This is a genomic window from Claveliimonas monacensis, from assembly GCF_014982975.1.
Lineage (GTDB): Bacteria > Bacillota > Clostridia > Lachnospirales > Lachnospiraceae > Claveliimonas > Claveliimonas monacensis.
This window is the reverse complement of sequence record NZ_JADCKL010000001.1, coordinates 57,672-115,342: the sequence shown is the minus strand read 5'-3', so window position 1 is coordinate 115,342 and position 57,671 is coordinate 57,672. Positions and strand designations below refer to the sequence as shown.

The window sequence follows — 57,671 nt, the reverse complement described above, 5'->3', positions numbered from 1 at the left end:
AGGAGACAAAGATCAGCGGGACGGCTGAGAAAGAAAGCACCTCTTTAAAGTCGAAGGCAAACATCAAGTTGCCCAGTCCGTCAAAATCCGGCACTTTTGCCAGTGTGTCCGGCACAGTCGTCACACCGAGAGGAATGCCTAGAAGAGTGACTGCCACAATACCGATCAGGATGGCTCCTGTCACTTTGCGGGCTGTCAGCACCGCAATCAGAATAAGTCCGAAAATTGCCAGATACACAGAGGGCTGCTTGAAATCCCCCTGGCTGATGCCGTCCGTAAATGTACCGATACCGCTGTTGTTAAATCCAAGGTAAGCGATATAGAAACCGATGGCTGTACTGATAGCGATCTTCAGGTTCTTTGGAATCGTTTTCACAATGAGATCACGAACGCCAAACACTGTAAGCAGCAGAAATATTAAGCCTGATATCAGGATCAGAGACATGATGCCCCCAAAAGAGATCGCCCCTGCGATGAGCATTGCACCGAACATGGCGTTGTTTCCCATTCCGGTGGAAAGGGCAAAGGGCATGTTGGCATACAGGGCCATAAGCAGTGTGATGACAGCGCTGACAAGGGCACAGGTGACAAGGATCGCCTCCTTGGTGATCATCACCCCGTTGGTGTCAATGACATAGTCGGCATCCCCCACCATAAGGCTGGGCTGTACGACCAGAATGTACGCCATAGTCATGAATGTAGTGATACCAGCTATGGTTTCCACTTTGAAATTTGTTCCTCTCTCACTAAATTGAAAGAAACTGTTGATTTTTTCTTTCATTTGTTACCTCCTCTTACTCTTCTTTTCTGTAGTTTTATTTTATCCCCCGGCAGGGCCGTCCATACAGGCCCTGTCCAGAAGTTAAAATCATTCCTTTTTTACCGGGATGTGATCTCCCGGATCATCTCCATGAGCACCTGGGTTCCGGCCTCACAGTCTTCCATAGAAGTGAACTCTTCTTTCCGGTGAGAATATCCTCCCTGGGACGGCACAAAGATCATACTGACAGGACACAGCCCACCGAAATTCATGCTGTCATGCCCTGCACCGCTCATCAAGCGTCTGTGGGCGTATCCATACTGGTCGCAGATCTGCTCCATTCTCTCCTTCAGCCCGCTGTCACAAGGCACACCGGGAAGGGACTGATCCAGTGCTCTTTTTATGCTGACCCGCTCCTGCTCTTCCAGCAGCTTTTCATATCGGCTCATCTCTTCCATGATATCCCGTATATCTTCATCTCGGACGCTGCGGATATCTAGTGAAAACTCCGTCTCCCCGCAGATGATATTGCAGGTTCCGGGCAGCACTTTTATGCGTCCCACCGTAGCCACACAGTCTTTCCTCTCCTTTGCAAGCTCTGTCACCTTCAGTATCCATCTGCTCATGGCAGGAACCGGGTCAGACCGCTCACTCATGGGAGTGGCTCCGGCGTGGGCGCTGCTCCCTGTGATGGTCACTGTGTACCGTTCCAGTCCCGCAATACCCTCCACGATCCCGATCTGGCTGCCATTCTTTTCCAGGACCTGTCCCTGTTCAATGTGAAGCTCCAGCATAGCCTTTATCCTGTCCACCCTGCAGGTGTCCAGACTGTCGGGAGAAAGCCCGTATGCTCTCATGGCGTCGCCAAGGGAAATGCCGTCCGCGTCCACAGACGCCAGCCCCGCCGGCAGGACTCTCCCACAGATGGCTTTGCTCCCGATCATTCCGTATCCAAACCGGTTGCCCTCCTCGTCCTTAAAGCCGATCACCCACACAGGCACTTTCGGTTCATAGCCTTCCTCACGCAGAGTCTGCACTGCCTCAATGGCTCCCAGAACCCCCAGGCATCCGTCAAATTTCCCGCCCTGCAGGACCGTATCATAGTGGGAGCCGGTCATCACTGGTGGCTGTCCCGCTGTCCCACTTCCGGCAGGCGTCCACTTTCCGATCAGGTTGCCCGCTCCGTCTCTCTCCACGTCCAGCCCCGCCTCTTCCATATAGCAGCAGATCAGCTTCTCTGCGCTTTTGTCCTCAGGGGTGAACGGGAAGCGGGTGACGCTGCCGTCCGCCCCGCTTCCGATCCTTCCCAACTCCATAATGTGATCCCACAATCTCTTTGTATTGATCTTCATAAGCCCTCTATCCGTTATATTGTTGGATTTCAACAAACATTTTCAAAATTAGACACTATTATATCATGATTAGCCTTCCCGGTAAACCTTAAAATCTTCCACCGCAGTTCGGGCAGAATGTAAAATCTTCATCTGTCGTATAGCCGCAGTTCGGACACCGTTTCATCTGTCCGCCCTGCCATCCTCTGGAAACCGGCTCCAGGTCCTCCTGCCGGATCTCCAGCTCTTCTCCCCTGGCGATCCGCCTGCCCACTTCCGGATCCAGCCTGTACACCGTGCCGCAACAGCTTGTCTGTACAAAGTACTGTTTATTCCACTTAAAGCAGGGAATAAAAAACAGAGACAGTGCCGTGTATGTCATATACACCATATATCTCCCGTACTTTCCGCATCTGCTGCAGATAACCACCTGATTAAATTTCAGATCCTTTCTCCCGCTGGTGAGGCCTATGATAAAAAACATATTTTCACTTTCCTTCCTTATATTATAGGCGCCCGCTTTTATGGGGCATCCTCCTTCCGGCATTCGCCGCAAAAAAAAGAAAAAAGCCTTGAAAACTCAAGGCTTCTCACTGAATGCGGAAGATGGGACTTGAACCCACACGACACGAATGTCACAAGATCCTTAGTCTTGCTCGTCTGCCAGTTCCGACACTTCCGCATGACTGCTTTATTTCGCTGTCCGAAAAGTATAATACTACAGGCCAGCCTGAATGTCAACAGTTATTTTTATATTTTTTATATTTTTTGTAATATATATATTTTCAGAAATCCTTTGAAAATTCCCGCCCTTTCTGCGGGGCGGAAATCTTCGGATTTCACATATACACTCACGGAGTGCTGTTACGCAATGCTCTTCTTAGCAGTCTCTGCCAGAGAAGCAAATCCTTCCTTGTCATTGACAGCCATCTCAGCCAACATCTTTCTGTTGATGTCGATGTTAGCAACCTTAAGTCCGTGCATGAACTTGCTGTAGGAAAGTCCGTTCATTCTTGCAGCAGCGTTGATACGTGCGATCCACAGCTGACGCATCTGGCGCTTGCGCTGTTTTCTGCCTGCATATGCAGATGTAAGTGCTCTCATGACAGACTGTTTTGCAACTCTGTACTGTTTGGAGCGGGCTCCTCTGTATCCTTTCGCCAGTTTTAATGTTCTGTTATGTTTCTTCTTAGCGTTTAAGCCGCCTTTAATTCTTGCCATGTCCTAATTCCTCCTTCAATCTTTCCCAATCTTACAGATATGGTAATACTTTCTTCATATTCTTTACATTGGTTGCATCTGTGATTGTAGCCTGTCTGAGATTTCTTTTTCTCTTTGTAGACTTCTTGGTTAAGATATGGCTCTTATAAGCTTTGTTTCTTTTCAGCTTTCCTGTACCTGTCTTTTTGAAGCGCTTTGCAGCAGCTCTATTTGTTTTAATTTTTGGCATGATGTTTTCCTCCTTAAAGATAAATAGTATTTTTAACGTTTTTCAGTTAAAACCATGCTCATATTTCTTCCTTCGAGTTTGGCCGGCTTTTCCACAACCGCCACGTCCGCAAGCATCTGAGCCACATCATCCAGGATGTGCTTGCTCTGCTGTACGTGAGCCATCTCTCTTCCGCGGAAACGGAGCGTAACCTTCACTTTATTTCCCTTGGTGAGGAATTTCTTCGCATTGTTCACCTTGGTGTTCAGGTCATTGGTGTCAATATTTGGTGAAAGACGCACTTCCTTCACTTCAACCGTTTTCTGTTTTTTTCTGGCTTCCTTTTCTTTTCTTGCCAGCTCATATTTATACTTGCCGTAGTCAATGATCTTGCATACCGGCGGCTGAGCTTTGGGAGCAATTTTGACCAGATCCAGCTGAGCCTCCTCTGCCAGCTTCATAGCTTCCCGGGCAGACATAATTCCAAGCTGCTCTCCCGCTTCGCTGATCACACGTACTTCCCTGTCTCTGATCTGTTCGTTAATCATTAAATCGCTAATTGTCGTGCACCTCCATCAAAAAAAATAAGCGAATAGTCCAGACTATCCACTTAATCTATTGCACAATACACCTGACATAGTGTATAATGTCTCAATATCAACCAGTAGTCACCCGCTTGTGCTATGGTGAGAGTGGATACTCTGCTTTGTTTTACACCTTACGCATCAACTAATCTATCACACTTTCATGGCCATGTCAACACTTTTCTTTTTTTCTCCCCCGTTTTCCCTTGCTAAATATCCCGGTATTCATTATAATAAGGCTTACACATGTCCAGAATATGTGAGAGTAAAAAGGATATCTATAAATATTGAGGAGGTTTTACAAATGAATAAGCGAAGCAGTTTTTCCGGCAAACTGGGCTTTGTGCTGGCCGCTGCCGGTTCTGCGGTAGGTCTTGGAAACATCTGGCGTTTCCCCTATCTTGCAGCACAGTACGGAGGAGGCACGTTCCTTCTTATCTATCTGATCATTGCAGTGACATTCGGATTTTCCCTTATGGTTGCAGAGATTGCCATCGGAAGAAAGACAGGCCTGTCGGCCATCGGTGCGTTCAAGGCTCTGGACTCCCGCTTCGGGTTCCTGGGGATCCTGGCGTCCGCCGTACCCATTATCATTCTTCCATATTATTCCGTCATCGGAGGATGGGTCATCAAATATTTTACCGTCTTCCTGACAGGCGGTGGCTCTGCGGCAGCCGCTGACGATTATTTTACCGGTTTCGTGGGAAGTACCTTCGAGCCTCTGGGCTGGTTCCTTCTCTTCCTCGGTGCAACAGCCATCATTGTTCTTTTAGGCGTGGAAAAAGGAATTGAGAAGGTGAGTAAATTCGCCATGCCTATCCTTGTTCTGCTGGCCATTGTCATCTCCATCTACTGCCTGACTCTGGACGGCGCCATGGACGGACTGGCCTATTACGTGCAGCCCCATATGGAAGACTTCTCCGTGAAGACCGTGCTTTCCGCCATGGGACAGCTCTTCTACTCCATGTCCCTGGCCATGGGCATCATGGTCACATATGGTTCCTACATGCGAAAAGACACGAACCTGGAGAGCTCTGTGCGCCAGATCGAGATATTTGACACAGTCATCGCTTTCCTGGCAGGTCTTATGATCATCCCCGCCGTGTTTGTATTCTCCGGCGGTGATCCGAAGATCCTTCAGAGCGGCCCGAGCCTTATGTTCGTCATCCTCCCGAAGGTGTTCAGCAGCATGCCCATGGGCGGCGCCATCGGAGCTGCCTTCTTCCTGCTGGTTATCTTCGCGGCCCTGACCTCTTCCATCTCGCTGATGGAAACCATTGTATCCATCTTCCGGGATAAATTCCACTGGAGCAGGAAGAATGCATGTATCTTCGTGACAGTCCTGTCACTGGTACTTGGCATTCCGTCCTCCCTTGGATTCGGCCCGTTAGGCTTCATCACCTGGGCAAACATGACCATCCTGGATATCATGGACTTTGTAAGCAACAGCGTACTGATGCCAATCGTCGCTTTCTTCACCTGTATCTTCGTAGGATTCTTCATCGGACCAAAGGCGATCTCAGACGAAGTGAAAGTGACCAATGGAAAGTTTGTGGGAGAAAAGCTTTTCACTGTTATGATCAAATGGATCACACCGGTATTTCTCCTGCTGATCCTTGGAAGTTCCGTGGCCAACTCCATGGGCTGGTTCAAACTGTAAATGTAAATTAAGAAAGGTCGTAGATAAACATGTCTATCGAAAAAGTCAGATCCTACTTCCGCCAGTGGCCCGGCATGGAGGAAAAGATCCTGGAATTTCCCGTCTCCAGCGCCACTGTGGCTGAGGCTGCCAAAGCGGTGGGGACCGAGGAGAGGCGGATCGCCAAGACACTGTCCTTTATGCTGGATGACGGTCCCATCCTGGTTGTGGCAGCCGGGGACGCCAAGATCGACAACAAGAAGTTCAAAGCCACCTTCCACAAAAAGGCTACCATGCTGAAGGTGGACGAGCTGACAGAACTGGTCGGACATCCCGTGGGCGGCGTGTGCCCCTTCGGGATCAAAGAGGGCGTGAAGGTCTATCTGGACCAGTCGCTCAGGCGGTTTCCCACCGTCTTTCCTGCCTGCGGCAGCGCCAACAGCGCCATTGAACTGACCATCCCGGAGCTGGAGACCTACTCCCGCTTCGACCAGTGGGTGGATGTGTGCAAAGTCCCGGACGAGGAGCAGTAAAACGATTTTTACAGAAAGAGGGCGGAGCCGCTTCATGTCGAAGCAGTTCCGCCCTCTCTTCTTTTTTCTTCTCTATTCAGCGATCCAGCTCTCCATGTCTGTCGCGCCCGCATATTTCTCCAGATATTTCTTTCCGTACTCCAGCGCCTTCTCCAGCTCATCTCCCGGGGAGAAGCAATAGATCAGGGTCAGCACCTCCCTCGCCTCATCCGTGATCATGGCACGCTCGGAATCGCTTGTGGAGCTCCCGATGGCGCCTTTTTCGTCCGCCAGCACCGGCAGATGCTCAATATTGATCTCGTCCTTTCCGATGCCCTTGTAGGTCTCCCCCTCCCGGCCAATACGGAAAACAAGGTCCTCCCCTATATTGGCTGTGTCGTAGGATCCCACGGAAAATCCGGACTCGATGGAGATCAGATTATTCACGTCCACGACCGTGTTGACTTCGTACAGTCCCTTGCCCTGGCCGATCCTGCGGATCAGCGCCTCGGAGGAAACCCGGTACCGGCTCGGATCCTTTCCAAAGGCTTTGTAGGCTGCCCTGGATTCCTTGATATTGGGGATCTCCGTCACACCGAAGTCAAAGATGGCGTCCTTTGTCCTCTTAAAGATCTCTTTTTTCAGATAGGCCCACATTTCCTCATTCTTTTTTTCCACTTTCACTTTATATTGAAGGCAGCCCACTCTCGTGTCCGGCCATTTGGCCTTCATCTCCTCATCGATCGCCAGTTGCTTTCTCATATCGCTTTGTCTCCTTTCTCTGTTCGGGTCTGTTGTACCAAAAGAGACCGGGGCCCGCTTTTTTGGTCCCCGGCCTCTGTCCGCAAGGCCTGCCATATGCCTAGCGCTTGTTTCCCATACAGAACACGGCCACAACACCGGGGCCTGTGTGGCTTCCGATGACTGTGCCGATATTGTTGATCAGGATATTGTCAATCCCCATCTTCTCCCGCACAAGGCCGGCCACATACTCGGCGTCCTCGATGCAGTCCCCGTGGGTGATCATGATGATGTCATTGTCCCAGCCTTCTGACTGCTCCACAGCCATGTCCACGATCTTATTCAGAGATTTCTTACGTCCTCTCTCCTTTCCGACAACCTGCAGCTTGCCGTTGTCATCCATGTGGATGATAGGCTTGATCTTCACCATGGTACCCACCACAGCAGTAGCTTTGGAGACACGTCCGCCTCTGTGCAGATGATTCAGATCGTCCACCGTCACATCATGGCAGATGTGAAGCTTGTTCTCCTCCACCCAGGCCGCTGTCTCCTCAATGGTCTTTCCCGCCTCCTTCTGCTGAAGGGCCTTGTAGAGAAGAAGCGCCTCACCCAGGCAGGCACACAGAGTATCAATGACAATGATCTTTGCCTCCGGATACTCCTCCTTCAGCTCCTCCCCTGCGATCTTCATGCTGTTGCATGTCCCGGAAAGGCCGGATGAGAAAGCCAGATGCAGGATGTCCTTCCCCTCCTTCAGGAAAGGCTCCAGAGCCGCCCTGGCTTCCTCGGGGTTCACCTGGGAAGTGACGGACATTTTCCCCTCTCTCAGTTTGTCGAAAAATTCTTTGGCAGTCAGACCGCTCATATCTTCATAGGTCTGTCCGTCTATTGTATATCTCAGAGGAACAACCGGAACGTTCCTCTCTTCCAGCCATTCCTTCGGCAGGTCCACCGTACTGTTCACAGTAATCACATAATCCCTCATGGTCTTATACCTCCTATTCATCCTAATATATTAATCATAACATTTTTTATATAGTAAGGCAAAGCCTTTTGACTTCCCATGCATATTTCGCATCATTCCGGGCAGATTATTTTTATCGAAAAGTACTGTATAAGTGTGGATATGGAGGAATAAATTTATGCCGGATACAAGAATTGTGACCGCATCAGTCAAAGAAAATGTGGCATACATGAACCAGGTCCTGCCTGTGAAAGAAAGTTTTGATCTTATAGAGCGGGATATTATGATAGGAGAACGGGAAGCATCCTTTTTCTTTATAGACGGTTTTATGAAAGATGAGATCATGCTGAAGGTCATGGACTCTTTTCTGAAGGTCAGAAAGGAAGACATGCCGGCAAGCGCCACTGGATTTGCCCGGCAGTGCCTGCCTTATGTGGAGGTGGACACCATCAGCGATTTCGACCAGGTCCTGCGGAACCTTCTCTCCGGCACAACCTGCCTTTTCATAGATGGCTATGAAACCTGCATCGTCATCGACTGCCGCACCTACCCCGCCAGAAGCGTGGGGGAGCCGGAAAAGGATAAATCCCTCCGAGGTTCCAGGGACGGGTTCGTGGAGACCATCGTCTTCAACACAGCCCTGATCCGCAGAAGGATCCGTGACCCGCACCTTGTCATGCAGATGGTGGAGATCGGAGACAGCTCGCGGACAGATGTGGCCCTCTGTTATATGTCTGACCGGGCCGACGAAGAGCTTCTTAAAAATGTAAAAAAAAGGCTGCAGGCCATCCACACAGGAGACCTGCGCATGAATCAGCAGAGCCTGGCAGAGCAGCTTTTTAAAAGGAAGTGGTTCAACCCCTTCCCCAAATTCAAGTTTACAGAGCGTCCGGACACGGCGGCGGCCTGTCTTCTGGAAGGAAAAGTGGTGATCCTGGTGGACAATTCCCCCTCTGCCATGATCCTTCCCACTTCCATCCTGGATATCATCGAGGAGGCGAACGACTACTATTTCCCGACTCTGACTCAGATCTATCTGAAGTTTTCCAGGGGCGTCATCACGTTTCTGACCGTGTTTCTCACGCCGGTATTCCTGCTTTTTATGCAGAACCTGGAGTGGCTGCCGGATATGTTCCGGTTTGTGGCTCTGCGGGACACGGTCAACATCTCCCTTGTGTTCCAGTTTCTCCTGCTGGAAATGGCCATCGACGGCCTGCGCCTGGCGGCGCTGAATACGCCCAGTATGCTTAGCACCCCCTTAAGTGTCATCGCCGGTATTGTCATGGGAGAATTTTCCGTTCAGTCCGGCTGGTTCAACTCGGAGGTCATGCTGTATATGGCATTTGTGGCTGTAGCCAATTATACCCAGCCCAATTTTGAGCTGGGTTATGCACTGAAGTTCATGCGTCTTCTTCTCCTTATACTGACAGCTCTCTTCAACTGGATCGGGTTTGCCGCAGGCTGCGTCATCATCATCTGCAGCATCTGCTTCAACAAAACCCTCTCCGGCCGGAGCTATCTGAACATCAAGCTGAACTGACGAGACTAATTCGTGCTGCCAAATCCACCATTGCGGATACCCTCCGCCTGGTCGTCCACCGTGATGCCGTACTCCACGAAGATCCCCTGCATGAAGCCTGTCCCCGCCGGAATCTCCACTGTTTTACCCTCGTTGGTGTCGTTGGTGATCTTGGCAAAGATGTGGCCCTCATTGTCTGAGTAGAAGTAATCGCTGTCTATGATACCCACCGTATTGTTGAGCTGCAGCCGGTACTTGAAACCAAGTCCGCTTCTCGGGTAGCATTTCAGCACCCACTCCTCCTCCATTTCCGCCCGGATGCCGGTAGGGATCTTCACCGTCTCCCCCGGCTTAAGGGTAAAGGCTGCAGGTGCGAAAAAATCGTACCCTGCAGAGCCCTTTGTGGCTCTGGCAGGCAGCTGGATGCCGTCGTAGATCTCCTGGATACGGCTCTTATCTTCCGGTCCGAATGTATCTGTCCACCCTTCCTGGAACTGTTCAAAGCTTACTTTGTGAAATTTTGCAATCCTCTTAGCCATGTAAAATCATCCTCCCTGTCCTGACTGTTTCCGGCACATCGATCACCTGCTGGTTGGCGCTGCCCCTCCAGGGCAGGGATGTGTCTTTTCTCTCTTCCTCAAATTCTCCGTCTACCAGCACATCCACATACTGCATCACTTCCAGGTCTTTCACTTCCTGCCAGGTGCTTCCTGTGTAGAGCCAGATGGTCTTGTCCGGATATTCCTCCCGGATCTGCGCCGCAAGGGCTGTCACTCCCTCCAGATTGGCCGGGTGGAGCGGATCTCCCCCGGAAAAGGTGATGCCGCTGACATAGTCCTTGTCAAGCTCCCGGAATATCTCCTGCCGGGCCTCCTCCTCAAAGGGAAGCCCTCCTGCCGGGTCCCAGGTAACAGGGTTGTGGCATCCGGGGCAGGCGTGGGAGCATCCGGCCACCCAGAGCACTACCCGGAGGCCGTCCCCGTTGAGCATATCGTCTTTCGTAATATTGTGGTATCTCATTGTCCTACATGCTCTTCCTTTCTGCGATCTCCGCCATCTTGGCCTCATTGAGCCTTGTATCCCCTTTGACTCTGGAGTAGGACAGATAGCCGTTCATGCGGTCGATCTTTGTCAGATTTGTACTTCCGCACACCGGGCACACATCCATGGACAGCTCCTCGTGTCCGCAGTCATCGCAGTAGGCAAGAGACAGATTGACTCCCTCGTAATAGCCTTTTGCCATGGCCCGGCGCACCAGGGAACGGATGGCTTCTTTATTATAATTGACCGGGTATTTCACATACTGGATCTTTCCGCCGTTGCTTAAATCCCAGAACCTTCCTTCCAGGTCCTGCTTCTGGATAGGCGTGATGTCCTCGGTGACATGACAGTGGAAGCTGTTGCTCACGTACTCCCGGTCCGATACATTCTCTATGATACCATATTTTTTCCGGAACTGCTGCACCTGCACGCCGCAAAGGTTCTCCGCCGGTGTCCCGTAAATGGCGTAGAGACGTCCGTCCTCTTTCTTGAACTCATTCACCCTGTCATTGATATACTGGAGTGTCTCCAGGGCAAACTGCCCGTCCTCCACAAGAGATTTCTTGTTGTGGAGCTGCTGCAGCTCATTCAGTGCCGTGATGCCAAAAGAGGCTGTGGCCGACTTAAGAAGCGGCTTGATCTTGTCGTACAGTCCCAGGTGGCCGCCGTAGAAACCGCCCTCGCAGTAGGCCAGAGGGTTGGTGGAGGCTTTCATCTCTCCAAGGTAGTCGTAGGTCCGCAGGTGAAGCTGGCGAATCAGGTTCAGATAGTAGTCCAGCACCTCATGGAAATCCCGGCTCTCCTGCTTCGCCTTTGCGTAAATCATCGGCAGATGAAGGCTGATGGCACCGATGTTGAACCTTCCCACAAAGACCGGTTCGTCCTTCTCGTCCGCCGGCTCCATGCCGCCGCGCTCATACCAGGGTGACAGAAATGCCCGGCATCCCATGGGGCTGATAATTTTTCCATACTTTTTGTACATGCTGGCCACATAGCCTTCTCCGGTAAGACTAAGCCAGTCCGGGTACATGGTCTTTGCAGAGCAGTCGATCCCCGCCTCGAACACATCCTCCATCTCCCCGCCGGGACCGTGGAGTTTTTCGTCGTAGAGGAACACGATCTTGGGGAAGAGCACAGGCTTTTTGTGTCCTTCTTTTCCCTGTCCGTTTTTCCGCACTTCCAGCATCTTCATGGTCACAAGTTTTCCGTATTTACTGGGAACCGTTCCCGCTGTCACAGTGATAAAAGGATAGTCTCCCCGGCTGGAGGAGACAGAGTTGAACTTGTACTCCCATCCCTGGAAGCCCTGCTCCATCTCCTTTTCCAGATCTGCCCAGGCCACCTTCTGCACGGTCTCCTCGTCCAGACCCAGATCTCTGTATTTCTTGATAAGTCTCTCGTGGGATTTTCTGGCAAATGGCTCCAGTATATCATCCACACTGGGCACTGTAAAACCGCCGTACTGCTGGCTGGCCGCGCTCAGGACAATGTCACCGATGACGTCAAAGGCTGTGTCCAGCGTCTTTGGTTCATTGTACCACAGGTTCCCCATCTCAAATCCCCCTGTGAGCACGGACTTCACGTCAAAGAGACAGCAGTTCATGGTATCTCTCCTGGCCGACATATCGTGGATGTAGATGTAGCCATCCCGGATGGCCTGTATCTCCTCCACGGTCAGGAAAAATTTCTTGTACAGCTCCTTGTTCAGCTCGTTGAAAATAAGGCTCCTCTTTGTGGATACAAGGGCGCTGTCCGTGTTGCTGTTCTCCTTGTCCCCGATATACATGATGGACTGACTCTTCTTGTACACGTCATCCAGCATCTGGACAAAATCCTGCTTGTAGTTCCTGTAATCCCGGTAACTCTTTGCCACCACGGGATTCACCTTCTCAAGGGCTCCCTCCACCACATTGTGCATCTGGGATATGGGCACTTCCGTAATGTCCAGATCATCCACTTTCTCCTCCACGAACCGGCAGATGAACTTCAGCTCCTCATCTGTAAATTTAATGAGAGCGCGGTAGGCAGATTTGTTGACTGCCACCACTACTTTCTGGACGTTAAAGGATTCCTTTGTACCGTCCTTTTTTACTACTTTCACGTTGTCTTTTCTCATAAAACCTGTTTCTCCTTTATGGACACACCATCTTTCGCGCATCCCCACATGCGCTATATTTAGTGTTTGTATTTTATATTTTCACAATATGCTGTGCAAAAATGTCTTATCTATATTACCATCCCGCATCTGTCCCCGTCAATGAAATACCGTGAAAATATTTCACAAAAAAAGAGCCTCTGAAGGCTCTTATTTTTGTATACTTATATGAGACTGTTTTTCAATTTCCACACTCAATACTGATCTCGTTGAACAGCTTCAGGATTTCATCCACGGAAACCTTCTGCTTCTCCTCCCCCTTCATGTCCAGGACGATACCTCCCTGGTGCATCATGAGGAGTCTGTCGCCGTACTCCGTTGCGTACCTGAGATTATGGGTAACCATGATGGTAGTCAGCTTCTTTTCCTTCACAATCTTATCTGTCAGCTCCATGATCAGCTCCGCCGTCTTTGGATCCAGGGCCGCTGTATGTTCATCCAGGATCAAAAATTCAATGGGCGTCATGGTTGACATGAGAAGAGCCATGGCCTGCCGCTGCCCGCCGGAGAGGGAGCCTACTTTGATGTCCAGTTTGTCTTCCAGTCCCAGCCCAAGCTGAGAGAGGCTCTCCCGGTAATAGGAGATCCTGGCTTTGCTGGTCCCTCTGCCAAAGCCATAGACCTTTCCCTTGTTGTCCGCCAGGGACATGTTCTCCAGTATGGTCATAGAGGGACAGGTGCCCATGGCAGGGTTCTGGTATACACGTCCGATCCGGCGGTTACGCCGGAACTCTTTCTCCTTTGTAATGTCCGTGCCGTTGATATATATTTTCCCGGCCTCCACCGGGATACTGCCGCAGATGATGTTCAGCATGGACGTCTTTCCAGAGCCGTTGCTGCCCACTACAGACACGAACTCCCCGTCCTCCACTTTCAGATCAAAATTCTGAAACAGGCACATCTCATTGACAGTGCCGGGGTTATAATATTTATAAATTCCTTTCAGTTCCAGCATCTGTCTTCACCTTCTTTCTTCTCTCCATGCTGATAATCAGAATAACAAGGAACAATACCGCCGTGATCAGCTTCATGGCCTGTGGCTGGAAGTTGCGGATGGCCACGGCCACACAGGCTTTGTAGATCACGGATCCGATGAGCACCGCCGTGGTAGCCTGCATAATGGTGATCTTTCTGAAAAGGCTGGTTCCTATGATCACGCTGGCAAGTCCGATGACGATGGCGCCCGTTCCCATGGATATCTCAAACACCCGCTCCTCCTGGCAGAAAGCGCTTCCCGCCAGAGCCACCAGTCCGTTGGCAATGGCAAGACCCACGATCTTCACATTGCCCTGATCTTTTGCCAGGGAAGTGACAAGCACCGGATTGTCTCCCACCGCCCGCAGCAGATAACCGGATTTTGTCTTCAGATAGAGATCCAGCAGCACCTTGGCGATCACTGTCAGAATCAGAATAATGATCAATGTGGTATAACCCGAGAGATCCTCCGGCACGATCCCATCCAGCCAGTCATTTTTAAAGATGCTGTCCTGGGAGAACAACGGCACGTTGGATGTGCCCGCTATATACAGATTGATGGTCCACAGTGCGGTCATCATGATGATCCCGGACAGCAGATCCCTTACTTTCCCTTTTACGTGGATCAGCCCTGTACAGATCCCTGCCAGGGCCCCCGCTCCAAAGGAGGCCAGCAGGCTCAGATAGGGATTGACACCGTTTGTGATAAGGAGGGCTGTCACAGCTCCCCCGAGCGGGAAGCTGCCGTCCACTGTCAGATCCGGGAAATCCAGTATTTTATATGTGATGTATACACCCAGGGCCAGGATCCCGTAGATCAGTCCCTGCTCCAGTATTGTTATGATAAAATCCATGAAAACTGCCTCGCCTTCTGCTTTGATTCTCTATTCAGCGGATGACTCTGTGATCTCGTCAAAGCTTTCCACCGCGTTTTGTGCCAGTTCTTCCGGCACGGTGACGCCAAGATTTTCCGCCACTTTTGTATTTACGTAGAAGCCTGGTTCTGTAATGGTCTCATAAGCCATATCGGATGCCTGCGCTTCTCCTTTGAGGATCTTTGCCGCCATCTCGCCTGTCTGCTCTCCAAGAGCCACATAATCCAGACCTTCCGCTGCCAGACAGCCGATCCGCACCTGCTCGATCTCGCTTCCGAATACCGGGATGCCTTTCTCATTTGCCTTCTCAAGGATCGTCGGCAGGGAGGCAACCACTGTATTGTCTGTCAGATTGGTGATACAATCCACCTTGCTGATAAGATCGTCCGCTGCCAGGGAGATATCTGCCGTGGAGCTGATGCCGCTCTCCACGATCTCAAAACCGTAATCTCCCGCCAGTTCCTTGTAGGTCTCCAGAGCAGAGATAGAATTTGCCTCACTTGTGGTGTACATGATTCCCACTGTCTCAGCCTCAGGAAGCATCTGACGGATCATTTCAAGCTGCTCCTTAATAGGAAGTTCATCGGAGGTTCCTGTCACATTCCCCACCGGATTGCCATCCTCGTCCGCCAGCTCTGCTGCTACCGGATCTGTCACCGCTGTGTAAACAACCGGGATATCTGTATCCATGGCTGCGTTGTAAGCGCTCTGGGCAGTGGGGGTTGCAATAGCACAGATCAGATCCACCTTGTCAGATACAAAGGCGTCCGAGATCTGACTTGCCGTTCCCATGTCAGCCGCTGCATTCTGGTATTCTACTGTCAGATTTTCTCCCTCAACGATGCCCTCGTTTTCCAGGCCCTTAAGGAAGCCCTCCCTGCAGTTATCCAGGGATCCATGCTCCGCAAACTGTGAGATACCTATTGTGTAGCTGTCCTCACCGGAACCGGAAGTATCAGAGGAGCCGGAGCATCCTGCTGCCATCGCTGTTGTCATCGCCATCGTTAATACTACTGCCATCATTTTTCTTTTCATCATTGTTTTGTTCTCCTTTACTATTGATCTGTTTTTTTGCTGCCGTACAGGAGAGAAAATCTGTGGAGCGCCGGAAATAACACAAAAAACCGTCCCAAACCTAAAGGTTTGAGACGGTAATAAAATCTTTATTATCGCGGTACCACTCAAATTGACAAATGTCCACTTTCTCATGTACTAACATACACTCCTGATTGATAACGGGTTCGGTTCCCGACAAGCCATACTCACTATTCAAAGTTTTCAAGCTGCCCTCGAAAGTCCATTCAACTATCCGCCCTGTATGGCAATCTCACCATCTGCCACTCTCTTTGACATTGCTGTGATAATCTACTTCTCTTTCTCATCGGTTTATAGAATATTTATTTGATATACAATACTTTACTCTGACAAAGCATTTTTGTCAAGAACTTTTTTTACCTTTTAATTACGATCAGTCGTCAATAACCGGTACAGGTTCTTCGGACCAGGCGTCCAGATCGTTTATGTACTTCTTCGTCTCGCTTGCTATAACATTGGACAGAAGGAGTACAGCTATCAGGTTAGGCACAGCCATCAGCGCATTCAGGATGTCTGCCAGAGCCCATACAACGTCCAGGGCGACGATAGGAGCGATCGCTGCCACAAGGATGTAAAGGGTACGGTACACGTAAATAACTTTCTTCCCGGCAAAGTACTCAACTGCACGCTCTCCGTAATAAGCCCATCCAAGAACAGTAGAGTATGCAAAACAGATAATACCAAGTGTCAGGATGATAGGTCCAAGATAGGGGATCTGCTGGAAAGCAAGTGTTGTCAGGACACCGCCGTCCTCAATCTCATCCGCATTGATATTCGGGTTCTTCATAACAGATGTCACGATAACAAGTCCGGACATAAGACAAACAACAACTGTATCCCAGAATGTACCTGTGGAGGATACCAGCGCCTGACGCACCGGGTTCCTTGTCTGTGCTGCTGCAGCCGCGATGGGAGCGGAACCCATACCTGACTCATTGGAGAAAAGGCCTCTGGCAACACCGAATCTCATAGCTGCCATGATACCTGTTCCCACAAGTCCGCCTGCCGCGGCGCCCGGTGTGAAGGCCAAGGTGCAGATCGTCTTGATGGCCGGGATGATATAATCGTAGTTGATGCCGAGGATGATGAGACATCCCAGCACATAGAAGATGGCCATGAAGGGCACCAGCTTCTCACACACGTTTGCGATGGATTTGATGCCGCCGAAGATAACGATGGCTGTCAGCACTGCGATCACGATACCGATGATCCAGCCAGGAATCCCCACGTTCTCCTCCACGATGTTAGCGATAGCGTTCACCTGCGTGGCACATCCGATACCAAAGGATGCAAAGCCAGCGAAGATAGCGAAGATAAGTCCCAGTATCTTGCCGAAGGGCTGCCATTTCAGTCCTCTGGAGAGAGCGTACATGGCACCGCCCTGCATACGTCCGTCCTTTGTCTTCACGCGGTATTTCACGGCGATCAGGGACTCGGAATACTTTGTGGCGATCCCGAACACACCGGAGAGCCAGCACCAGAGCACCGCTCCGGGGCCTCCAAGAGCAATGGCTGTTCCCACGCCGACGATGTTGCCGGTTCCGATAGTAGCCGCCAGGGCTGTAGTCAGGGCTCCAAAGTTGGATACTTCACCTTCCGCTTCAGGATCTCTCGTAACGGAAAGCTTGATTCCCTTGCTGATAGACTTCCACTGGATGAAGCCAGTGCGGAATGTCATAAATACATGGGTTCCAAAGAGGAGGATGATAATCCACCATCCCCAGATCACATCGTCGATCGCATAGATTGCATTACTGATAGATTCAAACATAAAATGCCCCCTTTTTCTTTTTTCTCTGCGATTTTCCTTTACAAACAGCTACATAACAATACACGAAGAACTGCCTCCTCTTCATGTTCGTTTATAACATTCTATCAGAATTTTCTGATAATGGCAATACCCGTTATAAATATAACATATAAATAACAGCAGTTATAAGAATAATATATATTCTTTGAATTTCATGTATGCTATAGAATACAAAAAAGGCATGTGCGAAGACTTATTAGACACCTTCGCCCACACCTATTATGCATGGATGTATTATACGCCCGAAAAACCGGCCATGTCAAGGGACAAGCCCAAACAATTTTCAGACTTTGGTCACATTTCCTACACATTCTCTTACTAAAATGATGAGAAATTGTAATCTAAAGGAGGTATCACTTTGATCGAAGTCAGAAATCTGGTGAAATACTACGGCGATCACATGGCTGTAGATCACCTGAATTTTACCATCCAGAAGGGACAGATCTATGGATTCCTCGGGCCCAACGGCGCAGGGAAATCCACAACTATGAATATCATGACAGGGTACCTTGGGGCCACCGAGGGCCAGATACTCATCAACGGGCACGATATCCTCGCAGAACCTTACAAGGCCAAGAGGGATATCGGCTATCTGCCGGAGCAGCCGCCCCTTTACATGGACATGACAGTTCTGGAATACCTGAAGTTTGTGGCTGCTCTGAAACTCATCGACAAAAGCATCAAGAGTGCACAGCTTGACCAGGTGATCAGCCTGGTACGTCTGGAGCCTGTCAAAAACAGACTCATCAAAAACCTTTCCAAAGGTTACCGCCAGCGTGTCGGGCTTGCCGGTGCGCTCATCGGTTTCCCGGAGATCATCATCCTGGATGAGCCCACAGTCGGCCTGGATCCTCAGCAGATCATTGAGATCCGTCAGCTGATCCGAGGACTTGCCAAAGACCACACCGTTATCCTCAGCTCCCACATCCTGTCCGAGGTGCGGGAGGTCTGCGACCACATCATGATCATCTACCAGGGAAAGCTGGTAGCCAGCGACACGCCGGAAAACCTGGAACAGAAGATGCAAGGGAACGAGACGATAGAGCTGCTCGTCAAAGGCAGCCCGCGAGGATATTTTCTGGACATTCTGCAAAAACGAGCTTCCTCTGCTCCGCCTGGCCAACACCCGGACCACTCTGGAGGATATTTTCCTGGAGCTCACCTCTTCAGAGTCCTCCCGGAACAATGACAGCACAAAGGAGGATCCAACAGATGAGAGCAATTTATAAAAGAGAGCTGGACTCCTATTTCCACTCTATGATCGGTTACGTATTTATCGCCTTTTTCCTTGCTTTTACAGGAGTATATTTCATGGCGTACAACCTGAATTACGGATATCCCATATTTTCCTATGTGCTCAGTTCCCTTGTGTTCATTCTGCTGATCGCCATCCCTGTACTCACCATGAAGAGCTTCTCGGAAGACAGGAAAAGCAGGACAGACCAGCTTCTTCTGACAGCCCCGGTGTCCCTGGGACAGATCGTTATGGGAAAATATCTGGCCATGGAGACAGTCTACCTGATCCCCAGCCTGGTATTCTGTCTCTATCCACTTGTAATCAAGATGCAGGGAAATGCCTATCTGCTGACTGACTACTGCGGCATCCTTATGTTCTTCCTGATGGGGTGTGTGTTCATATCCATCGGCATGTTTCTCTCCTCCCTGACAGAGAGTCAGATCATTGCGGCCATCTCTTCTTTCGGCGTGCTTCTGGTCCTCTATCTGTGGGACGGAATTTTAGGCTTCCTGCCCTCTTCCGCCCTTCTGAACCTGATCATTCTCCTGGTGCTTTTAAGTCTGGTCAGTGTCCTTGTCTGGCACATAACAGGGAATCTGGTTATCGCAGGCGTCCTGGAACTCTTCTTCCTGGCCGCAGGTATTATCGTCTACGCAGTAGATTCCAGCCTCTATGAGAACCTGCTGCCAGATGTGTTGGGAAAGCTGGATCTGACAGCGCCTCTGACGGACGTAGTGGCCAGCAGCCTGCTGGATACAGGCAGTATCATCTTGTACCTTTCTGTCATCGGGCTCTTCATCTTCCTGACAATGCAGTCCATACAGAAAAGACGCTGGAGTTAGGAGGAACGCAAAATCATGGATAAGATCAAACATTCATTTAACAAACAGTATTGCATCAAAGCAGGGCAGCTACAGCGTGGGACTGACCGCCCTCGTTATCGCCATTGTGGTGCTCATCAACCTCATTGTGGGGCAGCTTCCCAGCCAGGTCCGGCAGATCGACATCAGCACCAACAACATCTACGAGATCACGGACACGAGCCGGGAACTGCTGGACGGTCTGGACAGGGATGTGACTTTTACGGTGCTGGCTGACAAAAGCAGCACGGACGAGCGCATCCGGAATTTTATAGACAGGTACAGCGCCCTCTCCAGCCACATCAGCGTGGAGTGGATCGACCCGGTGCTGCACCCCTCGGCTCTCACAACCTACAGCGCTGACTCCGACACCATCGTGGTATCCTGCGATGACACGGACCGGAGCACGACGGTCGCCTTCAGCGATATCATCAACTACGATGAGATGTCCTACTACACCACCGGGAGCGCCACTGAATCGGAGTTTGACGGAGAGGGGCAGCTGTCCAGCGCCGTCAACTATGTGACCACAGACGTGACCAGGAATGTGTACTACACCTCCGGCCACGGGGAGAGCTCTCTGTCCTCCTCTGTCACGGACCTGCTGGGCAAGTCCTCCCTGACACTGACCGAGCTGAACCTGATGATGGCCTCCTCCATCCCGGAGGACTGTGACCTGCTCCTCATGGACGCCCCGGCCAACGACCTGTCGGAGGACGAGGTTTCCATGCTCACGGACTATATGGACGGAGGCGGCCACCTCTTTGTCATCCTGGGCAGCGATGTCAGCCAGACTCCCAACCTGGCCTCCTTCCTGGAGACATACGGGCTGACCTCTGCCGGCGGCTATATTGCAGATATGCAGAGGAGCTACCAGGGAAACTACTACTACATCTTTCCCGAGCTCTCCGTGTCCGGCGACATGGCAAACGAGCTCCAGTCAGATATGGTCCTCCTGGTCAATGCCAACGGGCTGGTGGAGGGAACTCCCTCCCGGGACACCATCACTCTGACCCCCTTCATGACCACCTCCTCCAGCGGCTACGCTGTGACAGAGGACGGCCAGTCCACTCAGGGGACCTATGTGCTGGGAGCCACGGCCACGGAGAACGACAGCCGGCTCACGGTCATCAGCTCAGAGTCCCTGATCGACGAGACTATCACGAGCCAGTTTACCAATATCGAGAACCTGACTCTGTTCGTGAACTCTGTGACTGCCAATTTTGACGACATAGAGAACCTTTCCATCGAGCCCAAGAGCCTGCAGATCGAGTACAACACCATGCAGTACACCGGTCTCATCGGTCTGGCAGCCATCGTCGGCATCCCCGTCGTCTTCCTGCTGTACGGCCTGCGCCGGTGGATGAAGCGTAGAAAAGCGTAAGGAGGAAATCTGGATATGGATATAAGAAAACACCTACGCCTCCCTGACTGCCACCAGACAGATCGACGAGCCGGACGCTCTGTCCGACTACGGGCTTGACAGTCCGGCCTACACAGTCCAGGCCACAGACGCCGATGGGAACACCACCACCTTCTCCGTCGGGGACGCGGCGGATGAGAACTACTATCTCACTGTGGACAGCGCCCAGGCGCCTGTCTACACAGTCACCAGCTCGTCTGTATCTGTCCTACAGTACGATCTGGACACGCTGGTAGAGAAGGACACTATGCCCGCCATTGGGAGCGGCAATCTTCTGACAGCGGAATTTACAGAGAACGGGCAGACAACCACCTACTCCTCCGACGATGAGGAGCAGAGCGAGACCATCGCCACCATCGCCGGCGGATATGGGGCCATGACCCTCACTGACCTGGCCAGCTATCACGCCACCGCGGAGGAGCTGACGACCTTCGGACTGGACGAAGCGTCCCGGACCACGGTCACCCTGACCTACCAGGAGTCATCCTCCGACAGCTCCGACTCTGACTCCGGGGACAGCGAAGAGGAGGACAGCGGCAGTCTGACCTACACCCTCTACCTGGGCAGCGACTCGGGGGACGGCACCAGGTACGTGCAGGTGCAGGACTCCGACCTGGTGTACCTGGTGAGCAGCGATGTGCTGAACAACCTGCTTGGCATAGGAAACAGCACAGAAGAATGATCGCGTGCACCGCAAAGGGCGGACCGCATCCGGGAGAAGCTCCCGGGCGCAGGTCCGCCCTCTTTCATCTTGTCCTTCCTGTTATTTTTTCAGGATGAGGGCCACAAAGACCAGATCCTCTGTCCCTGTGTTCTTCACCCCGTGGCCGTCCCCGTCCTTGCAGAAGGTCACATCCCCCGCCTCGATGGGAACTGCCTTCCCATTGTCGTCGTACATGCCGCTGCCGCTGAGCACGTAGTAGGTCTCTGTCTCCCCGTGGTGCTCGTGATGGCCCAGCTCACAGCCCGGCTTTATGGTCACGCGGCTGAACATCTTGCAGTGCTCTCCCAGCTCCTCGCCTGTGATGAGGGCCTCCTTCATGATAAATCCCGCGCCGCCGTTGACATGCTCTGCCTTGACAGTCTCTCTCTCTGATGCTTTTGTCATAGTGACATTCCTCCTTTGAACTGATCTGCCACTATTTTATCACACTGTCTCACTCATTGACAATCTTATAATACTCTCTCGCCGTGACGGCAAAGACCATCACATAGAAGACGGCGAACACCAGCACCGTGGCCGCCGTGCAGGCCAGGAACAAAGGCGTGTTGACAAGACCCAGCATGGCCAGCAGCTTGTCGATGACATTGAAGGCCACCGCAATGTGGATCACCGCCACCACAAGGGGCAGGAAGAACACCAGAAGCACCTGGCTCCGTATAGACCGCCTGACCTCCCGCTTTCCCATGCCCACCTTCTGCATGATCTGGTACCGCTCCCTGTCATCGTAGCCCTCTGAAATCTGCTTGTAGTAGATGATGAGCACGGTGGCTATGAGGAACATGGAACCCAGGTAGAGGCCGATGAAGAAGAGACTTCCATACAGGGAGAAGAAGTTCTCCCGGCTCAGTTCCCTGTTCTCGCACACAGCCCCGGGCACCTCCCGGCCCACACGGTCCGCAATGCTCTGCACCGCCGCCAGACAGTCCTCCCGGCTGCCTCCCATATCAAAGTAGGTGGAGTACTGGAGAGCGCCGTTCACCACGCCCATATCCAGTATGGACTGCACATCCGGCATGATCAGATACCAGCCGGTGACCACCCGGGCCACGCTCTTGTCCTCCAGCCGGAAATCCTTCAGCTCCTTCACCACCTTCAGCTCTTTTCCGTTGACTGTGATGGTGTCCCGGCCGTAGCTGCCCTCGTCGGTGACGAAGAGGATGACCTCGTCCGGGGCGAGCTCCGTGGGGTCCCCCTGGACCTTCTGGTAGTCCTCCAGAGGGATAAAATACATCTCCTGTATATCCTCCACCGTGTAGTCCACAGTCTGGCTGTTGGTAAAGGCTGTGTCGCTCTGCCGGAGCACGGCGGTGGCGCCGTACCTGTAGGACATGCCGTCCTCCTTCTCCACATGGCGGGCAGAGAGCTCCTCCTCCACGATCCGGTCTATGGACGAAATGGTCGCCGGATCGGAGGCGTCCGCCGTGGTGATGCAGTAATCGTAGGGGAACCGCTGGTCCAGTATATCCTCCATCCCCGCGTAAAGGCTCACCGTGCTGGAGATGAGCACCAGCACAATGGTGCTCAGGATGCAGATATTGGCAAGCCCCGCCGCGTTCTGCTTCATCCGGTAGATCATGCCCGACACCGCTGTGAAATGATTTGCCTTGTAGTAGAAATTTTTCTTTTTCCTGAGCGCCTTCAGGACAGCGATGCTGCCCGCGATGAAGAGACAGTAGGTGCCTATGATAACAAGGACGACTGCCACGATAAAGGTGTCGATGGCGTCAATGGGCCGCTCCGTAGTGATCGCCAGATAGTATCCCACTCCCATTGCCAGCACGCCGACAAGAGCAAGGAGCCACTTTGTCCTCGGCTCCCTCTCCCCCACATTGCCGCCCCGCAGGAGTTCCACCGGATTGGCCAGCTTTACCTGAAAAAGGTTGTAGAGCCATGTCAGGAAAAAGATAAAGGTAAAGAGGACCGCCGTGTAGAGGATGGAGGGCAGGGAGATATGGAAGCGTATGCCCACATCATACTGCAGGATGCGCAGGAGGAGAAGATGCATCAGCTTCCCGAAGACCATGCCTCCCAGTATCCCCAGCACCAGGCTGACAGCCCATATGATCAGCGTCTCTACAGTGAGCATCCTGCCGATGTGTCCCTTCCCCATGCCCAGGATATTGTAGACCGCAATCTCCTTCTTCCTCCTCCTGATGAGAAAGCTGTTTGTGTAAAACAGGAAGATGAGGGAAAAAAGGGTCATCACCGGTATGGTGAGGAAGAGGACTGTGGTCACATTCCTGTTTCCGATGCTGTCATTCCTGGCCAGAGTATCCATCATGTAGTACATCATGACCGTGAGCACGGCCGTCAGCATGAAGGGAACATAGGTCTTCCCGTTGTTCTTTATATTGGTAACCGCCAGCTTTGCGTAGATCCTGCTGCTCACCTCTTCTCACCTCCCGTAGCCAGAACGGTCAGTGTGTCCGAAATCTTCTGGTAGAGCTGCTCGTTTGTCAGGCTGCCTCTGTAGAGCTGGTGGAACACTTCCCCGTCCTTGATGAACAGGACCCGCCCCGCCGTGCTGGCCGCCTTCACACTGTGGGTCACCATGAGGATAGTCTGGCCGTCTCTGTTGATCTGCATGAACATTCCCAGCAGCTCGTCTGCAGACCGGGAGTCCAGGGCGCCCGTGGGCTCATCTGCCAGGATAAGCTGGGGCTTTGTGATGAGTGCTCTTGCCACCGCGGCCCTCTGCTTCTGTCCTCCCGACACCTCGTAGGGAAATTTGCCAAGGATTTCCCGGATACCCAGCTTTTGCGCTATGGGCTGGAGGCGGCGGTCCATCTCCTCATACTTCTTTCCCGACAGGACCAGGGGCAGGAAAATGTTGTCCCTCAGGGAAAAGGTATCCAGCAGATTGAAGTCCTGAAAGACAAAACCCAGGTTCTGCCTGCGGAAGGCCGCCATCTCCTTTTCCTTCACCTTTCCGATATCATTTCCCTTCAGATAGACTCTCCCGGCGGTCGGCTGGTCCAGCGCCGCCAGGATGTTGAGGAGGGTGGTCTTGCCTGAGCCGGACTCACCCATGATCGCCACATACTCGCCGGGTTCAACAGAGAAGCTCACATTTCGCAGCGCCTCCACCTGGCTGCCGCCAAACCGGGTCGTATATATTTTCTTTACATTTTTCACTTCCAGTAATGCCATGAAAATAACCTGCCTTTCTCTTCGTATGTTCTGTAGACATTATACCGAAGGAAAGGCAGGCTATCCATTTTTTCATATTACATTTCCAGGTCTGTACCTTACATTTTTGTCACACAGCGGCTGTCTCCCTAAAGCCGGCTCACTCCCTCCAGAGCCACCACTGTCTCCATGATGAGGAAGAGGAGCATCCAGAAGGTGGTGAAAGCCCACAGCCAGTACCTCCTGGGCGGGCGGTTCCGCCGCCACCAGGAGACGACCTTCTCTCTCTCCTTCACAAGGATGACGCAGGCCGCCAGGAAGAAAAATCCCGGCACGCCGTACTCCAGCACCGCCCCGGCCGTCTTCGGGAGAGCCCCCGCCAGCCGCCCCAGGAGGTCGCTGAACACCAGATTGTTGAGAACATGGATCAGGATGGACCACCCTATGGAGTACTCCACCGCCACATATCCGAAGACCAGCCCCGCTCCCACCGCGAAGGTGCCCTGCAGGAAATTCCCGTGCATGGCGCCAAAGAGGACAGCGGACAGGACGATCGCAAACCCTTTGCCCCCTCCCAGCAGCCTTCTCAATACAAATCCCCTGAATACAAGCTCCTCCGCCACAGGCCCTATCAGGGAGGCGTAGAGGAACATGGGCAGGTCGCCGCTCACTGCCGATGCACTCTCAGCCGCGTTCTTAAGAGTCAGTCCAAAGGGATTGAGGACCAGTTCTGCCAGGAGAGCCGCCACAGTAAAGATTGTCTGGCAGGCCATAAAAACGCAGAATATCCGGATAAAATTTCCGGCCTCCATCTTTCGGCTGCTCCGGAATGCCTCCCTCACAAGACCTGTCCTGCGGCTGGCTATGGCCAGGAAGAGAAGTCCTCCGCACACGCCCGCAATACTCAGTATCCCCAGGAAAGAGCCCATGTTCTGCCCAAAGGCCCCCACCGCCCGGTCTGCCGCCTGCTCTGACCCGGCTCCGGCCATGATGGCGATGGTCCTGATAGCGACAGCTCCGAACATGACGGCTACCATGATCAGATTGTAGAAAAAAATATAGCCCGCTGTGCGGTTTGTCATTTTCCGTACCTGTTTTTTCATCTCTCTTTGTTACCTCCTTGTACCCCTACTATAGCCCCCAGACAAAAAGAGCACACATCCTCTGTTGCGAATGGTGCTCTTTTTGTTGTGAAAGGTGTAAAGGAGCTGCGGGCCCGTCAGTCCCTCTGTCAGTCCTTCTGTCCTTTTATCTTTCTCATATGCTCCTTGATCCGCCTCTCATATCCCATGTCCCCGGGCTCATAGAACCGGGTGCCCTGTATCTCGTCAGGCAGGTACTGCTGCTCCACATAGTGGTTCGGGTAATCGTGGGCGTACTTGTAGCCTGTGCCGCGGCCCAGGTCCTTCGCCCCCCTGTAGTGGGCGTCCTGAAGATGCGCAGGCACGGTGGTCTTGCAGCGCCCCACATTCTCCATGGCGGCAAAAATGGCGTTCACCGCCGAGTTGCTCTTGGGGGCCGTGGCCACGTAGAGCGCTGCCTGGGACAGGATGATCTGGGCCTCCGGCATCCCCACCCGCTCCACCGCCTGGGCGGCGGAGACCGCCACGGTGAGAGCCATAGGGTCCGCATTTCCCACATCCTCCGAAGCGCATATCATGATCCTGCGGGCGATAAACTTGATATCCTCCCCCGCGTAGAGCATTTTGGCCAGATAGTACACGGCCGCATCCGGGTCTGACCCTCTCATGCTCTTGATAAAGGCGGAGATGGTGTCGTAGTGATTATCCCCGGTCTTGTCGTAGCGGACCACCCGCTTCTGGATGCACTCGGAGGCCACCTCCAGAGTCAGGTGGATCTTTCCGTCGGCGGACCGCTCTGTGGTCAGCACACCCAGCTCCACCGCGTTCAGGGCGTTCCTTGCGTCTCCCCCCGCCACGTCCGCCAGGAATTCCAGAGCGTCCTCATCGATCACCGCGTCATAGCTGCCCATCCCCTTCTCTTTATCGTAGACCGCCCGGTTGATGAGGGTCTTCACATCCTCCTTGCTCAGGGGATAGAGTTCAAAGATGCTGGACCTGGAGATGAGAGCCCCGTTTACCTCGAAATAGGGGTTCTCCGTGGTGGCCCCGATGAGGGTGATGGTTCCGTCCTCCACAAAAGGAAGGAGATAGTCCTGCTGCCCCTTGTTGAACCTGTGTATCTCATCCACAAAGAGGATGGTCCGGCGGCCGTACATTCCCTGCCGCTCCTTCGCCTGGCGGACCACCTCCTCCATGTCTTTCTTTCCCGCCACTGTGGCGTTGATCTGGGTGAACTCCGCCTTCGTGGTGTGGGCGATGACCTTGGCAAGGGTAGTCTTCCCGGTTCCCGGCGGGCCGTAGAAAATGAGGGAGCCCAGCTTGTCCGCCTTGATGGCCCGGTAGAGGAGCTTGTCCTTCCCGATGATGTGCTGCTGGCCCACCACCTCCTCCAGCGTCTCCGGCCGCAGCCTGGAGGCCAGGGGAGACTCCCTGTCCATATTCTGTTCTCTTGCGTACTCAAATAGATCCATATCTGTTCTGCCACCTTTCCAGCCTAAAGTCCTGCTATATCCCGCACCACTTCCCCCGCGATGAGAAGGCCTGCCACAGGGGGTGTAAAGGAAATGCTTCCCGGCAGGCTCCTCCTTTGTCCCTTGTCCTCCCCCGTGTCCCGTCCTGATACGTCCACAGGCTTTTCTTTGGAGTAGAGCACCTTCACATGCTCGATCCCCCGCTTTTTCAGCTCTCTTCGCATCACCTTGCAGAGGGGGCACACGGAGGTCCGGCTTATATCTTCAATCTCAAAGAGCTCCGGATGGAGCTTGTTTCCTGTCCCCATGCAGCTGATGACGGGGATGCGCTCCCTGTCCGCCCTCTCGATCACCGCCAGCTTTGCCGTCACCGTGTCAATGGCGTCCACGATGTAGTCCGGCCTCTCCGCAAAAAGCGGGTCTGTATTGTCCGCCAGGACAAAGGTCTCAAAGGTCTGTACCTCCGTCTCAGGGCAGATATCCTGTATCCGCTCCCGCATCACCTCCGTCTTGTACCGGCCCACCGTGCTGTGGCAGGCGATGGACTGGCGGTTGATGTTGGTCATGGACACCCTGTCATTGTCCACCAGGATGAGACGCCCCACCCCGGCCCTTGCCAGAGCCTCGATGCAGTGGGAGCCCACGCCTCCCACCCCCAGCACCATGACCGAGGAGCTTCGTATTTTCTGCAGCTTCTCCTCCCCTATGAGGAGCGCTGTCCTTGCAAATTCATCTGCTGTATATTCCTGTTCTCTCAATTCTGTCATCCTTTTTGCCTTTTCTTTCTGCTTTTTTCCCTGCTTTTCAGCGCTGCCTTCACTGAAACGCCGATTTTCATATCGCCGCGCATGCCTGCGGTCCATGCCTCACGCCCTGCAGCGGCGCGCCCCTCAGGGCAGCACCAGCTCATCTGCCGTCACGAACGCAAATCCTTCGTCCCGGAGGATATCCACGATGCGCAGCGCCGCCTCCACGGAGGACTCGTAGCAGTCGTGCAGTAAAATGATATCACCATCCTCCGCCTCCGTCACTACCTTTTCTACGATCTGGTCCGTATTTTCCGTAGTCCAGTCCAGCGGATCCACCGTCCACAGGACCGGCAGTACCTGCAGCTCCTCCTCCAGCCTCTCGTCCCAGACGCCAAAGGGCGGGCGCACATAGTCTGTGTGCTTTCCCGTGATAAGGTAGATGACTTTGTCTGTATCCCCTATTTCCCGGCGCAGATGCTCCTCATCCTCCAGATCCAGCTGGACGTGGTGATAGGTGTGGTTCCCGATGAGATGTCCCTCCCGGTCCATCCGCTCCACGATTTCCGGGTACTGCACCGCGTACATGCCGATAAGGAAAAAGGTGGCCCGCACATTCCGCTCCTTCAGTCCGTCCAGCAGCTTTGGCGTCCAGTCGGGGCTGGGGCCGTCGTCAAAGGTGAGCGCCACCTGCCGGGACTTTTCGTCCTCCTGCGCCTCAGCCTTGCTGCCCGCATCGGTCTCCGCCATCCTGCCTCCTGCACCGGTCTCCACTGTCCCGCCGCCTGTGCCGGTCTCCCGGGCCGGCGCCTCTGTCTTCGCTGTCATTTTGCTGGCCCCGGCCTGTTCTCTGAAGGAGCCGGCCAGGACCGGCAGGAGCAGGGCGCAGGCATACAGAAGGAACACGGCCCTCTTCCCTGGAAGCTTCATCTTTCCTCTCCCCCTGGGGCTTTTCTTCATATATATGAGAGAGGCACCCGGGACATTCGGAGGCAGCAACCTTTTACGCCCTGTTTTCCGCCGGAAGGAAGAGGAGGATTTCCAGGCGGTAGATCCGCTCCCCCTGCCCGCCATCCGGCGGCTCCAGGATTTCCCGCCGGAGAGTGCCCTGGTATTTCCTTGCCGCCCACTCCATATTGAGAAGGCCGAAGCCGTGCTCCTCCCCGTCTTCTTTTTCCGTATGCCCCAGGGGTATGTCCGCCCTGGCATTTCCTGCCGGATTTTCAAACACAAGGCTGAGCATCTGCCCCTGCTGCCGGATGCGGACCCGGACCCACCCGCCGTGAGGCTGGGCCTCCAGGGCATTGTCCAGGGCATTGGCAAAGAGGGCGCAGATGTCCGCGGCATCTACCGGCAAGGGGGATGGCAGCCGGCCGTCCAGCCGTATCTCTATGCCTCTTTGGACTGCCAGCATATTTTTTTCATTCAGGATGGCATCCCCGATATCGTTTCCGCAGTGGAGGGAGGTGTCCGCCATCTCCAGGCGCCCCTCCAGCTCCCCGATATAGCCGGAGAGACCGCTGTAGTTCCCCCTGTCGGCCAGCTCCCGGATGCACAGCAGGTGATTGCGGATATCGTGGCGGAACATGCGGAGCCTTGTGTCACTCTCCCTGCGCGCCTGGAAATGCTTCAGCTCCGCCCTCAGGTAGGACCGGTTCAGGTCTGCCATGTACTGGTAGTAGGACCGCCTGTTTCCCTGCTGTACGAGCGCGGTCACAGACACCTCCAGGAGCACGGCCGCCACGCTGGCAAGGAGGGTAAAGCCCCTGGCCGCCTCCTCTGAGACTGGCAGCTCCTCTCCCCCCGCGATCATCACTCCAATGGCCAGGAGAAAAAGGCCCGTGCCGTGGAGGAGGTTCCGCTCCCACCTTCCCAGCCTTCTGTGGGCTGCCTCCGCCCGAAAGCGGCGCCGGGCTTCTCTGCTCTTCCAGAGAGCCAGAAGCAGGAGTCCCCAGATGAGAAGGTCTAAAAGCAGCTCCGAATTTCCCATATCGCTCACCCTGACCCCGGTCAGCACGTAGGGGATACCGAAGAGGAGGGAGGCCGGCGCGATGAGAAATCCCGTCACCGGGAGGAATAGAAAGAACCCCCTGGCCCTGTGCCTGTCCCTCACCGCCGATGTGTAGCCCCCGAAGACAGCGAGGGGCCAGAAGACCGCCAGGTCCCCGTCTGTCCCCACGGTCAGGAAGAGCGCTGTCTGGCCGAAAAGGAAAATGCTCCAGAAGAGAGCCCATTTTCTCCTAGTGTTAAAGACCGGCTCCAGATAAATATAGCGGGAAATCAGGATGAGAACTATGAGGATCTCCGCCGCTCCCGCCAGGCTGTATAAGATTTTTCCTGTTTCTGCCGCCATCTTCCTACTCCTTTTCAGATATATACCGGGAGAGAGCCTGGACAAAAGCAGCCCGCTTCCCCCGGCTCACCGGCAGCCGGGTCCCATCTGACAGGGTCACCTCCCGCCCGTCAAAGGCGGACACATGCCGCAGTCCCACCAGGTAGCTCCTGTGGATCTGGAAAAAATCCAGGGGCGGCAGTCCTTCCGCCTGTTCCTTAAGCTTCTTCCGGAGCAGGCAGTGTCTCCCGCCTGTCATGTACAGGGTGAGATACACGTTCTCACTTCGGAAATACAGGATTTCTACAAGAGGGATAAAAAGCTCTCTCCCGTCCGCCTTCACCTGTATCCTCCTGTTCCGCCTTTCCCTCTCCTCCACAGCCCGCAGCGCCCCAAAGAGGGACGATTCCTCCACTGGCTTGGCAAGAAAACGGAAGGCCTCCACCTCGTACCCTTTCATGGCGTACTCTGTGTGGCTGGTGAGGAGGATGACAGGGATGGCGTCATTTACGTCTCTCACCACCCGGGCAGCCTCCAGCCCATCCATCCCCGGCATCTCGATATCCAAGAAGACCAGGGACCAGCAGAAGGGCTCTCTCTCCACAGCCCGCACAAGGGCCTCCCCGGAGGAAAAGGCGTCGATCCGCAGGTCCAGGCTGCGGTAGTATCTCTCCAGCTTCTCCCGGAGCATCTCCAGGAAAAGAGGCTCGTCGTCACATACTGCTATCCGCATCTTTTTCCTCCCTCATATCCTGAAGCAATTCTCCGGTATCCAGAAGCGCTTTCCCCGTATCCAGGACCACTTCCCCGCTGTGGATGGCCCGCAGCTGGTCCCCCATGATATCCTTCATCACGTCAAAGGCCCTCTGTCCTGTGCAGTGGCCTGTGAAGCAGAGAATACCCGTCTTCTTCAGGAGCCGGGCCGTCTCCCTGATATGTTCCAGGTCCGCCTCCTCATACCTGTCCTTCTTCATGTGGAAACCGCTGACCAGCACATCCGGCCAGTCTCCAAAAATCTCCCGGTATCTGTCCAGTATGTTCAGCACCCCGTTGTGGGCACAACCCGAGAGCAGCACGTGAAAATCTCCCTCACTTACCACAAGACACTGTTCATGGCAAAAATCGTCCTGGATATACTCCGCCCCGGCCTTCCGCTTCAGCGCCCGGTTGCCCTCCGGCCACATCCTGTGTCCCTCTATGCCGGAAAAGAGGAACAGCTCCCTGTCGATCCGGTGGTCTCTCTGGAGGAGCACGCACTGGGGCAGCCCCAGGATGCAGGGCTCCAGCCCGATGTACTTTTCACCCTCCGGCTTCAGGTGGTAAAAGCTCCCTCCCGCGCTTTGCTGCATATAAATCCTTGTCCTCGGATATTTCTTTGCGAAAGCGGGGATCCCGCCGCCGTGGTCATAGTGGCCGTGACTTAAGATCACCGCGTCCACCCCTCCCAGGTCAATTCCCAGAAGGTCGGCATTTGCAAGAAATCCATCACTTGCCCCTGTGTCCATGAGCATCTTATGTCTCTCCGTCTCTATGTAAAAGCTCAGTCCGTGCTCACAGCGGCAGCCGGGCTGGCCTTCTGTGTTCTCTATCAGGTTTACGATCCTCATCTGTCCTCTTCCTTTTATATATCTGTTTTCCTGTCCTTGTCCGGGCTTGACTCAGCGGGGAAGACACAGCCGTATCCCCTTCGCCGCTCCGCCGCGTCCGTTGGATGGAAGGATGATATCCGCCTTCTCCCTCAGCTCCGGCACGGCATTCCCCATGGCCATCTTAAGGCCTGCCGCCCGGAACATGGGCAGGTCGTTCTCCCCGTCGCCTATGCAGGCCGTCTCTTCTTTCTTTATCCCCAGCCTTTCCGCCAGGGCGGCCAGAGCCATCCCCTTGGACGTCTTCTCGGAGAACACCTCCACGTATATGGACGTGCTGGCCCAGGTCAGGCCCCGGGTCCTCTTAAGCAGCTTTTCAAGCCGTTCCCGCACGCCGGGACGCAGAAAATAAAACTGGATCTCCTCCACCCCGTACCTGGATCTTGCAATGGTCCTCTCCATGCTCTTTACACGGTACACGCCCCTGGCGTCCTTCCCGTATATCAGCCTGCCCAGAAGGACAAGAAGCCGCCCCTGTATCAGGTATTCATGGTGGAGGTGGGCCGTGATGCCGGCTCCTGTCCTCCGGCAGTCCCGGAGAAGTCCCAGGGCCGTCTCCTTTGGGATCATAGACCGGAACAGGTCCTTTCCGGTCCGGCAGTCTGTCACTACGGCCCCGTTGGAGCTGATGACATACCGGTAAATGTCTCTCTCCCCCGCCAGCCGGTGAGGGAGGCAGTGAAGGTTCCTGCCTGTCGTGGGCACCACAGTGATACCCGCCCGGGCCGCTTCCCGCAAGGCTTCCACTGTCTCCCGGGACATGCGGCTCCTTCCATCCAGGCAGGTGCCGTCCATGTCCACGGCCAGGAGTTTGATCCTGTGTCTTTTCTCTTGTGTCTGATCCATCTTATCACTCTCCTTGCCGTATGGATGAAAAAGGCTTTACCTCTGGCTGCTCTTCCCGATGCTCTCCTATATTTTTCGCCATCCACACCATGTGGTACCACCTGTGGAATTTGTAGCCGCAGCTCGGGAACCGCCCCACAGTCTGAAATCCCATGCGCTGATGGAACAGGATACTATCCCCGTTCAGGTATGGGTCTTCCCCCTCCGGGCAGGCAATGCATGCGTAGAGATCTGTAATGCCCTGCATCCGCAGGATTTCCTCCAGGGCTTCGTACAGTCTCCTCCCAAGTCCCTGCCTCCTTCTGTCCCTCCGCAGGTAGATGGAGGTCTCCGCCGCCCAGTCGTAGGCCCGCCTCTCGTGAAAGGGGGAGGCGTAGGCATAGCCCAGTATTTCCCCTCCTGACTCTGCAAGCAGGTACGGATACCGCTCCCTTATGCGGCGGATGCGCTCTCTGAACTCTTCCACAGAGGGCACCTCATACTCAAAGCTGACAGCTGTGTGCTCCACATAGGGCGCGTAGATATCCAGCAGTGCCTCCGCGTCCTCCTCACAGGCAGTGCGAAGGCGGATAGGTTCCGTGTGTTCTATTGACATGCTCTATTTCCTCCATCTGTAAATAAGCAGGGAAGCAAGGATCAGCACAGCCCCCGCTGCCGAGACAGCAACCGGCAGCATCGGCTCCACCCTCCAGGCCACAAAGACTGCCGAGGGCCCGTCCGCCCCTGCAATGATCTTCAGGGCGCTCTGCTGGGAAGTCCACCAGAGGATACCCCAAATGAGCATGGCATCGCCGATCAGCATCACGATGGCCAGCAGGATAACGCGCCGGACTGCCTGGCGTCTCTGCACGGCTGCCAGCCTGACTGTCTCCGCCACTGTCTGTTCTGTCTCCTCTCCCGTCATTTTGTCCGGGAAGGTCTTCTCTCCTCTCAGAATGTCCAGGACTGTGACCCCAAGCTGCCCGGCCAGCGGCTCAAGAAGCGTGATGTCCGGGTAGCCCACGCCCCGCTCCCAGCGGCTGACAGCCTTGTCCGTCACCTGGAGCTTTGCGGCCAGCTCCGCCTGGGTCATATTTTTCCCCTTCCGCATTTCCGCGATAAAGCTTCCTGTCCTTTTTACGTCCATTTCATCCCCTCCTTCTAAAGAGAGTATATTCTAAGAGAATGGCTTTGTCAGCCTGTGTATGATCTATTTTCCGGATACACAGCCCGACGGTTCGTTTACCTGCTTTTCCCCGGTCCCTCTCCTCCCTCTCTCTGCGAGGGCAGCATAGATTTCGTCCACATCATAGTCCGGGGCAAACCGGCGGGCTGTCTCGCAGATGAGGCTTACCTTCTCCTCCGGCTCTCCCAGTTCCCCGAAATCTTCTATGATAGCAGAAATGGGCTTATCCTTTTTTAGTTTCGCACAGATCCAGGAGATAAGCTTTGTCTCCTCTCCCTGCTCCTTCGACTCCTGCAGCTCGTCTGCAAACAGCTCTCTCAATGCCTCGCACATTTCCTTCTCCTCCTTCATCCTGTCCCAGTTGGCTCGCACGATCAGATCCATCGCCGCCTGGTACCACTTTGAATGTCTGTGCCGCTCATATCTCTCCATCAGGTCCTGCAGCTCGCGGCCCTCCTTCAGGTGCCCAAGCAGCTTCCTGGGGTAGCGCATACACACGAATGTCAGGGTGATCTCCTCCGGGTCCACCTCCATCACCCGGTCCGTGTCCGACTGATACAGGCAGGCGTAGGCGTACACCTTGTAGAAATCATTGATGCCCAGATAGTCCTCCGGGGATTTGTACTCAATGATATTGTAGCTCTTGAATATCCTTCCGATATTCTTCTCCAGCCGGATGCCAGGACAGTCTTCTCTTCTCCTGCTCCATCCCTCTCCTCCTTGTCAGTATAATACAGTTTCTTCCCCACGCGCAACTTTTACATAAATTTTTCATCATTTCCGGGTGATCCGGCAGATATGCCCGATACGTCAGATATGAATGGGAACCGCTTTTTGAATGATGCGGTTCAAGAAATGTCTTCTCAAAAAAGAAGGTACTCCAAGTTTACATCAGCTTATATCTTCTGTCAACCAGGAGTACCCTTTGATCTATTATTTATTTCCTACACGATAATTCCCACCATGAGGCAGGCGAGTAGCATGTCATCCACAGAGCTCATGTACCTGATCATCCTCCCCATTTCGAGGCTTTGAGGGTCCTTCTTCAGCTCCTTTAATCTGGCTTTCAGGTCCTTTCTCTCGAATTTGGAGAAATACTGGTCCAGGTTCTTCGAGCTCTTCAAGATCCACAGGAGGGCTCCGTCCTCAGGGGACATATCACCGCCGTCCCTGGCCGCCTCCCGCAGCCTCTCTGCCAGCGCGGTCCTGGCGCTCTTCTGCGGGATGTACACCGTCCTATTGCCCAGCATGCCGCCCTTTTCTTCCCTTACGGACTGATCCCCCAAGAGGGACGCCCCTGTTTCTGCTATGAACTGCCCCATCCTGCTGATATCATAGGTAAGAAAATCGCTTATCATTTTCAGAGCGGTGCGGGGCTTCTTCTTCAGATACTCGTACAGGACTGTCAGATGCTCAAGGCTGTCCGGCAGCTCCCGCTCCACCTTGATGGTCTTCCCGTCCATGCTCACCACCTCATTCATGAGGAGGTCCATAAATCCTGCAGCCACAAGAGCGGCGTTGCCCTCCTCCCTGTGCATGGCCGGCATGCAGCCAATGTCTGTCACCGCCAGAATGTAGTACTCCTGTGCAATTCCTCTTCTTTCCATCTCATTTTCCTCCGAAATATTTCTTGCTGACCAATCAATCAAATATATCTTCGGAGTCATACACCCAGGAGCCATATGAAAAACAGGCTGACAGCCAGGGCAAGGACACCTGTCCCAACCGCCAGAAGGATCTTCTGGTAGATACGCTTCCCCTCTTCCTTCGCCTTCTCGATCTCGTCCAGGGTGGTCCCCTCCACAAAAGCTACGATTTCTCTGTAGCTCTGGATATCGTACCGGGCCTTTCTCTTTTCCACCTGGGCCGCCGCATAGATGCCCGCCAGCAGGATGACGATCCATATTCCCATTCCCACATAGGACAGAAAGTGGACAAGAGGAATAGGGGTGACGCCGATGAGAAGGAGGAGGAAACCAAAAATGTTTCCAAGGCGATTAAATTCTTTCCTCTCATCGTCGCTCATGTTCATCCTCTGCTTCATCGTCTCCACGTCTCCTTTGACTAATTGATCCAGAGAGATTTCAAATGTGTCGCAGAGGAGCATCAGACTGTTTATATCCGGATAGCTCTTGTCATTCTCCCAGTTTGAGATGGTCTGCCTCGAGACATAGACCTTCTCCGCCAGGGCATCCTGTGACAGGGACCGTTCCTTCCGGTATCTTTTTATCTGATTTCCAAGCTCCATTTTTTCTCCCTGCGCTTTCACTATAGTCAAAAAGAGAGGATCTGTCTGTCAAAAGTCTTTGACATGCCCCGTTTTACGGGGATTTCCCGCTGTCAAAGCCCTTTTGCAGCCGACAGTTCCTTCATTCGCTCTCCCATTATAGCAAACCTGGCATCCTGTGAAAAGCGATATCTTATCTTTTCTCCCTGACAGCAAAGACCGCGATCAGCAGAAGTACTGCCGCTCCCACTGCCATCCAGAAAAAGGACATGTTCATGCCGTGCATCATGGCGTTGTCCCCGTAGGTCTCCGCTGAGGACGCAGCCACCATGGTCATGATCCCCACAAAGACCGCCGAGCCGATGGAGCCCGCGATGGTCCGAAGGGAGGTGAGAAGTGAGGAGGCGTCCGCCATCTTTGTGGGGTGCACATTGCTGGTCCCCCAGGTGAGGAGGGGCATCATCAGGCTTCCGATGGAAATGTTGCGGATCACATTCAGCGCTGCAGCGGTCCACAGAGGCGTTTCCATAGAAAGGAAAAACATGCCTATGTTGCTGATGACAAGAGCGGCAGCCCCTGCCACAAAAATCTTCTTTATCCCAATCTCATCGTACAGCTTCCCGGCAAAGGGGCTGACAAGGGCCGTGGCCAGGGAGCCGGGAAGGGTCACAAGACCGGACACCACCGCCGAGTAGCCCATGACGCTCTGGACATAGAGAGGCATCATGACGGAGGAGCCCATCATCACAAGGTAGAGGACCATGCTGGAGATGACGCTTACTGCGTAATTCCGGTTGACCAGTATCTTCACATCCAGGAAAGGCTTCTCCAGCCTGCACTGGCGGGTCACAAAGAAGACGCAGACCACGGCTCCGAGAAGAAGCGGAACCCCTGCCTCTATGCTGAGAATGCCAAAGGTGCTCAGGTTCCCGATACCCAGGGTCACGCCGCCAAAGGCCACGATGCTCTCCACAAAGGAGACCACGTCAAATTTCTTGTCCTGCAGCTCCAGGACATCCTCAAACACGATACAGGATATGATAAAGGACAGTATCATGATGACCAGCGACACGTAGAAGATGGACTTCCACCCAAAGGCATCGATCATAAGCCCCGCGATGGTGGGCGCCACGACAGGCGCGGCCGTGGTGGCCAGCCCGTATGTCCCCATCATGGTCCCCCGCTTCTTTATGGGATAAATGGTCATGATGACCACCTGGGCGGCTGTCATCAGCACGCCGTTGCCGCAGGCCTGCAGGACACGCCCCACCATCATCAGGGCAAAATCCCCCGCAAATATGCTGACCAGAAGTCCTGCGATAAATGCGCCTATTCCCGTCAGATACAGCCTTTTTGTCGGGAAACGGGTGATGAGGAAGGCAGTCAGGGGCATGATCATACCCATGGCCAGGGAGTAGCCGCTGGTGATCCACTGGCCCACCGATGTGCTGATCCCGAAATACTCCACCACGCCCGGCAGAGCGGTTGTCATTGCCGTGGAGAGGACAGAGGAGGAAATGCCTGATACCACCAGGCACAGAAAGATCATTGCCCTCTGTCCATCCTTTATTTCTCGTTTTTTATGTTCATTTTCCATGATGTACCTCCATTCTATGCCATACCTTCTGATTGATGTTGTCGGACATGTGCCGCAGCGCCTGCTCTACAGCCTCCAGCTCCTCCGGGGCCATCCCCTGGCTGACAGTCTCGTAGAAATCCTGATGGATCTGACGGATCCTTCTGGCCGCCGGGACCGCCTTGTCGGTGAGATACAGATGCTTCACCCGGCGGTCCTGCTCATCGCCGCTGACTCTTATATATCCAACCTCCGTCAGCTTCTTGATGATCTTGGTCAGGGTCGCCTTGTCCACCCGGAACCGCTCTGCCATCTCCTGGGATGTGGCCCCGGGATGCTCCCGGAGATATTCCACATAGAACTGCTGGCCCCAGCCTATCTCATATCCGGACAGCCCCCGGTCATAGTACATCTTCATCAGCCTGTCAAAGATGGACACCCACCGGCCTATTTCCGGAAAATCTCTCTCTTGCATAGAAAATCCTCCTTGTCCTGTTTCTTCTTCTCCGGTGAAGGACTATACCACACTTTAGTAGCGTGCGCAACTATTTTTTCTGTTTTTCACAGCCTGACTATGTCCCTTCTCTCTGCCAGAATAAAAAAACGGGCAAAAAAGAGGCGTTCGCAAGTTACCCCTGTAGTACAGCGCAAAGGCTGTACGGCAGCTTGCAAACGCCTCTTTTTACAAAATCCCGTCCCCGCACTTTTCTAAAGAGCGCTGATGGTGTCCACCACGGACATGTTCCTGATCCGCCTTGCAGGCCCCCACACCGCCAGCACGGCGGAGAGGGCCATCACCGCCAGTATCACGGCAAGGGCTGTTCCCGGTATCTGCCACTCATCTCCCCAGCGGGAGGTGATCATGGACTGGTAGAGCAGCCTGTGGAGAGGCAGCCCCACAACACAGCCAAAGAGCATGCCCGAGAGCACATAGGTGAGCGCCTCCGCCGCCACCATCTTAATGAGCTGCCCGCTGCTCATGCCGATGGCCCGCATGGCCCCGTACTGCTTCATCCTGGCCTCCACGCTCATGCCAATGCTGTTGATGATGTTGAACATGGAGATGAGGGCGATGACAGCCAGAAACCCGTACACAAAGATGACCATGGAGTACCAGACTCCTCTCACCTCGCCGTTGTCCATGCGCCGGTCCGAGAAGGTCGTCCCCTCTCCGCCCAGGCTGCGGATTTCCTCCACGTCCCCCTCCGTTGCATTTCCCGCAAGCTGCACGTCGATGATGGTGTAGCTGTCCTGACCTGTGAGCTGGCTAAAAAGAGCCTCGCTGCAGTAGACATTCTCCACCCCCTGCTGGGTTCCCACGATGGAGAAGGAGGTGAGGGCTGTGACAGGCAGCTTCTGCACGCCGTAGGAGGTCTCCAGAGTGATCACATCCCCCAGCTTGAGGCCCTCGTCCTCGCTGACGTAGACGCCCATCACGCCGTCTCCCTTTTCCACACTCTCTATATCTCCCTTTATAATGCCCTCCCCGGCCCAGCCAAGCTGATTCTCCTCCAGGGAGATGAGGTTGATGCTGCCCGCCCTCTCGCCGGTCTGCGCCGGCAGCTCATAGGCAAAGCTCCTGCCGTAGACCCTCTTTACATAGTCCTTCCCCTCAAGCTCCCGGGCCAGATCTTTCGGGATGGAGCAGGTCTCATCTGCGCTCACCACGGACACGTCCGGTGTGTAGGGCCGCAGGGGCACCAGGGCGTGGTGCATGAAATCCACCGCCGTGCTGAAGGACAAAAAGAGCAGGATGCTGAAGGCAAAGGAGGCGGACAGCAGGATGAAGTTCCGCTTCTTTCCCTTTGCGTGGTGGATGCCAAGCACCGTGTCCACGTGGAAAAACCTCGTCCTGGCCGCGCGCCTGACCCTGGTGATCTCCCCGGTGTTCCCCGACACTGCCGCGAGGGGAGAGGCCTTGGAGGCCTTTCTCGCCGGCGCCCTGGCGGCCAGCAGGACCGTGATAAGGCCAATGACAGCGCCCGCCGCTATCCCCGGCAGGCTGACGCCAAAGACCGGCATATCGCCGAAAAATCTGTCGCTCACAAGCCGCAGCAGAGCACACAGAGCCCAGGTGACAAGAACCCCTGCCAGCACCCCCAGGGGGATGGCAGTCACGCACCAGCCAAGGGCCTCCCGGCGCACAAAGCGGACAACCTGCCTCTTCTGGGCGCCCAGGCACCGGAGCATGCCGAAAAATCCGGTCCTCCTGGCAATGTTGCTGCTGAGGCTCCCCGATATCATCAGCACGCCTGCCAGGACAACGAGGAGCGCCAGCACTGCCGCTGTCCCGTAGAGCTGGAAGATGTAGGGGTCGCTGCTCTGCAGCATGAGGGCAAGGAGCTTCGCGTTCTGCCCCACCTGCTCGTCACTTAAGGAGTAGGCATCCCTGATCTCCCTGATCTTCTCCTGGATATCGCACCAGGGCGTGAAGGACACGTAGAACTCCCCGTCCAGCTCCTGGGTGTCCTTCATAAAATACTCCTGGTAAATCTCCCGGTCCGTGAACATGCCGTAGACGCCCTGCTGCAGGATGGAGGAGGTGTCCCCCGTAATGCCCGACACGGTAAAGCCAAGCTGCTCTCCCTCCGGCGTATCCAGAGTGACCTTGTCCCCGACGCCGATGCCCAGCCTGTCAGCGGCAGTCTCTGTCAGCACGACACCGTCCTTCGTCCCCTCAGGAAAGCTCCCCTCTTTTATCTCTACGGAGGGGTAAAGGTCCAGGAACTCCCTGTCAAATCCGCAGATGACGGTCTCTGTCCCCTGTATCTGATAGCCCATGTCCACCCGGTAGTTGGTAGCCCCATACCAGGAGCTCTCCTCCACCTCGGGCCTTGCCGCGATCAGCTCCTGCTGTTCCCGGGTCAGTCCCCTGAAGACCGCATGCCAGGCCCCGTCGCTCTTCACTGTGGAAATCCGCTGCGCCCGGATCTCCATATCCGCCATGCTGAAAATGGCGGCCACGAGAAACACAGCCAGGAAAATGCAGATCCTTGTCATGAGGCTCTGCTTCCTGTGCACCCTTCCGGAAATTTTCACCAGGTCCAGATAGCTCTTCATCGCCTCACACCTCCCATCTCTGTGAGGACTCCGTCCGACACCTTCATGACCCGGTCCACAGAGGCGGTCAGGTTCATATTGTGGGTGATCATGAGGACGGTCTGCTGGTAGTGCCGGGACGCCTTGCAGAGAAGGTCCATCACGTCCCGGCTGCTCCTGGAGTCCAGATTGCCTGTGGGCTCATCCGCCAGCACGAGCATGGGGCGCATGACCAGGGCCCGGCCGATGGCCACCCTCTGCTGCTGCCCGCCGGAGAGCTGCCCCGGCAGATGGTGGCGTCTCTCTGTGAGCCCCAGCAGCTCCAAAAGCTCCTCCACCTGCCCCTTCTTTGGCTTCCGATAGTCCAAAAGCAGGGGGAAAATAATGTTCTGCTCCACGTCCAGCTCCTCGATGAGGTGGAAGGACTGGAAGATAAAACCGATGTTCTGCCTGCGGAAGATGGTCCGTTTGTTTTCTGTCATAGAGAAAAGATCCTCTCCGTCCAGGTACACCTTTCCCCCTGTGGGAGCGTCCAGCCCGCCGATGCAGTTCAGAAGGGTGCTCTTGCCGGAGCCGGACTCTCCCACCACGGCGGCAAACTCCCCTCGTTCCATGGAAAAGGAGACGTCCCGCAGGGCCCGGACCGCCGCTTCCCCCTTCCCGTATGTCTTGCTGAGATTTTCTACACGTAAAAGTTCCATTGTCTTTGTCCTCCTTATCCGGCGCCGGCCAGGCCGGCTCCTTCCTTTTACAGTAGATATCCTACTCCCTTAGCCTTACAGCCAGATGAATGTGAGCTTACAGTTTCGTCACCTGCCCGCCGGATGCGGCCTCTGTCCCAAAGCCCGGAAAGGAGATGATAAACCGGCTCCCCCGGCCGGGCCGGCTCTCCACCTGTATCACGCCTCCCTGCCCCTCTATGACAGACTTTGCCAGGGGAAGCCCAAGCCCGCACCCCTCCCTGTCAGAGGAGCGGCTGCTCCTGTAGAAGCGCCGGAAGATAAAATGGATGTCCTCCGGCGGTATGCCGTGGCCGTTGTCCTCCACGAAGATCCGCAGCATGGCCGGGGACTCTTCCCACCGCACCCGGATGACACCGCCCGGGTCCGTGTGGTCCAGGGCATTTTTTATGAGGTTGGAGAGTGCCTCCCGCATCCAGGACCTGTCACAGACCAGATGGGAGCGTTCCTCCCCCTGAAGGAGGAGCTGCTTTTCTTCCTTGCGGGCCCTGTCAAGAAGCTGCTCCGCCGCCTCCCCGGCAAGCCGGCCCACAGGCCAGTCCTCCTTCTCAAAGGCCACCGCCCCTGCGTCCAGCCGGGCCACCTTTAAGAGCGTCTGGATGAGCTCCTGTATCCGCTCCAGTGCCTTCAGGGCCTTCCCGGAAAACTCCCGCACCACGGAGGGCTCCTCCGGCTCTCCCTCCATGATCTCCATGTACATGAAAAGAGCGGACAGCGGGGTTTTCAGCTGGTGGGAGATGTCGGACAGAGTCTCCTTCATCATCTCCTTTTCCGCCTGCCTGGCCTGGCTCCTGGCCTGCAGCGCCGTGGCAAGCTGCTCTGCGGAGGCGAACATCTGAAAAAGGGTCCCCCGCTCATTTCTCGGCAGATGACGGGAGAAATTTCCCCCTGCGTACTCTCCCATCACCTCCGCCGCCCTCTCATAGAGCCGCTGTCTCCGTCCCAGGAAGAGAAGGGTCCCCATAAGCAGCAGAAGGGACAGCCCGCCAAAGACAGCGGCCTGTCCTCCCACCTGCCTCATCCCCGCCTCATAGAGGTCCGGCAAAAGCCAGAGGGGCGTTATCTCCTCCGTGTAGCCCGCCTGCAAAAGGAACCTCTCTCCTTCCGCTGTCACCTCTGTCCCGGCAAAGGCTCTGGCGATGACCGCAGGCTCCACCCCCTCCCCGAGGAGGCCGGAGCTGACCCTGCCCTCCCACTGGAAATAAAGGGCCCTCATCCGGTCTGTCTGCCTCCATCCAAGGAGACAGGATGCCGCCACCATGGCCGCCGCCAGAAGGAGGATAAATGCCAGGTAGCTCCTCGTCTGTCTTTCCTCCAAAATCCCTCTCATCTTTTATCCCCTCCTCTGTCCCTTCCACTCATAGCCTCGGCCCCGCACTGTCAGAAGGTGGGCCGGAGCCGACGGGTCCTCCTCCAGCTTTTCCCGCAGACGGCGCACATAGACGGACAGGGTGTTGTCGTCCACAAAGCTCCCGTTTCCATCCCACAGGGCATCCAAAATCTGAGTCCTTGTCAGCACCCGGCCCTCATTTTCCACGAGAAGGCAGAGGAGGCGGTACTCTGCCGCTGTCAGCTCCAGCATCCCCTCCTCCATGTAGGCCCGGCCTGCCAGAAGGTCTATGAAAAGGCCGCCGGAGCGCAGCTCCTTTCTCTCCCTCTCCTGGGGCCGGCCGCTGCGCCGAAGCTGTGCCCGGATGCGGGAGCACAGCTCCCCTAAGCGGAAGGGCTTTGTGATGTAGTCGTCCCCGCCCCCGTCCAGCCCCCGGATCACGTTGGTCTCCTCGTCAGCCGCCGTGAGGAAGATAATGGGGATGCCTGCGTCTTGCGCCCTCACCTGCCGGCACACGTCAAACCCGGTCCCGTCGGGAAGGGATACGTCCAGGAGCAGAAGGTCATAGTCCTCCGTCCGCTCCAGCCTTTCCATGGCCTCTTCCACCGTGCGGGCCACGGTGAGACGAAATCCGTTTTTCTCAAGGGAATACCTAAGTCCGTCTATCAGGCTTCTGTCGTCCTCCAGAAGAAATAGTCTGTCCATGCTCTGCTCCGCCTCCTGTTTTGCTGTAGTCAGTGGTTATATTATACCACGTGCGCAGAAAAGAAAGCGACGCGTCAGCGGCATTTTCTTTTCAAGCCGTGGATTGCCGGTATAATCCCTGCGCAGCAGGGTGAAGCGAGTTTCTCGCTTCAGATTGCGCTTTTGCGCAATCATTATACCATGGCCGCGCAGCGCCCGCCTCCTCCTTACAAAAATGTAAGGATCTTCCTCCCAGGGGATAAAGCGAAAAGAAATCGCCCGCCGCTTACAGGTAAGCGAGCGGACGGTATCCAACCATCTGCAGCATATATTTGAGAAGCTCTCCGTCTCCTCCTCCGTGGAGGCGGTCACAAAGGCTATCCGCCTGGGGTATCTGCCGCCTTTGTAATATGGCTTTTATTCTCTTTTCTCCTCCGCGGTATATCTATCACTTAGTTGCTGCAAAATATTTTCTTTCGTCCTTGCAAGCCCCAGCTGCTTCTCATCTACGGTGTCTCCGTCCATTGCAGCGATAAATGACTGTATATCAGATAAGACCTGCGGACTGACACTGATCCTCGTTGCCGGTCCTAACAAGGCAGACAAGCGGAAAATATCATTCTTATGCTTCCGCAGATGCCTGCTGTCCACAGTTTCGCCCGCCTCTCTTCGGGCAGACAGGTCCAGCCATGCCTTGGCCTTAAAAAGGATCAGATGACCTGCATCTAAAACTGTCACACCCTCTGCCTCTGTTCTTCCTCCGCGCAGCAGCTCATAATAATTGTCATCTAACAGAATTGCGGAGAGACTGGACACATCTCCCTCTAAGGGCAGCGGAGTCAAAACTGCTTCGTCCGGAAGCCGGATTTTTTCAGTACGTCTTGTAAACAATTCGATCATAAACGGATATTCCCTGCTTTTTGGATGGGCAAAACGATAGAATTGTGGCTCTCCGGTGCTTTTATTCCTATGCTCATATCCCGCCTGCACAATATACTGCCAGAACCTCTCTCCAAATTCCGGTGTAAGAGCTTCAAGGATCAAAACCAGATCAATATCCTTTGTCGCTCTAAAAGCCAGACCTTCTGCTGACATCAGGAGATCGCACGCCGTTCCTCCGATGATCGCATATTCCTTTTCATACTCCTGAAACCACCTGGCAAAACTCTGAAATCCCTTAACCATCCTGTTCCCCCCACATTTCTTCCATCATATCCTCCAGCGCCTCTTCCACCCGTTCATCTGTCCGGCCCACAAGGCTCATTGCCAGCGATAATGTATCCACCGTTCCGTTGTTCCCGAGAATTTGCGGATCATATTTCCATAATTCAACCTCTGCCTGAACCGATGCATCCATCAGTCTCTCCGTACCCTTGAGCCGGGCTCCTCTTCCATATACTGCATAGCTCTCCACATCAGGCGGGCTTATCATACTCTTTTCCGACAAAGCGGACAGCCCCGCAACACTTGCATTTCTGAGACATGCCTCCCCCCTGTGCACATACACAACCTTTCTCACTGGTGAGATCAGATAAGGCCGCATTTTTTCAAACAGTATTCTCCCTGTAAATTTCCCCCTTAATACGATCCGGGTTCCGTCCTTTTCTGTATCGAACAGACCGGTCTGTTCTAACTGACGGACTGCCCTTGTCAATGTCATCCCTGAGCACTCCGCTGTTTTCATGAACGCATTTGCATAGATCCGTTCCGTATTCTGATATAAATAGTAAAAAAACAATACCTGGGCAGAGGGCTGCAGTTTCTCAATCGGAAGTGGAGCTGCATCAAATTTTTCCTGCAGCACAATCCCCATAAAGGGAAGGTATAGCTGTTTATCCGGAACAACAAACGGAATTCCTGAAGCTATCAGGTACTCTCTCTGGTTTCGGCTCATCTTATCCATAACAATAACAACTGGCAGATTTTCCGCTTTCTGTATCCTTGCAATCTGTTTCCTGACAGAGGCCATCTGATCGAGTTCTCCCTTCGGATACAAAAAAACAGCCGCCACACGGTCAAGAAGGACCTTTCGGAATTCATACCGCTCTAACAGATAGTAGGGCAGTTCTCCCTTATACTGCCATGGACGATATCTCACTTTTATCCTGAGAAGCCTTTCTATATATTCCATAACCTCATACACTCCCAGCTGTTTTTATCATAATAACATTATATTAACTTTTAAAATGTTAGATGTCAACTTTTTAGTTATATAATGATCATCTCATACACCAGCCGCCTCCTTCACATGTAGATCTCCATCCTGGAGATGAGATTGGTCACGTTCATCTTGCTGGCAAAGAGCTGCCGGTAGGTGGCGCTCTTCGTCCGCCCGGCCTGGGAGAGGCGCTCCATATCCGCAGTGATCCTGTCCTGCTCCGCATAGAGGGCCTCATAGAGGTCTTCCAGGCGCCCCAGCCGGTCTATGGCCTCCTGGATGTCCGGAGCCGAATAGCCCTTTTCCCTCTTTGTCGTCAGTCTCTGTATCTTCATTGGTGTTCTCCTCTCTCTTCTTTTATTCTGCCTCCACAGGCTTTCTCCCCAGGTCCAGAAAGACCTTCGTCCCCTCTCCCGGCGCAGACTGGATCCGCATCCCGTGTCCAAGCCGGTCCATCACTCTCCTGCAAAGATAGAGGCCAATGCCCGTGGACTTCTTGTACTCCCTCCCGTTGTATCCGGTAAATCCCCGCTCAAAGACCCGGGGCAGGTCCTCCTGGGCAATGCCGATGCCTGTGTCCGCTATGACAAGGGCGATCTGGCTGGGGCCGTCTTTTTGTACATAGATGGAGACAGCGCCCTCCTTTGTGTATTTCAGCGCGTTGGACAAAATCTGTTCTATGACAAACACAAGCCACTTCTCATCCGTCAGCACCAGGCTGTCCGTCTCCTTAAAGTCCAGCTTCAGCTTCTGGATGATAAAGAGCCTGGAATATTTTCTCACCGCCTGGCGGATCAGGTCGTCCAGGGGATACCAGGAGAGCACCATATCCTGGGAAATGTCCCCGATCCGCAGATAGGTCATGACCATCTCCACATACTGCTCTGTCCGGAACAGCTCCTTGTCCATCTCCCTTAAAAAGCTGTCCTTCCCCTGCCGTTCTCTTTCCTCCTCCTGGAGAAGGAGGCGCATGGCCGCTATGGGCGTCTTGATCTGGTGCCCCCACAGACTGTAATAATCCATGCTCTCCTGCCGCCTCTCCGCAGCGTCATTTTTCTCCTCGCTCCTCTTTCTTAAAAGCTCTGTCAGCATTTCCTGGTACTCCCTCTCCGCCAGAGTGTCCGCCCCCGGAAGCATGGGGTCCGCATAGGGGAGATTTCTCCGTATCTCCTCTATCCGCCTTTCTCTCTTCAGATAACGGGCAAGGTCCAGGGCCGTGCACACCAGCAGGATGACCGCCGACAGGAGCAGGGCATAGCCCACGGCGTCCCGCGTCACCTCATAGAGATAGCCCACAAGGGCAAAAATGAACACAGTCCCGGCATAGACAGCCAGGGGCCTTCTTATTTCCTTCAGATAGTATCCAAACGTCTTCATGCCTCCACCATGTACCCGATGCCTTTCTTCGTCACGACAGCCTCCTCCAGGCCGATCTGGGCCAGCTTCTTTCTGAGCCTTGCCACGTTCACCGTCAGCGTGTTCTCGTCGATGAACGCGTCGCTCTCCCACAGCCTTGCGATGATCTCATCTCTCGTCACGATCTTTCCCGCATTTTCCAGGAGACACTGGAAAATCTTAAATTCATTTTTCGTCAGGTCCGTCTTCCTGTTCTGGTAGGTGACTGTAGCGTCCGCCAGATTGAGGATGCAGCCCCTGTACTCCATGAGGCTTGCGCTGCCCCGGTAGGAGTAGGCCCGGCGCAGGATCGCCTGCACCTTGGCGGTGACCACATGCAGGTCAAAGGGCTTCTCGATAAACTCATCCCCTCCCATGTTCATGGCCATGACAATGTTCATATTGTCGCTGGCAGAGGAGATAAAAATGATCGGCACATCCGAAACCTGCCGTATCTGGCTGCACCAGTAAAATCCGTTGTAAAAGGGAAGGCCGATATCCAGGAGCACAAGGTCCGGCTCCACCCTGGTAAACTCAGCCATGATATTCTTAAAATCCTCCGCTATCACTGTCTCATGATCCCAGCCCTCCAGATGTCTCTTCAGTGCCTCCGCGATGGTGCTGTCGTCCTCCACGATCAAAATACGGTACATGCTGTCATCCTCCTTTTCGCTTTTTCATTGTACCATAAAAAACAGACAGGAATGATATTCCTGCCCGTTTTTTTATTTCTTCCTCTCTTATCTGGCCCTCTCCTAAATCTTCGCAATGTCGATGAGGGTCAGCTTCTTGATGTCCGTGTTCTCCAGACTGGTGATGAGGGCCTCCGCCGTGTCGATGGCTGTCAGCACGTTGACGCCTGTCTCGATGGCGTTCCTGCGGATCACAAAGCCATCCCTTGCCCTGTCCGCTCCCTGAGGCGGCGTGTCGATGACAAGGTCGATCTTGTGTCCCAGTATCAGATCCATAAGGTTGGGTGACTCCTGCTCAATTTTATTTACAGGAACCGCCTTCACGCCTCCGGCCTGCAGGGCCTCGGCTGTGCTCCTTGTGGCGAAGATCTTGTAGCCGATCTTCTCAAACCGGCGCCCGATCTCCACAGCCTCCGGCTTGTCCTCATCCCGGACGGTGATGATCATATTCTTGTGCTTCGGCAGCTTGATGCCGGCTCCCAGGAATGCCTTGTAGAGGGCCTCGTCAAAGGTCTTTGCGATACCCAGGCACTCTCCTGTGGACTTCATCTCAGGTCCGAGGCTGATGTCCGCGCCCCGGATCTTCTCAAAGGAGAATACCGGCATCTTGATGGCAAAGTAGTCTGCCTCCTTCTGCAGTCCCGGGGTGTAGCCCAGGTCCTTCAGCTTGTGTCCGATGATCACCTTTGTTGCCAGCGGCACGATGGGGATGCCTGTCACCTTGCTGATGTAGGGAACGGTACGGCTGGACCTGGGGTTGACCTCGATGACGTACACGTCCTCCCCGCACACGATGAACTGGATGTTGATCAGTCCGATGACATGGAGGGACTGGGCCAGCTTCCTGGTGTACTCCTCGATGGTCTTCTTTGTCTTCTCGGAAATGCTCTGCGCCGGATAGACGGAGATACTGTCTCCGGAGTGGATACCCGCTCTCTCAATATGCTCCATGATACCCGGTATGAGGATGTCCTCTCCGTCGCAGACAGCGTCCACCTCGATCTCCTTGCCCTGGAGATACTTGTCTACCAGGATGGGGTGATCCTGAGCGATCCGGTTGATGATACCGATAAACTCATCTATGTCATGGTCGTTGATGGCGATCTGCATGCCCTGTCCGCCAAGTACGTAGGAAGGACGTACCAGCACAGGATAACCAAGGCGGTTGGCAACCTCTTTTGCCTCCTCAGCAGTAAACACCGTGCCGCCTGTCGGGCGGGGGATACCGCATTTCTCCAGGATCTCGTCAAAGAGCTCCCTGTCCTCTGCCGCGTCCACGTTCTCTGCGGATGTACCAAGGATGGGCACGCCCATCTTCATGAGAGCTTCTGTCAGCTTGATGGCTGTCTGGCCGCCGAACTGTACCACGGCGCCGTCCGGTTTCTCCAGATCCACGATGCTCTCCACATCCTCCGGTGTGAGAGGCTCAAAATACAGCTTGTCTGCAATGTCAAAGTCTGTACTAACTGTCTCCGGGTTGTTGTTGACGATGATGGTCTCATATCCTTCTTTGGAGAAGGCCCATGTACAGTGCACGGAGCAGAAGTCGAACTCGATCCCCTGTCCGATACGGATGGGGCCGGAACCGAGGACAAGGACTTTCTTGCGTCCCTTTGTCTCCTCCACCTCATTTTCGCTTCCGTATACAGAGTAGTAGTACGGTGTGGCAGCCGCAAACTCAGCCGCGCAGGTGTCAACCATCTTGTAGGAAGCAGTAATGCCGTACTCGTGGCGCATGTCATGGATCTGACGCTCTGTGTTTCCGGTCAGGTCTGCGATCACATTGTCCGGGAACTCCATTCTCTTTGCCTCTTTTAAGATGTCTGCTGACAGAGGTGTTGTCTTCAGTGTCTGCTCCATCTCTACCAGGCGGGCGATCTTGTCGATGAACCATTTGTCAATCTTTGTGATCCTGTTGATCTCATCGTAGGAGATGCCTTTTCTCAGTGCCTCCGCAATCATCCAGATACGGCGGTCGTCCACGATCTCCAGCTTCTCCAGCAGTTCCTCTTTTGTGAGGGCTGTGAAGTCGTAGGACATAAGGCTGTCCACATGCTGCTCCAGGGAGCGGATGGCCTTCATGAGGGCGCCCTCGAAGTTGTCACAGATACTCATGACCTCTCCTGTGGCCTTCATCTGGGTTGTCAGCGTACGCTTTGCGCTGATGAATTTATCAAACGGAAGACGGGGCATCTTCACCACGCAGTAGTCCAGCATGGGCTCGAAGCTTGCGTATGTCTTCTGTGTAACTGCATTCTTGATCTCATCCAGGGTGTATCCAAGAGCGATCTTGGCCGCCACCTTGGCGATGGGATAGCCTGTTGCCTTGGAAGCCAGGGCAGAAGAACGGCTGACACGGGGATTTACCTCGATAACGCAGTATTCAAATGTATCCGGGTGCAGGGCATACTGCACGTTACATCCGCCGGTGATGTTCAGCTCGCTGATGATATTAAGGGCTGAGGTACGGAGCATCTGGTACTCCTTGTCCCCCAGTGTCTGGGAGGGAGCCACTACGATACTGTCGCCTGTGTGCACGCCGACCGGGTCTATGTTTTCCATATTACATACCGTGATGCAGTTGCCGTTGCCATCCCGCATCACCTCGTACTCAATCTCTTTCCAGCCCGCGATGCAGCGCTCCACAAGGACCTGTCCCACGCGGGAGAGGCGAAGTCCGTTCTCCAGGATCTCCACAAGCTGCTCTCTGTCGTGGGCGATACCGCCGCCGCTGCCGCCCAGCGTGTAGGCGGGGCGCAGGACTACCGGGTAGCCGATCTTCTCTGCGAACTTAATTCCATCTTCCACGTTCTCCACCACAAGGGAAGCCGCACATGGCTCGCCGATCTTCTCCATGGTGGTCTTGAACTCCAGACGGTCCTCCGCCTTCTTGATGGTCTCGGATGTGGTACCGATGAGGCGCACATTGTTTCTCTTCAGGAAGCCGTTCTCCTCCAGCTCCATGGCCAGGTTCAGAGCTGCCTGTCCGCCCAGAGTGGGAAGGACGCTGTCCGGCTTCTCCTTCAGGATGAGCTGCTCCACCACTTCCACTGTCAGAGGCTCGATGTAGACGCGGTCCGCAATATCCTTGTCTGTCATGATGGTGGCAGGGTTTGAGTTGAGAAGGACAACCTCCAGGCCTTCCTCTTTCAGAGAACGGCAGGCCTGTGTTCCCGCGTAGTCAAATTCTGCCGCCTGCCCGATGACGATCGGACCGGAACCGATAACCAGTACTTTTTTAATATCTTTATTTCTAGGCATTAGTTTGCTCCTTTCATCATATCCATAAACCTGTCAAACAGATACCCGGAGTCCTGTGGTCCCGGACATGCTTCCGGATGGAACTGCACAGTGAAAATATTCTTTCCTACATAGGAAAGTCCCTCGTTTGTGCCGTCGTTGACATTGACAAAGGCCTCTTTTGCGATGGCCGGGTCAATGGTGGAGGCATCCACCGCGTAGCCGTGGTTCTGGGAGGAGATGTACACCCGGTTGTTTGTCAGATCCTTCACCGGATGATTGCCGCCTCTGTGACCATATTTCAGTTTGTATGTCTTTGCCCCATTGGCAAGAGCCATAAGCTGGTGTCCCAGACAGATGGCAAAGATGGGGATATCTGTCTCGTAGAGCTTTTTGATCTGCCCGATGATCTCCGTGCAGGTCTCCGGGTCCCCGGGGCCGTTGGAGAGCATGATGCCGTCCGGCCTGGAGGCGATGATCTCCTCAGCGGTCGTGTCTGCCGGATAGATGGTCACCTGGCAGCCTCTCTTGTTGAGGGACTTTGCAATATTGTTCTTTGCCCCGAAATCCATCAGCGCCACCCTCGGTCCATTTCCTTCCAGCACATATGGTTCCTGGCATGTAACCTTTGACACAACATCTCCCACTGTGTACGCATGAAGTTTCGGAAGGATCTCATCCAGATCAAAGTTTTCATTGGTAGTGATCATACCGTTCATGGTTCCCTTTTCCCTCAGGATCTTGGTGAGGGCGCGGGTATCAATTCCTGCGATGCCCGGGATATCCTGCTCCTTTAAGAAGTCCTGGATGGTTCCCTCGCAGCGGAAGTTGCTTGGCATTCTCGATAATTCTCTTACGATGTAACCGTCCGGCCATGCTTTCTTTGACTCCATGTCCGGTGTAATTCCGTAATTTCCGATCAATGGATAGGTCATAACTACGGCCTGTCCTGCGTAAGAAGGGTCAGTCAGCACCTCCAGATAGCCTGTCATGGAGGTATTAAATACAATTTCACTGATCATGTCTCTCGTAGATCCAATGCTGGTTCCCGTAAAGACAGTTCCGTCTTCCAAAATAAGAAACGCTTTCATTTATTCACCTTTTCCCTTCACAATGTTTTCATGTAATATGCGAAGATTGTTCTGCCAGCTGAAGCGCCCGCATGTTTCCGGGCGAAATAAAAGGCAGTATGTGCAAGCACAACTGCCTTTCTACATTTCTCCCCAGCGACAAATCATGTCTCCACAAATTGTAAAGATTATACTACAGATCAGGACAATTTTCAACCGATAAAATACATTTTATTCGTAGTCCCAGTACATGGTTATCTTGTCAAGGCTGTCATCGTCCCGGTAGGAATATCTCACCGTGCCGATGCCGTACAGGTGAGCCAGGTTCCGGGCCGCACGGTCCGCCAGGTCCGTCAGCACCTCCTCCCTGGCCTCCCGGTAGACCTCCGGCCCTGAAAATTTCAGGACAGTCATCCCTTCTCCTGCTGCGATGGAACGGTTCATGGCCTGCAGGATGGTCTCCGGATCGTAGGTCTCATAGTACATGCCGTTCACCACATAGTAATTGTAGGCCATGGTACTGCAGGCCGGGAGGTCCTGGTCGCTGTCCGGCGTATGGGTCCGGAAGAGCTGTGTGTCATCGCAGCACAGGTAATCGTAGGCGATCTCCGGACTCTCCTGCGCCTCCTGGTCCTCTTCCCGGCCCTCCTGGAGGTAGACCGGGTCTCCCCAGGTGGCATCCACATAGCAGTACTGTCCCTCGCACCTGACCAGGTTCCAGGCGTGGCCGCCCTCCCCCGCCTGGGAGACAGCCGTGCCGCTGACATAGGTGCAGAACACGCCCAGCCTCTCCAGAAGATACTGCACTGCCTTGGCGTAGCCGGCGCACACCGAGCGCCTCCCCACAAACACACTGTAAATGTTCTGGTTGTTCTCCGCCTCCAGATCATACTCCACACTGCCGACCACATATTCATACACATACAGGATCTTCTCATAGTCCGATGCCTGACTGTCAATCCCGGCCAGGCACTCTTCCGCCGCCTCCTGGATCTGTCTCTGGCGTGCTTCTTTTTCCTCTCCCGTACAGCTGTATTCCGGTCTGAGTGTCACGCTGCTTCCTGCCAGCCCAAAAGCAGAGGTACTGGTCACCAGACTGCCGGAACCGTCACACCAGAAAATCTCCGGACAGTCTTTCATGACAAGGCCATACAGGCGGTCTGTCTCCTCTGCGGACACCCCATCCAGCTCTATTTCCTCCTGACAGGCAAAGAGACCGTCCCGTATCCTGCTGTAGATCTCCCTTTCATCCTGATCCAGCTGCTGGTAGTAATACTTTTCTGTCCCCTCCGCAGAGGGCATCTCCTCCCCAGCAGCTTTCCCCGCAGGAACCTGCCCTGCCGAAACCTCCCGGGCCTCATTGTCCTGCAGAGAAAGCAGCTCTGCAATGCTGTCTCTGCTGTAAATGGCCGCTGCCAGGGCAAAAGCTGCCAGGATCCAGAAAGGCAGGCCGCATCCTCTTTTTTCCTTTTTTCTTCTACTCATATAACAGAACTCCTGCCACATATCCAGTGAACGTGTATATAGATATAGTATATGAGAATTTCTTCTTTTTCACAATCTGATTTTCCCTGCATATACTGACAGTGAAAAAAGATTGCTTCTGCGAGGTTTACTATGCCTTCTTCCACAGGAAAACTTGAGATCAATGTCACTTCTGAAATAAACGGCTATCCCATCGCCGGCGCTGACATCCGCATCTCCTACACGGGTATCCCTGACAGCATACTGGAGGAAACAACCACGGACAGCTCGGGACAGACAGAGGTGCTGGAGCTGGACGCGCCGCCCGTCGAATACAGCCTGGATGTCACCTCTGACCAGCAGCCCTACTCTGAATATACGATTCTTGCAAGCGCCCCGGGCTTTGAAACAGTCAGTATCGCCGGGGCAGAAATCCTAGGGGGTGTCACTGCCATCCAGAACATAAGGATGCGCCCTTCCGACTCTGCAGACAGTCGGGAGGAACGCTTCGTGATCCCTGCACATACTCTCTATGGCAACTATCCCCCCAAGATCCCGGAAGATGAGATCAAGCCGGTAAATGAGACCGGGGAGATCGTACTGAGCCGCGTCGTGGTACCGGAGTATATTGTGGTGCACAACGGGAGCCCCAGAGACAGTACTGCCCAGAATTACTATGTGAAATACAAGGATTACATTAAAAATGTAGCCTCCAGCGAGATCTATGCCACCTGGCCTGCCAACACCATACGGGCCAATGTGCTGGCCATCATGTCCTTCACCTTGAATCGGGTTTATACAGAGTGGTACAGGAATCAGGGATTTGATTTCACCATCACCTCTTCCACAGCCTTTGACCACAAGTGGATCCCGGAACGGAATATCTATGATACCATCTCCGTCATCGTGGATGAGCTCTTTGCGGATTACCTGTCCCGCCCCAATGTGCGCCAGCCTATCCTGACCCAGTACTGCGACGGGCGCCAGGTACAGTGTCCAAACTGGATGACCCAGTGGGGATCAAAATCTCTGGGAGACCAGGGCTACTCTCCCATTGAGATCCTCCGCTACTACTACGGGGATAACATGTACATTAACACCGCAGAGGCCATCTCCGGCATTCCCTCCTCCTGGCCGGGCTACAATCTGGAAATCGGCTCCACCGGAGCGAAAGTCCGTCAACTCCAGGAGCAACTGAATGTTATTGCCGGAGCCTATCCAGCTCTCCCCACACTTAACGCAGACGGCATTTACGGACCTGCCACGGCTGAGGCAGTGCGGCAGTTCCAGGGAGTCTTCGGGCTGCCACAGACAGGGATTACAGATTATTCCACCTGGTATAAAATTTCCGAAATCTACGTGGGCGTATCCCGGATCGCGGAGCTCACCTGAAGAGAAACAGTCTTCAATGTATAGCCATGTATAAAAAAGCAGACAGGCCGCGGCAGATCCCATGATCTGTCTACAGTCTGTCTGCCCACTATTTCTTTCTTACACGGTCCTCCGCTGCCCTGTTATACAGGATAGCTTCCGCTTTCTGTATCCGCAACAACAGGATCGATCTTTGTCTGCTGCGCTTCCCTGTACTTGAAGAAGTCCACTGCCACCTGTGGGAAGAGGGCGTATGTCAGCACGTCCTCATCCTGCTGGATCCACTGCTCACACTCTTTTCTAAGCGTATCCAGCTCATCCGGGATCAGATCTGCCGGGCGGCATGTGATAACTTCCGGATTATCTCCGAGAACCTTCTTAACCACATCCGGGTTGAACGGTTTAACAGTAGCACCGTATTTTCCGCTCAGGACGTCCTTTGTCTCTTTTGTGGCCATCTTGTAGCGCTCTCCCATCAGCACATTGAACACAGCCTGTGTTCCCACGATCTGTGAGGAAGGTGTGACAAGAGGTGGCTCGCCCAGATCCTTGCGGACTCTCGGCACTTCTTCCAGGACCTCGTAGTACTTATCCTCAGCGCCCTGCTCTTTAAGCTGGGATGTAAGGTTGGAGAGCATACCTCCGGGTACCTGGTACAGAAGTGTCTTGATGTTGACGCCAAGGTTCTTCGGATTGAGAAGTCCGCTGTCCAGGGCCTCATCTCTGATAGGACGGAAGTAGTCCGCGATCTCTGCCAGAAGCTTCTGATCCAGTCCTGTATCGTAAGGTGTTCCGCGGAAAGTCTCCACCATAACCTCTGTGGCCGGCTGGGATGTTCCCAGGGCGAACGGAGACATAGCTGTGTCGATGACATCCACACCTGCCTCCACTGCTTTCAGATAGGTCATGGAAGCAACGCCTGATGTGTAGTGTGTGTGAAGCTGGATCGGAAGATCCACAGCCTCTTTCAGTGCTCCGATCAGCTCTGTAGCCTCATAGGGAAGAAGCAGACCTGCCATGTCCTTGATACAGATGGAATTAGCGCCCATATCCTCAATTCTCTTGGCGATGTCTACCCAGTAGTCCATTGTGTAGGCATCTCCCAGTGTGTAGGAAAGAGCCACCTGTGCGTCCGCTTTCTCCTTGTTTGCCGCTTTGACCGCAGTCTGCAGGTTGCGGAGATCATTCATACAGTCAAAGATACGGATGATATCAATGCCGTTTGCCACGGATTTCTGTACGAAGTACTCTACCACGTCATCTGCGTAGGGACGGTATCCCAGGATGTTCTGTCCTCTGAAAAGCATCTGAAGCTTTGTGTTTTTAAATCCATCCCTGAACTTGCGAAGTCTGTCCCAGGGATCTTCCTTCAGGAAGCGGAGGGACGCATCAAATGTAGCGCCGCCCCAGCACTCCACGGAATGGTAGCCGACCTTATCCATTTTATCGATAATGGGCAGCATCTGCTCTGTTGTCATACGTGTGGCGATCAGAGACTGGTGTGCATCCCGCAGAATGGTTTCTGTTATTTTCACTGGTTTTTTCTGAATTTCTGCCATTATTTCTTCCTCCATTATATTCTATTCAAATTGCCGGGTCCGGCTGTCATGCAGACCGGAAATCCGGTCTTACATAACTCCGAAGATCGCCATAAAGGTTCCGGCGACTACCGCCGTACCGATAACTCCGGCCACGTTCGGTCCCATGGCATGCATGAGAAGGAAGTTGGTTGGATCGTACTCCGCACCCACTTTCTGGGATACTCTGGCCGCCATAGGCACGGCTGACACGCCGGCTGATCCGATCAGCGGATTGACCTTTCCTCCGGTAAGCACGCACATCAGTTTTCCGAGCAGGACACCTGCCGCTGTACCGAAGATAAAAGCGATCAGTCCGAGGGCCACGATCTTCAGTGTATCCAGATTAAGGAATGCCTCTGCACTTGTTGTAGCGCCGACGGATGTACCAAGAAGGATAACTACAATGTACATCAGTGCATTGGAAGCTGTCTCTGTAAGCTGTCTTACCACACCGCACTCGCGGAACAGATTACCAAGCATGAGCATACCTACGAGAGGTGCTGTGGTAGGAAGGATCATACATACCACGATGGTAACAATGATGGGGAAGAGGATCCTCTCCAGCTTGGATACAGGACGAAGCTGCTCCATCTTGATCTTTCTTTCTTTTTCTGTTGTCAGAAGTTTCATTACCGGCGGCTGAATGATAGGAACCAGCGCCATGTAAGAGTAAGCTGCCACGGCGATAGGACCAAGGATTGCTGTCTGCTGCAGCTTTCCGGCAAGGAAGATGGATGTCGGTCCGTCCGCACCGCCGATGATGGCGATAGCGGCAGCCGCCTTGTCGGAAAATCCCATGGCCATAGCGCCAAGGTAAGCGGCGAAAATACCGAACTGTGCTGCCGCTCCCAGAAGAAAGCTCTTGGGGTTGGCGATCAGCGGTCCGAAGTCCGTCATGGCTCCCACGCCGAGGAAGATCAGTGACGGAAGGATGGACCACTCATCCAGTACGTAGAAATAATAGAGAAGTCCTCCTGTGCCGTTGGCCGCGTCCTCTGCATGCAGCATAATAT

The 57,671-nt window shown here is 54.1% G+C and carries 55 protein-coding genes, 1 tRNA gene, 1 pseudogene and 1 other annotated feature (2 of these 58 cut by a window edge); of the genes and pseudogenes, 9 read left to right on the top strand and 48 right to left on the bottom strand.

Features of this window, described 5'->3' with window-relative positions; all coding sequences use genetic code 11:
• The 7 genes from INF30_RS00530 to infC form a co-directional block, all read right to left on the bottom strand.
• On the bottom strand, positions 1-781 hold the 5' portion of the coding sequence (locus INF30_RS00530; protein ID WP_076777719.1) for an NCS2 family permease. 545 nt of this gene lie to the left of the window's left edge; the window shows 781 of its 1,326 coding nt (coding positions 1-781); it begins with the start codon at positions 779-781; the stop codon falls past the left edge of the window.
• A gap of 98 nt (positions 782-879) precedes the next feature.
• Complete coding sequence (locus INF30_RS00525; protein ID WP_226393898.1) at positions 880-2,112, bottom strand: Zn-dependent hydrolase; 1,233 nt, start codon at positions 2,110-2,112, stop codon at positions 880-882.
• A gap of 88 nt (positions 2,113-2,200) precedes the next feature.
• Positions 2,201-2,575 carry a zinc ribbon domain-containing protein gene (locus INF30_RS00520; protein WP_076777721.1) on the bottom strand — a complete coding sequence of 125 codons (375 nt, stop codon included), beginning with the start codon at positions 2,573-2,575 and terminating at the stop codon, positions 2,201-2,203.
• Positions 2,576-2,689: 114 nt separating this feature from the next.
• Positions 2,690-2,773, bottom strand: a tRNA-Leu gene (locus INF30_RS00515).
• 182 nt (positions 2,774-2,955) lie between these two features.
• Entirely contained in the window at positions 2,956-3,312 is a 357-nt protein-coding gene (gene rplT, locus INF30_RS00510; RefSeq protein ID WP_076777910.1) for a 50S ribosomal protein L20, read from the bottom strand.
• A 31-nt stretch (positions 3,313-3,343) separates the two neighbouring features.
• The gene (gene rpmI / locus INF30_RS00505; protein ID WP_004840820.1) at positions 3,344-3,541 is read right to left on the bottom strand and encodes a 50S ribosomal protein L35; all 198 of its coding nucleotides are present in this window, start codon (positions 3,539-3,541) and stop codon (positions 3,344-3,346) included.
• A gap of 32 nt (positions 3,542-3,573) precedes the next feature.
• Positions 3,574-4,068, bottom strand: coding sequence for a translation initiation factor IF-3 (gene infC / locus INF30_RS00500; RefSeq protein WP_033125376.1), 495 nt, complete (start codon positions 4,066-4,068; stop codon positions 3,574-3,576).
• Positions 4,069-4,408: 340 nt separating this feature from the next.
• Between infC and INF30_RS00495 the strand changes: the two genes are divergently transcribed.
• Positions 4,409-5,764: a sodium-dependent transporter gene (locus INF30_RS00495; protein WP_076777911.1), complete on the top strand. Its 1,356-nt coding sequence runs from the start codon at positions 4,409-4,411 to the stop codon at positions 5,762-5,764.
• A 29-nt stretch (positions 5,765-5,793) separates the two neighbouring features.
• A complete protein-coding gene (locus tag INF30_RS00490) occupies positions 5,794-6,276 on the top strand; it encodes a YbaK/EbsC family protein (RefSeq protein ID WP_226393897.1) in 483 nt (160 codons plus the stop codon).
• 72 nt (positions 6,277-6,348) lie between these two features.
• Here INF30_RS00490 and INF30_RS00485 read toward each other — a convergent pair whose 3' ends face one another.
• Together INF30_RS00485 and INF30_RS00480 are read right to left on the bottom strand one after the other, a co-directional pair.
• Complete coding sequence (locus tag INF30_RS00485; RefSeq protein ID WP_226393896.1) at positions 6,349-7,017, bottom strand: B3/B4 domain-containing protein; 669 nt, start codon at positions 7,015-7,017, stop codon at positions 6,349-6,351.
• A gap of 100 nt (positions 7,018-7,117) precedes the next feature.
• On the bottom strand, positions 7,118-7,981 hold the full coding sequence (locus tag INF30_RS00480) for a DegV family protein (RefSeq protein ID WP_076777917.1): 864 nt from the start codon (positions 7,979-7,981) through the stop codon (positions 7,118-7,120).
• 157 nt (positions 7,982-8,138) lie between these two features.
• On the opposite strand from INF30_RS00480, the gene INF30_RS00475 reads away from it, so the two are divergent.
• Positions 8,139-9,500: a spore germination protein gene (locus INF30_RS00475; RefSeq protein ID WP_226393895.1), complete on the top strand. Its 1,362-nt coding sequence runs from the start codon at positions 8,139-8,141 to the stop codon at positions 9,498-9,500.
• 5 nt (positions 9,501-9,505) lie between these two features.
• On the opposite strand, the gene INF30_RS00470 is transcribed toward INF30_RS00475, so the two are convergent.
• The 7 genes from INF30_RS00470 to INF30_RS00440 all read right to left on the bottom strand — a co-directional run bounded on the left by INF30_RS00470 (position 9,506) and on the right by INF30_RS00440 (position 17,391).
• Positions 9,506-10,018 (bottom strand): dCTP deaminase/dUTPase family protein, encoded by a 513-nt coding sequence (locus INF30_RS00470; RefSeq protein WP_226393894.1) that lies wholly within the window; start codon positions 10,016-10,018, stop codon positions 9,506-9,508.
• A complete protein-coding gene (gene nrdG, locus INF30_RS00465) occupies positions 10,011-10,499 on the bottom strand; it encodes an anaerobic ribonucleoside-triphosphate reductase activating protein (protein ID WP_226393893.1) in 489 nt (162 codons plus the stop codon). Before nrdG ends, INF30_RS00470 begins: the two co-directional genes overlap by 8 nt.
• 4 nt (positions 10,500-10,503) lie before the next feature.
• The gene (gene nrdD, locus INF30_RS00460; RefSeq protein ID WP_076777921.1) at positions 10,504-12,636 is read right to left on the bottom strand and encodes an anaerobic ribonucleoside-triphosphate reductase; all 2,133 of its coding nucleotides are present in this window, start codon (positions 12,634-12,636) and stop codon (positions 10,504-10,506) included.
• A gap of 220 nt (positions 12,637-12,856) precedes the next feature.
• A complete protein-coding gene (locus INF30_RS00455; RefSeq protein WP_226393892.1) occupies positions 12,857-13,630 on the bottom strand; it encodes an ABC transporter ATP-binding protein in 774 nt (257 codons plus the stop codon).
• Positions 13,605-14,504 carry an ABC transporter permease gene (locus INF30_RS00450; protein WP_226393891.1) on the bottom strand — a complete coding sequence of 300 codons (900 nt, stop codon included), beginning with the start codon at positions 14,502-14,504 and terminating at the stop codon, positions 13,605-13,607. The genes INF30_RS00455 and INF30_RS00450 overlap by 26 nt, the downstream gene beginning before the upstream one ends.
• Before the next feature lie 30 nt (positions 14,505-14,534).
• Entirely contained in the window at positions 14,535-15,560 is a 1,026-nt protein-coding gene (locus INF30_RS00445) for an ABC transporter substrate-binding protein (RefSeq protein ID WP_076780916.1), read from the bottom strand.
• 106 nt (positions 15,561-15,666) lie between these two features.
• Positions 15,667-15,916 (bottom strand) — a binding site (T-box leader).
• A gap of 77 nt (positions 15,917-15,993) precedes the next feature.
• Positions 15,994-17,391 (bottom strand): alanine/glycine:cation symporter family protein, encoded by a 1,398-nt coding sequence (locus tag INF30_RS00440; protein WP_076777924.1) that lies wholly within the window; start codon positions 17,389-17,391, stop codon positions 15,994-15,996.
• A gap of 397 nt (positions 17,392-17,788) precedes the next feature.
• On the opposite strand from INF30_RS00440, the pseudogene INF30_RS00435 reads away from it, so the two are divergent.
• From INF30_RS00435 to INF30_RS00420, 4 genes and pseudogenes are all read left to right on the top strand, one after another.
• Positions 17,789-18,659 (top strand): annotated as a pseudogene (locus INF30_RS00435) (ABC transporter ATP-binding protein).
• A complete protein-coding gene (locus tag INF30_RS00430) occupies positions 18,643-19,509 on the top strand; it encodes an ABC transporter permease (protein ID WP_226393890.1) in 867 nt (288 codons plus the stop codon). The pseudogene INF30_RS00435 and the gene INF30_RS00430 overlap by 17 nt, the downstream one beginning before the upstream one ends.
• 76 nt (positions 19,510-19,585) lie before the next feature.
• Positions 19,586-20,911, top strand: a complete 1,326-nt coding sequence (locus INF30_RS00425) for a GldG family protein (protein WP_226393889.1) — start codon at positions 19,586-19,588, stop codon at positions 20,909-20,911.
• A gap of 43 nt (positions 20,912-20,954) precedes the next feature.
• A complete protein-coding gene (locus INF30_RS00420; protein ID WP_226394178.1) occupies positions 20,955-21,632 on the top strand; it encodes a DUF4340 domain-containing protein in 678 nt (225 codons plus the stop codon).
• Between the two features lie 81 nt (positions 21,633-21,713).
• Here the strand turns inward: INF30_RS00420 and INF30_RS00415 are convergent, their stop codons facing one another.
• The 22 genes from INF30_RS00415 to INF30_RS00310 all read right to left on the bottom strand — a co-directional run bounded on the left by INF30_RS00415 (position 21,714) and on the right by INF30_RS00310 (position 43,709).
• The gene (locus INF30_RS00415) at positions 21,714-22,058 is read right to left on the bottom strand and encodes a cupin domain-containing protein (protein WP_076777928.1); all 345 of its coding nucleotides are present in this window, start codon (positions 22,056-22,058) and stop codon (positions 21,714-21,716) included.
• A gap of 49 nt (positions 22,059-22,107) precedes the next feature.
• Entirely contained in the window at positions 22,108-24,063 is a 1,956-nt protein-coding gene (locus INF30_RS00410; protein ID WP_087172835.1) for an ABC transporter permease, read from the bottom strand.
• Positions 24,060-24,824, bottom strand: coding sequence for an ABC transporter ATP-binding protein (locus INF30_RS00405; RefSeq protein WP_033125358.1), 765 nt, complete (start codon positions 24,822-24,824; stop codon positions 24,060-24,062). The genes INF30_RS00410 and INF30_RS00405 overlap by 4 nt, the downstream gene beginning before the upstream one ends.
• 128 nt (positions 24,825-24,952) lie before the next feature.
• A complete protein-coding gene (locus INF30_RS00400; RefSeq protein ID WP_087172834.1) occupies positions 24,953-25,906 on the bottom strand; it encodes a CPBP family intramembrane glutamic endopeptidase in 954 nt (317 codons plus the stop codon).
• 128 nt (positions 25,907-26,034) lie between these two features.
• A complete protein-coding gene (locus INF30_RS00395; protein WP_226393888.1) occupies positions 26,035-27,357 on the bottom strand; it encodes a replication-associated recombination protein A in 1,323 nt (440 codons plus the stop codon).
• Positions 27,358-27,380: 23 nt separating this feature from the next.
• Positions 27,381-28,115 (bottom strand): tRNA threonylcarbamoyladenosine dehydratase, encoded by a 735-nt coding sequence (locus INF30_RS00390; RefSeq protein ID WP_226393887.1) that lies wholly within the window; start codon positions 28,113-28,115, stop codon positions 27,381-27,383.
• A 132-nt stretch (positions 28,116-28,247) separates the two neighbouring features.
• Positions 28,248-29,033, bottom strand: coding sequence for a polysaccharide deacetylase family protein (locus INF30_RS00385; protein WP_226393886.1), 786 nt, complete (start codon positions 29,031-29,033; stop codon positions 28,248-28,250).
• Positions 29,034-29,106: 73 nt separating this feature from the next.
• Positions 29,107-30,456, bottom strand: a complete 1,350-nt coding sequence (locus tag INF30_RS00380; RefSeq protein ID WP_226393885.1) for a sensor histidine kinase — start codon at positions 30,454-30,456, stop codon at positions 29,107-29,109.
• Between the two features lie 4 nt (positions 30,457-30,460).
• Positions 30,461-31,168, bottom strand: coding sequence for a LytR/AlgR family response regulator transcription factor (locus tag INF30_RS00375; RefSeq protein WP_226393884.1), 708 nt, complete (start codon positions 31,166-31,168; stop codon positions 30,461-30,463).
• The gene (locus INF30_RS00370; protein WP_226393883.1) at positions 31,149-32,042 is read right to left on the bottom strand and encodes an MBL fold metallo-hydrolase; all 894 of its coding nucleotides are present in this window, start codon (positions 32,040-32,042) and stop codon (positions 31,149-31,151) included. Before INF30_RS00370 ends, INF30_RS00375 begins: the two co-directional genes overlap by 20 nt.
• A gap of 51 nt (positions 32,043-32,093) precedes the next feature.
• Positions 32,094-32,927 carry an HAD family hydrolase gene (locus tag INF30_RS00365; RefSeq protein WP_226393882.1) on the bottom strand — a complete coding sequence of 278 codons (834 nt, stop codon included), beginning with the start codon at positions 32,925-32,927 and terminating at the stop codon, positions 32,094-32,096.
• Positions 32,928-32,931: 4 nt separating this feature from the next.
• Complete coding sequence (locus INF30_RS00360; RefSeq protein WP_226393881.1) at positions 32,932-33,522, bottom strand: GNAT family N-acetyltransferase; 591 nt, start codon at positions 33,520-33,522, stop codon at positions 32,932-32,934.
• A gap of 3 nt (positions 33,523-33,525) precedes the next feature.
• On the bottom strand, positions 33,526-34,053 hold the full coding sequence (locus INF30_RS00355; protein WP_226393880.1) for a helix-turn-helix domain-containing protein: 528 nt from the start codon (positions 34,051-34,053) through the stop codon (positions 33,526-33,528).
• A gap of 63 nt (positions 34,054-34,116) precedes the next feature.
• Positions 34,117-34,671, bottom strand: a complete 555-nt coding sequence (locus INF30_RS00350; RefSeq protein ID WP_226393879.1) for a hypothetical protein — start codon at positions 34,669-34,671, stop codon at positions 34,117-34,119.
• Between the two features lie 365 nt (positions 34,672-35,036).
• Positions 35,037-35,699: a GOLPH3/VPS74 family protein gene (locus INF30_RS00345; protein WP_226393878.1), complete on the bottom strand. Its 663-nt coding sequence runs from the start codon at positions 35,697-35,699 to the stop codon at positions 35,037-35,039.
• A gap of 56 nt (positions 35,700-35,755) precedes the next feature.
• Positions 35,756-36,340: a helix-turn-helix transcriptional regulator gene (locus tag INF30_RS00340; RefSeq protein WP_226393877.1), complete on the bottom strand. Its 585-nt coding sequence runs from the start codon at positions 36,338-36,340 to the stop codon at positions 35,756-35,758.
• A gap of 172 nt (positions 36,341-36,512) precedes the next feature.
• A complete protein-coding gene (locus INF30_RS00335) occupies positions 36,513-37,916 on the bottom strand; it encodes an MDR family MFS transporter (protein ID WP_226393876.1) in 1,404 nt (467 codons plus the stop codon).
• Entirely contained in the window at positions 37,906-38,370 is a 465-nt protein-coding gene (locus INF30_RS00330) for a MarR family winged helix-turn-helix transcriptional regulator (RefSeq protein WP_205147464.1), read from the bottom strand. Before INF30_RS00330 ends, INF30_RS00335 begins: the two co-directional genes overlap by 11 nt.
• Before the next feature lie 233 nt (positions 38,371-38,603).
• The gene (locus INF30_RS00325; RefSeq protein WP_226393875.1) at positions 38,604-40,955 is read right to left on the bottom strand and encodes an ABC transporter permease; all 2,352 of its coding nucleotides are present in this window, start codon (positions 40,953-40,955) and stop codon (positions 38,604-38,606) included.
• On the bottom strand, positions 40,952-41,635 hold the full coding sequence (locus tag INF30_RS00320; protein WP_087172823.1) for an ABC transporter ATP-binding protein: 684 nt from the start codon (positions 41,633-41,635) through the stop codon (positions 40,952-40,954). The genes INF30_RS00325 and INF30_RS00320 overlap by 4 nt, the downstream gene beginning before the upstream one ends.
• 97 nt (positions 41,636-41,732) lie before the next feature.
• The gene (locus INF30_RS00315) at positions 41,733-43,004 is read right to left on the bottom strand and encodes a sensor histidine kinase (RefSeq protein ID WP_226393874.1); all 1,272 of its coding nucleotides are present in this window, start codon (positions 43,002-43,004) and stop codon (positions 41,733-41,735) included.
• Between the two features lie 3 nt (positions 43,005-43,007).
• A complete protein-coding gene (locus INF30_RS00310) occupies positions 43,008-43,709 on the bottom strand; it encodes a response regulator transcription factor (protein ID WP_226393873.1) in 702 nt (233 codons plus the stop codon).
• A 238-nt stretch (positions 43,710-43,947) separates the two neighbouring features.
• Between INF30_RS00310 and INF30_RS14820 the strand changes: the two genes are divergently transcribed.
• Positions 43,948-44,097: a response regulator transcription factor gene (locus INF30_RS14820; RefSeq protein WP_083582686.1), complete on the top strand. Its 150-nt coding sequence runs from the start codon at positions 43,948-43,950 to the stop codon at positions 44,095-44,097.
• A gap of 8 nt (positions 44,098-44,105) precedes the next feature.
• Here INF30_RS14820 and INF30_RS00300 read toward each other — a convergent pair whose 3' ends face one another.
• The 8 genes from INF30_RS00300 to INF30_RS14570 form a co-directional block, all read right to left on the bottom strand.
• On the bottom strand, positions 44,106-44,873 hold the full coding sequence (locus INF30_RS00300) for a hypothetical protein (protein WP_226393872.1): 768 nt from the start codon (positions 44,871-44,873) through the stop codon (positions 44,106-44,108).
• Positions 44,866-45,819 carry a hypothetical protein gene (locus tag INF30_RS00295; RefSeq protein WP_226393871.1) on the bottom strand — a complete coding sequence of 318 codons (954 nt, stop codon included), beginning with the start codon at positions 45,817-45,819 and terminating at the stop codon, positions 44,866-44,868. The genes INF30_RS00300 and INF30_RS00295 overlap by 8 nt, the downstream gene beginning before the upstream one ends.
• A 113-nt stretch (positions 45,820-45,932) precedes the next feature.
• Positions 45,933-46,181 carry a hypothetical protein gene (locus tag INF30_RS00290; RefSeq protein WP_076777946.1) on the bottom strand — a complete coding sequence of 83 codons (249 nt, stop codon included), beginning with the start codon at positions 46,179-46,181 and terminating at the stop codon, positions 45,933-45,935.
• A 22-nt stretch (positions 46,182-46,203) separates the two neighbouring features.
• Complete coding sequence (locus INF30_RS00285; RefSeq protein WP_226393870.1) at positions 46,204-47,223, bottom strand: sensor histidine kinase; 1,020 nt, start codon at positions 47,221-47,223, stop codon at positions 46,204-46,206.
• Positions 47,220-47,894 carry a response regulator transcription factor gene (locus INF30_RS00280; RefSeq protein ID WP_076777948.1) on the bottom strand — a complete coding sequence of 225 codons (675 nt, stop codon included), beginning with the start codon at positions 47,892-47,894 and terminating at the stop codon, positions 47,220-47,222. The genes INF30_RS00285 and INF30_RS00280 overlap by 4 nt, the downstream gene beginning before the upstream one ends.
• A gap of 102 nt (positions 47,895-47,996) precedes the next feature.
• Positions 47,997-51,194, bottom strand: a complete 3,198-nt coding sequence (gene carB, locus INF30_RS00275) for a carbamoyl-phosphate synthase large subunit (protein WP_087172817.1) — start codon at positions 51,192-51,194, stop codon at positions 47,997-47,999.
• The gene (locus INF30_RS00270; protein ID WP_076777950.1) at positions 51,194-52,264 is read right to left on the bottom strand and encodes a carbamoyl phosphate synthase small subunit; all 1,071 of its coding nucleotides are present in this window, start codon (positions 52,262-52,264) and stop codon (positions 51,194-51,196) included. Before INF30_RS00270 ends, carB begins: the two co-directional genes overlap by 1 nt.
• Before the next feature lie 210 nt (positions 52,265-52,474).
• Positions 52,475-53,728, bottom strand: coding sequence for a transglutaminase domain-containing protein (locus tag INF30_RS14570; protein ID WP_264176821.1), 1,254 nt, complete (start codon positions 53,726-53,728; stop codon positions 52,475-52,477).
• A 132-nt stretch (positions 53,729-53,860) separates the two neighbouring features.
• Between INF30_RS14570 and INF30_RS00260 the strand changes: the two genes are divergently transcribed.
• Complete coding sequence (locus INF30_RS00260; RefSeq protein WP_226393869.1) at positions 53,861-55,099, top strand: peptidoglycan-binding protein; 1,239 nt, start codon at positions 53,861-53,863, stop codon at positions 55,097-55,099.
• A 122-nt stretch (positions 55,100-55,221) separates the two neighbouring features.
• Here the strand turns inward: INF30_RS00260 and INF30_RS00255 are convergent, their stop codons facing one another.
• Positions 55,222-56,637 (bottom strand): oxaloacetate decarboxylase subunit alpha, encoded by a 1,416-nt coding sequence (locus INF30_RS00255; protein WP_226393868.1) that lies wholly within the window; start codon positions 56,635-56,637, stop codon positions 55,222-55,224.
• Positions 56,638-56,706: 69 nt separating this feature from the next.
• Positions 56,707-57,671, bottom strand: the 3' portion of a protein-coding gene (locus INF30_RS00250; protein WP_076777954.1) for a sodium ion-translocating decarboxylase subunit beta. 187 nt of this gene lie beyond the right edge of the window; 965 of the gene's 1,152 nt are visible here — the last part of the coding sequence; its start codon lies beyond the right edge, outside the window; its stop codon occupies positions 56,707-56,709.

Coding starts and splice junctions, on each gene's coding strand:
- INF30_RS00525 (WP_226393898.1), bottom strand. CDS start 2,112: ATGAAGATCAATACAAAGAGATTGTGGGATCACATTATGGAGTTGGGA.
- INF30_RS00520 (WP_076777721.1), bottom strand. CDS start 2,575: ATGTTTTTTATCATAGGCCTCACCAGCGGGAGAAAGGATCTGAAATTT.
- rplT (WP_076777910.1), bottom strand. CDS start 3,312: ATGGCAAGAATTAAAGGCGGCTTAAACGCTAAGAAGAAACATAACAGA.
- rpmI (WP_004840820.1), bottom strand. CDS start 3,541: ATGCCAAAAATTAAAACAAATAGAGCTGCTGCAAAGCGCTTCAAAAAG.
- infC (WP_033125376.1), bottom strand. CDS start 4,068: ATGATTAACGAACAGATCAGAGACAGGGAAGTACGTGTGATCAGCGAA.
- INF30_RS00495 (WP_076777911.1), top strand. CDS start 4,409: ATGAATAAGCGAAGCAGTTTTTCCGGCAAACTGGGCTTTGTGCTGGCC.
- INF30_RS00490 (WP_226393897.1), top strand. CDS start 5,794: ATGTCTATCGAAAAAGTCAGATCCTACTTCCGCCAGTGGCCCGGCATG.
- INF30_RS00485 (WP_226393896.1), bottom strand. CDS start 7,017: ATGAGAAAGCAACTGGCGATCGATGAGGAGATGAAGGCCAAATGGCCG.
- INF30_RS00480 (WP_076777917.1), bottom strand. CDS start 7,981: ATGAGGGATTATGTGATTACTGTGAACAGTACGGTGGACCTGCCGAAG.
- INF30_RS00475 (WP_226393895.1), top strand. CDS start 8,139: ATGCCGGATACAAGAATTGTGACCGCATCAGTCAAAGAAAATGTGGCA.
- INF30_RS00470 (WP_226393894.1), bottom strand. CDS start 10,018: ATGGCTAAGAGGATTGCAAAATTTCACAAAGTAAGCTTTGAACAGTTC.
- nrdG (WP_226393893.1), bottom strand. CDS start 10,499: ATGAGATACCACAATATTACGAAAGACGATATGCTCAACGGGGACGGC.
- nrdD (WP_076777921.1), bottom strand. CDS start 12,636: ATGAGAAAAGACAACGTGAAAGTAGTAAAAAAGGACGGTACAAAGGAA.
- INF30_RS00455 (WP_226393892.1), bottom strand. CDS start 13,630: ATGCTGGAACTGAAAGGAATTTATAAATATTATAACCCCGGCACTGTC.
- INF30_RS00450 (WP_226393891.1), bottom strand. CDS start 14,504: ATGGATTTTATCATAACAATACTGGAGCAGGGACTGATCTACGGGATC.
- INF30_RS00445 (WP_076780916.1), bottom strand. CDS start 15,560: ATGAAAAGAAAAATGATGGCAGTAGTATTAACGATGGCGATGACAACA.
- INF30_RS00440 (WP_076777924.1), bottom strand. CDS start 17,391: ATGTTTGAATCTATCAGTAATGCAATCTATGCGATCGACGATGTGATC.
- INF30_RS00430 (WP_226393890.1), top strand. CDS start 18,643: ATGAGAGCAATTTATAAAAGAGAGCTGGACTCCTATTTCCACTCTATG.
- INF30_RS00415 (WP_076777928.1), bottom strand. CDS start 22,058: ATGACAAAAGCATCAGAGAGAGAGACTGTCAAGGCAGAGCATGTCAAC.
- INF30_RS00405 (WP_033125358.1), bottom strand. CDS start 24,824: ATGGCATTACTGGAAGTGAAAAATGTAAAGAAAATATATACGACCCGG.
- INF30_RS00400 (WP_087172834.1), bottom strand. CDS start 25,906: ATGAAAAAACAGGTACGGAAAATGACAAACCGCACAGCGGGCTATATT.
- INF30_RS00395 (WP_226393888.1), bottom strand. CDS start 27,357: ATGGATCTATTTGAGTACGCAAGAGAACAGAATATGGACAGGGAGTCT.
- INF30_RS00385 (WP_226393886.1), bottom strand. CDS start 29,033: ATGAAGCTTCCAGGGAAGAGGGCCGTGTTCCTTCTGTATGCCTGCGCC.
- INF30_RS00380 (WP_226393885.1), bottom strand. CDS start 30,456: ATGGCGGCAGAAACAGGAAAAATCTTATACAGCCTGGCGGGAGCGGCG.
- INF30_RS00375 (WP_226393884.1), bottom strand. CDS start 31,168: ATGCGGATAGCAGTATGTGACGACGAGCCTCTTTTCCTGGAGATGCTC.
- INF30_RS00370 (WP_226393883.1), bottom strand. CDS start 32,042: ATGAGGATCGTAAACCTGATAGAGAACACAGAAGGCCAGCCCGGCTGC.
- INF30_RS00365 (WP_226393882.1), bottom strand. CDS start 32,927: ATGGATCAGACACAAGAGAAAAGACACAGGATCAAACTCCTGGCCGTG.
- INF30_RS00360 (WP_226393881.1), bottom strand. CDS start 33,522: ATGTCAATAGAACACACGGAACCTATCCGCCTTCGCACTGCCTGTGAG.
- INF30_RS00355 (WP_226393880.1), bottom strand. CDS start 34,053: ATGGACGTAAAAAGGACAGGAAGCTTTATCGCGGAAATGCGGAAGGGG.
- INF30_RS00345 (WP_226393878.1), bottom strand. CDS start 35,699: ATGGAAAGAAGAGGAATTGCACAGGAGTACTACATTCTGGCGGTGACA.
- INF30_RS00340 (WP_226393877.1), bottom strand. CDS start 36,340: ATGGAGCTTGGAAATCAGATAAAAAGATACCGGAAGGAACGGTCCCTG.
- INF30_RS00335 (WP_226393876.1), bottom strand. CDS start 37,916: ATGGAAAATGAACATAAAAAACGAGAAATAAAGGATGGACAGAGGGCA.
- INF30_RS00330 (WP_205147464.1), bottom strand. CDS start 38,370: ATGCAAGAGAGAGATTTTCCGGAAATAGGCCGGTGGGTGTCCATCTTT.
- INF30_RS00325 (WP_226393875.1), bottom strand. CDS start 40,955: ATGAAGAGCTATCTGGACCTGGTGAAAATTTCCGGAAGGGTGCACAGG.
- INF30_RS00320 (WP_087172823.1), bottom strand. CDS start 41,635: ATGGAACTTTTACGTGTAGAAAATCTCAGCAAGACATACGGGAAGGGG.
- INF30_RS00315 (WP_226393874.1), bottom strand. CDS start 43,004: ATGAGAGGGATTTTGGAGGAAAGACAGACGAGGAGCTACCTGGCATTT.
- INF30_RS00310 (WP_226393873.1), bottom strand. CDS start 43,709: ATGGACAGACTATTTCTTCTGGAGGACGACAGAAGCCTGATAGACGGA.
- INF30_RS00300 (WP_226393872.1), bottom strand. CDS start 44,873: ATGGTTAAGGGATTTCAGAGTTTTGCCAGGTGGTTTCAGGAGTATGAA.
- INF30_RS00295 (WP_226393871.1), bottom strand. CDS start 45,819: ATGGAATATATAGAAAGGCTTCTCAGGATAAAAGTGAGATATCGTCCA.
- INF30_RS00290 (WP_076777946.1), bottom strand. CDS start 46,181: ATGAAGATACAGAGACTGACGACAAAGAGGGAAAAGGGCTATTCGGCT.
- INF30_RS00285 (WP_226393870.1), bottom strand. CDS start 47,223: ATGAAGACGTTTGGATACTATCTGAAGGAAATAAGAAGGCCCCTGGCT.
- INF30_RS00280 (WP_076777948.1), bottom strand. CDS start 47,894: ATGTACCGTATTTTGATCGTGGAGGACGACAGCACCATCGCGGAGGCA.
- carB (WP_087172817.1), bottom strand. CDS start 51,194: ATGCCTAGAAATAAAGATATTAAAAAAGTACTGGTTATCGGTTCCGGT.
- INF30_RS00270 (WP_076777950.1), bottom strand. CDS start 52,264: ATGAAAGCGTTTCTTATTTTGGAAGACGGAACTGTCTTTACGGGAACC.
- INF30_RS14570 (WP_264176821.1), bottom strand. CDS start 53,728: ATGAGTAGAAGAAAAAAGGAAAAAAGAGGATGCGGCCTGCCTTTCTGG.
- INF30_RS00260 (WP_226393869.1), top strand. CDS start 53,861: ATGCCTTCTTCCACAGGAAAACTTGAGATCAATGTCACTTCTGAAATA.
- INF30_RS00255 (WP_226393868.1), bottom strand. CDS start 56,637: ATGGCAGAAATTCAGAAAAAACCAGTGAAAATAACAGAAACCATTCTG.